At 65.2% G+C, this 42,224-nt stretch carries 35 protein-coding genes and 1 other RNA gene (1 of these 36 cut by a window edge); 13 read left to right on the top strand and 23 right to left on the bottom strand.

Going from position 1 to position 42,224, the window contains the following annotated elements:
• Nucleotides 1-7: 7 nt before the first annotated feature.
• On the bottom strand, nt 8-430 hold the full coding sequence (locus V2L18_RS11020) for an HIT family protein (protein ID WP_336178272.1): 423 nt from the start codon (nt 428-430) through the stop codon (nt 8-10).
• 188 nt (nt 431-618) lie between these two features.
• Here V2L18_RS11020 and ffs point away from each other — a divergent pair.
• The 7 genes from ffs to V2L18_RS10985 all read left to right on the top strand — a co-directional run bounded on the left by ffs (nt 619) and on the right by V2L18_RS10985 (nt 7,970).
• An RNA gene (ffs, locus tag V2L18_RS11015) (signal recognition particle sRNA small type) lies at nt 619-711 on the top strand.
• A 221-nt stretch (nt 712-932) separates the two neighbouring features.
• The gene (locus tag V2L18_RS11010) at nt 933-2,912 is read left to right on the top strand and encodes a DNA polymerase III subunit gamma/tau (protein ID WP_336178298.1); all 1,980 of its coding nucleotides are present in this window, start codon (nt 933-935) and stop codon (nt 2,910-2,912) included.
• A 54-nt stretch (nt 2,913-2,966) separates the two neighbouring features.
• A complete protein-coding gene (locus V2L18_RS11005) occupies nt 2,967-3,287 on the top strand; it encodes a YbaB/EbfC family nucleoid-associated protein (protein ID WP_336178271.1) in 321 nt (106 codons plus the stop codon).
• Between the two features lie 35 nt (nt 3,288-3,322).
• Nucleotides 3,323-3,931 (top strand): recombination mediator RecR, encoded by a 609-nt coding sequence (gene recR / locus V2L18_RS11000; RefSeq protein ID WP_336178270.1) that lies wholly within the window; start codon nt 3,323-3,325, stop codon nt 3,929-3,931.
• A 189-nt stretch (nt 3,932-4,120) separates the two neighbouring features.
• A complete protein-coding gene (locus V2L18_RS10995) occupies nt 4,121-6,160 on the top strand; it encodes a methyl-accepting chemotaxis protein (protein ID WP_336178269.1) in 2,040 nt (679 codons plus the stop codon).
• Nucleotides 6,161-6,349: 189 nt separating this feature from the next.
• Nucleotides 6,350-7,144 carry a response regulator gene (locus tag V2L18_RS10990; protein ID WP_336178268.1) on the top strand — a complete coding sequence of 265 codons (795 nt, stop codon included), beginning with the start codon at nt 6,350-6,352 and terminating at the stop codon, nt 7,142-7,144.
• A gap of 28 nt (nt 7,145-7,172) precedes the next feature.
• Nucleotides 7,173-7,970 carry a response regulator gene (locus tag V2L18_RS10985; RefSeq protein ID WP_336178267.1) on the top strand — a complete coding sequence of 266 codons (798 nt, stop codon included), beginning with the start codon at nt 7,173-7,175 and terminating at the stop codon, nt 7,968-7,970.
• Between the two features lie 32 nt (nt 7,971-8,002).
• Here the strand turns inward: V2L18_RS10985 and V2L18_RS10980 are convergent, their stop codons facing one another.
• The 10 genes from V2L18_RS10980 to hmgA all read right to left on the bottom strand — a co-directional run bounded on the left by V2L18_RS10980 (nt 8,003) and on the right by hmgA (nt 21,932).
• Nucleotides 8,003-9,631, bottom strand: a complete 1,629-nt coding sequence (locus V2L18_RS10980; protein ID WP_336178266.1) for an ABC transporter ATP-binding protein — start codon at nt 9,629-9,631, stop codon at nt 8,003-8,005.
• Nucleotides 9,628-10,140, bottom strand: coding sequence for a type II toxin-antitoxin system VapC family toxin (locus V2L18_RS10975; RefSeq protein WP_336178265.1), 513 nt, complete (start codon nt 10,138-10,140; stop codon nt 9,628-9,630). The genes V2L18_RS10980 and V2L18_RS10975 overlap by 4 nt, the downstream gene beginning before the upstream one ends.
• Nucleotides 10,141-10,383 carry a hypothetical protein gene (locus V2L18_RS10970; protein ID WP_336178264.1) on the bottom strand — a complete coding sequence of 81 codons (243 nt, stop codon included), beginning with the start codon at nt 10,381-10,383 and terminating at the stop codon, nt 10,141-10,143.
• 70 nt (nt 10,384-10,453) lie between these two features.
• Complete coding sequence (locus V2L18_RS10965; RefSeq protein WP_336178297.1) at nt 10,454-11,638, bottom strand: ABC transporter permease; 1,185 nt, start codon at nt 11,636-11,638, stop codon at nt 10,454-10,456.
• A gap of 9 nt (nt 11,639-11,647) precedes the next feature.
• Nucleotides 11,648-12,754: a microcin C ABC transporter permease YejB gene (locus V2L18_RS10960; protein ID WP_336178263.1), complete on the bottom strand. Its 1,107-nt coding sequence runs from the start codon at nt 12,752-12,754 to the stop codon at nt 11,648-11,650.
• Nucleotides 12,755-12,837: 83 nt separating this feature from the next.
• Complete coding sequence (locus tag V2L18_RS10955) at nt 12,838-14,715, bottom strand: extracellular solute-binding protein (protein ID WP_336178262.1); 1,878 nt, start codon at nt 14,713-14,715, stop codon at nt 12,838-12,840.
• Nucleotides 14,712-16,598: an extracellular solute-binding protein gene (locus V2L18_RS10950; RefSeq protein ID WP_336178261.1), complete on the bottom strand. Its 1,887-nt coding sequence runs from the start codon at nt 16,596-16,598 to the stop codon at nt 14,712-14,714. Before V2L18_RS10950 ends, V2L18_RS10955 begins: the two co-directional genes overlap by 4 nt.
• Before the next feature lie 138 nt (nt 16,599-16,736).
• On the bottom strand, nt 16,737-19,232 hold the full coding sequence (locus V2L18_RS10945) for an inorganic diphosphatase (protein WP_336178260.1): 2,496 nt from the start codon (nt 19,230-19,232) through the stop codon (nt 16,737-16,739).
• Nucleotides 19,233-19,434: 202 nt separating this feature from the next.
• Complete coding sequence (locus V2L18_RS10940; protein ID WP_336178259.1) at nt 19,435-20,499, bottom strand: Ldh family oxidoreductase; 1,065 nt, start codon at nt 20,497-20,499, stop codon at nt 19,435-19,437.
• Nucleotides 20,500-20,639: 140 nt separating this feature from the next.
• Nucleotides 20,640-21,932 carry a homogentisate 1,2-dioxygenase gene (gene hmgA, locus V2L18_RS10935; RefSeq protein ID WP_336178296.1) on the bottom strand — a complete coding sequence of 431 codons (1,293 nt, stop codon included), beginning with the start codon at nt 21,930-21,932 and terminating at the stop codon, nt 20,640-20,642.
• Nucleotides 21,933-22,121: 189 nt separating this feature from the next.
• Here hmgA and V2L18_RS10930 point away from each other — a divergent pair, with 189 nt between their 5' ends.
• Complete coding sequence (locus V2L18_RS10930; RefSeq protein WP_336178258.1) at nt 22,122-22,598, top strand: MarR family winged helix-turn-helix transcriptional regulator; 477 nt, start codon at nt 22,122-22,124, stop codon at nt 22,596-22,598.
• Nucleotides 22,599-22,656: 58 nt separating this feature from the next.
• Here the strand turns inward: V2L18_RS10930 and xylB are convergent, their stop codons facing one another.
• The 11 genes from xylB to V2L18_RS10875 all read right to left on the bottom strand — a co-directional run bounded on the left by xylB (nt 22,657) and on the right by V2L18_RS10875 (nt 36,380).
• Complete coding sequence (xylB, locus tag V2L18_RS10925; protein WP_336178257.1) at nt 22,657-24,102, bottom strand: xylulokinase; 1,446 nt, start codon at nt 24,100-24,102, stop codon at nt 22,657-22,659.
• 183 nt (nt 24,103-24,285) lie between these two features.
• Nucleotides 24,286-25,761, bottom strand: coding sequence for a mannitol dehydrogenase family protein (locus tag V2L18_RS10920; RefSeq protein WP_336178256.1), 1,476 nt, complete (start codon nt 25,759-25,761; stop codon nt 24,286-24,288).
• A gap of 181 nt (nt 25,762-25,942) precedes the next feature.
• The gene (locus V2L18_RS10915; RefSeq protein WP_336178255.1) at nt 25,943-26,716 is read right to left on the bottom strand and encodes an L-iditol 2-dehydrogenase; all 774 of its coding nucleotides are present in this window, start codon (nt 26,714-26,716) and stop codon (nt 25,943-25,945) included.
• A 12-nt stretch (nt 26,717-26,728) separates the two neighbouring features.
• Nucleotides 26,729-27,730: an ABC transporter ATP-binding protein gene (locus V2L18_RS10910; protein ID WP_336178254.1), complete on the bottom strand. Its 1,002-nt coding sequence runs from the start codon at nt 27,728-27,730 to the stop codon at nt 26,729-26,731.
• Nucleotides 27,731-27,769: 39 nt separating this feature from the next.
• Complete coding sequence (locus V2L18_RS10905; RefSeq protein ID WP_336178253.1) at nt 27,770-28,600, bottom strand: carbohydrate ABC transporter permease; 831 nt, start codon at nt 28,598-28,600, stop codon at nt 27,770-27,772.
• A gap of 2 nt (nt 28,601-28,602) precedes the next feature.
• Complete coding sequence (locus V2L18_RS10900; RefSeq protein ID WP_336178252.1) at nt 28,603-29,475, bottom strand: sugar ABC transporter permease; 873 nt, start codon at nt 29,473-29,475, stop codon at nt 28,603-28,605.
• Between the two features lie 242 nt (nt 29,476-29,717).
• Entirely contained in the window at nt 29,718-31,031 is a 1,314-nt protein-coding gene (locus V2L18_RS10895; protein ID WP_336178251.1) for a sugar ABC transporter substrate-binding protein, read from the bottom strand.
• A gap of 409 nt (nt 31,032-31,440) precedes the next feature.
• The gene (edd, locus tag V2L18_RS10890; protein WP_336178250.1) at nt 31,441-33,258 is read right to left on the bottom strand and encodes a phosphogluconate dehydratase; all 1,818 of its coding nucleotides are present in this window, start codon (nt 33,256-33,258) and stop codon (nt 31,441-31,443) included.
• A 34-nt stretch (nt 33,259-33,292) separates the two neighbouring features.
• Nucleotides 33,293-33,976, bottom strand: coding sequence for a 6-phosphogluconolactonase (gene pgl / locus V2L18_RS10885; RefSeq protein ID WP_336178249.1), 684 nt, complete (start codon nt 33,974-33,976; stop codon nt 33,293-33,295).
• Nucleotides 33,973-35,436, bottom strand: coding sequence for a glucose-6-phosphate dehydrogenase (gene zwf, locus V2L18_RS10880; protein WP_336178248.1), 1,464 nt, complete (start codon nt 35,434-35,436; stop codon nt 33,973-33,975). Before zwf ends, pgl begins: the two co-directional genes overlap by 4 nt.
• The gene (locus V2L18_RS10875) at nt 35,436-36,380 is read right to left on the bottom strand and encodes a carbohydrate kinase (RefSeq protein WP_336178247.1); all 945 of its coding nucleotides are present in this window, start codon (nt 36,378-36,380) and stop codon (nt 35,436-35,438) included. Before V2L18_RS10875 ends, zwf begins: the two co-directional genes overlap by 1 nt.
• Nucleotides 36,381-37,032: 652 nt before the next feature.
• Here V2L18_RS10875 and V2L18_RS10870 point away from each other — a divergent pair.
• Nucleotides 37,033-38,253, top strand: a complete 1,221-nt coding sequence (locus V2L18_RS10870; RefSeq protein WP_336178246.1) for an ROK family transcriptional regulator — start codon at nt 37,033-37,035, stop codon at nt 38,251-38,253.
• 102 nt (nt 38,254-38,355) lie between these two features.
• Here V2L18_RS10870 and secB read toward each other — a convergent pair whose 3' ends face one another.
• Nucleotides 38,356-38,832 (bottom strand): protein-export chaperone SecB, encoded by a 477-nt coding sequence (gene secB, locus V2L18_RS10865; protein WP_336178245.1) that lies wholly within the window; start codon nt 38,830-38,832, stop codon nt 38,356-38,358.
• A gap of 252 nt (nt 38,833-39,084) precedes the next feature.
• On the opposite strand from secB, the gene V2L18_RS10860 reads away from it, so the two are divergent.
• The 4 genes from V2L18_RS10860 to V2L18_RS10845 all read left to right on the top strand — a co-directional run.
• Nucleotides 39,085-40,431, top strand: a complete 1,347-nt coding sequence (locus V2L18_RS10860; protein WP_336178244.1) for an ActS/PrrB/RegB family redox-sensitive histidine kinase — start codon at nt 39,085-39,087, stop codon at nt 40,429-40,431.
• 146 nt (nt 40,432-40,577) lie between these two features.
• On the top strand, nt 40,578-41,144 hold the full coding sequence (locus V2L18_RS10855) for an ActR/PrrA/RegA family redox response regulator transcription factor (protein ID WP_336178243.1): 567 nt from the start codon (nt 40,578-40,580) through the stop codon (nt 41,142-41,144).
• Between the two features lie 194 nt (nt 41,145-41,338).
• Nucleotides 41,339-41,734, top strand: a complete 396-nt coding sequence (locus V2L18_RS10850; protein WP_336178242.1) for a DUF2852 domain-containing protein — start codon at nt 41,339-41,341, stop codon at nt 41,732-41,734.
• A 204-nt stretch (nt 41,735-41,938) separates the two neighbouring features.
• Nucleotides 41,939-42,224: the beginning of a SprT family zinc-dependent metalloprotease gene (locus tag V2L18_RS10845; protein WP_336178241.1), read on the top strand. The gene runs 467 nt beyond the window's last position; 286 of the gene's 753 nt are visible here — the first part of the coding sequence; its start codon is at nt 41,939-41,941; its stop codon lies off the right edge, out of view.

Genomic DNA, 42,224 nt, shown 5'->3' with positions numbered 1-42,224 from the left:
ACATGCGCTAGCGGGACCGCACGCGAAGGCGGCTGATGAGCTCCTCACACATGCGCTCGCGGGCCTCATCGTCATAGGGCTCCGGCTCGCCGACACCCCACACCGGGCCGTCCCAGGCGTCGTCGCCCTCGAAACGGGCAATGACGTGGACGTGGAGCTGGCGCACCACGTTGCCGAGCGCGCCGACATTGATCTTGTCGCAGCTGGTGGCCTGCCGGAGCACGCTGGAAGCGTGGGCGATTTCCTCCATCAGCAACGTGCGTTCTCCCGCTTCCAGATCCGCCAGTTCCTCAAGCCCCGTTTTCCGCGGCACCAGCACCAGCCAGGGAAAGCGGGCATCGTTCATCAGCCGCACATGCGAAAGCGGCATGTCGGTGAGGCTGATGCTGTCTGCTTCCAGACGCGGGTCGAGGGTGAATTCGTCTGTCATCGTGGCTCCTTGGAGCTGGAGGGAGCTGCCCAAGAACAGCTTTGTAAAACGGTTTCGGTTGCGGGTGGAGAGGAGGCGAAAGACGCGCGGAACGCGTCCCCGGCGGGTGTGTTTTCACCAGCCTTGTTCTTATCCGTTCCTACCCCCTTGCCAATCCCCACCTCAATCCTGATATAACGGGCTCGGGAGGTTGGCAGTGGACGAGCCACTCGCCAACCGGGTCAGGTCCGGAAGGAAGCAGCCCCAACGAGTTTCGGCGCGGGTCACGTTTGCTCAACCTCCCACCCTTTTCCCCCGCGACTGCCTCCGGACCGGTCGGCCGGCGAAGGCCCGCGGGATTTGTGTTTCTCCGCACGGCGCGCGATCGCTTGCAAAGCCGGCCGCGGCAGCCACGCGGTCCGGATGAAGGCGTGACGGCCCGGTGGACGGCACTCTCACCAGCGACGACGAGACGACGGGTGATCTGCCCGCAACGCCGCCCGAACCGGGGCAAGGTGCGCCGCTGAGTGCGTCTGAAAACACGTCCGAGCAAGCCTCCGAGCCGTCCCAGGGCGCCTATCGGGTTCTCGCACGCAAGTACCGCCCGCGCAATTTCGACGATCTCATCGGCCAGGAGCCGATGGTGCGCACCCTTTCCAATGCATTCGACACCGGCCGCATCGCGCAAGGTTGGATCCTTACCGGTGTGCGCGGCGTCGGCAAGACGACAACGGCGCGCATATTGGCGCGGGCGCTGAATTTCGAGATTCCCGGCGAGATCGACAAGCCGACGATCCATCTCGACCGTCTCGGCACCCATTGCCAGGCGATCATGGAAGGCCGCCATGTCGACGTGATCGAGATGGACGCCGCCTCCCATACCGGCATCGCAGACATTCGCGAGATCACCGACGCCGCGCGCTATCGCCCCGTTTCTGCGCGCTACAAGGTCTACATCATCGACGAGGTGCACATGCTGTCGAACGCGGCCTTCAACGGGCTGCTGAAGACGCTCGAGGAGCCGCCGGAGCATGTGAAGTTCATCTTCGCCACCACCGAGATCCGCAAGGTGCCGGTCACGGTCCTGTCGCGCTGCCAGCGCTTCGACCTGCGCCGAATCGAAGCGGGAACGCTGGTCGCCCATCTCAGGCGCATCTCCGATGCGGAGAAGGTGGAGATCGAGGACGAGGCGCTGGCGCTGGTGGCGCGTGCCGCCGAGGGCTCGGTGCGCGACGCGTTGTCGCTGCTCGACCAGGCCATGGCGCATGGGGCCGGACGCATCACGGCGGAAGACCTGCGCTCCATGCTGGGGCTCGCCGACCGGGCCCGGGTGATCGATCTCTTCGAACACGCCATGAAGGGCGATGCCGCCGGCGCGCTGTCGGAATTGCGCGCGCAATACGATATCGGCGCGGATCCGGGCGTCGTGCTCACCGATCTCGCCGATTTCGTCCATCTGGTCACAAGGCTGAAGATCGTGCCGGACGCCGGCGACGACGCATCCGTCACCGAGATGGAGCGCCAGCGCGGCCAAGCCTTCGCGCGCGATCTCTCCATGCGGGTACTGAACCGCGCCTGGCAGATGCTGCTCAAGGCGATCCCGGAAGTCCAGAACGCGCCCAAGCCGCTGGCGGCCGCCGACATGGCGCTCGTCCGGCTGTGCTATGCGGCGGATCTTCCCACGCCCGATGAGGCGCTGCGGCTTCTTGCCGAGGGCGGCGGGAACGCGGCTGCTTCCGGGAGCGGTTCAGGCAACGGTTCGGGCGGTTCGGGCTCGGCTGGCCCCATCGCGCAGGGTGGCGGTCAAGTCTCCACGCAAGGTGCCGCGATGGCGGGCTCTGCGCCCCGGCCCGGCGATTACCAGGGCGGTCCGACGATGTCCGGTGCCGTCAGCCCCTCAGGTCCGCGGCTTCACGCGGTGGCCGGAGGGCGGTCGGCCCCGAAACTTGCCCCGGAACCGGCTCCCGATCCGGAAGCCTACGAGCATGCCGAAGTCGCGCCGCAGCCCGATCCCGCACCGCAGCCTGCGGTTGCCGCCGGCGAAAGGCTCACCAGCCTTGAGGATGTCGCGGCGCTGTGCGCGCGCCACCGAGAGGTGACGCTTAAATTCGCCGTCGAACGGCAGATGCGGCTCGTGAAATTCGAGCAGGGCCGCATCGAGGTGGTGATCGACGAAGGTGCGCAGGCCGATGTCGCCGGCAAGCTCGGCCACCGGCTCGGCGAGTGGACCGGCGAGCGCTGGATCGTCTCCGTCGTGCGCGGCGAGGCTGGTCCCACGATCTACGAGGAACGGCAGGCCGTGCAGGCCAAGATCGTCTCCGACGCCATGGCCGATCCCGCCGTCAGCGCCGTCCTGGAGGCCTTTCCCGGCGCCAAGGTGGTGGACGTGCGGGTGCTGGAGGATGAGCCCGCGGACGAGGCGGTGCCGGCTCCCGACGAGGAGCTTGCCGATGGCGGCGATGGCGATGCGGATGATGAACCGGTTCCCGGCGCCGAGGACTGATCCCGCCGGCAGGCGGCCCGCGACCGACTGTGAGAACGAAAAAGGTTTGGGACCATGGACTTCCTGAAGATGATGAAGCAGGCCAAGCAGATCCAGGAGCAGATGGGCTCCCTGCAGGAAGAAATCGGCCAGATCGAGGTGGCCGGTTCGTCCGGCGGCGGCCTCGTGAGCGTCGTGATGAGCGGCAAGGGCGAGATGAAGAGCCTGAAGATCGATCCCTCGCTCGCCAAGGAAGACGAAGTCGAGATCCTGGAAGACCTGATCCTCGCCGCCCACAACGACGCCAAGGCAAAGGCCGAGGCGGCCATGCAGGAAAAGACCCAGGAGCTTATGTCCGGCATGGGACTGCCTGCCGGCATGAAGCTGCCGTTCTGAATGGGCGTGAACGTGCGGACGGGTATCTTGCGCCGATGAGCAGCCGAAAGGTCGCGGGTCCGGAAATCGAGACGCTGATCCAGCTCCTGGCCAAGCTGCCGGGGCTCGGGCCGCGCTCGGCCCGCCGCGCCGCCCTGCATCTGATCCAGAAGAAGGACCAGCTCTTCGCCCCGCTGACGCGGGCGATGGAGGTGGCGCTTGCCGAGGTGCGCGTGTGCTCCACGTGCGGCAATGTCGATACCTGCGATCCTTGCACCGTGTGCGCCGATCCGCGCCGCGACGGCACGACGATCGTGGTGGTCGAGGATGTCTCCGACCTGTGGGCGCTGGAGCGCGCCCAGGCGATCAATGCCCGCTATCACGTTCTGGGAGGCACGCTGTCGCCGCTCGACGGGGTCGGGCCGGAGGATCTCAACATTGCCGGCCTTGTGGAGCGCGTGCGCGCCGCCGGCGTCACCGAGGTGATCCTCGCCGTCAACGCCACCGTGGAAGGCCAGACCACGGCGCATTACGTGACCGATCAGCTCGCCGGCCTTCACGTCAAGGTCTCCCGCCTCGCCCACGGCGTGCCGGTCGGTGGCGAGCTCGACTATCTCGACGAGGGCACGCTTGCCCAGGCATTGCGGGCCCGCACCCCCTTCTAGGGCGGGGCCAGCCCCATTTGCTTGAGGGATTGAACTCTTTTTCGAATTTTCTTCGCGTCGTATATTTACGTATGTACGAATATATATGCAGAAAAGAATATTCGTTATCCTTCTATTAGAACAAGGACGCGATAGTTACTCGGATCAAAGTCGCGAATATTGCAATTTCCCGATAGTCCGAGAGGCAAGATGCTCAAGCGAATGAAGGCGCGTTTCGGGGAGCCGGAGACGATCTCCGCCGACATTGACGCCGAGGCGATCGTTTCGCCGCAAACCGGGATGGAAACCGAGCCCGTCCGCTCCCTGCTGACGAATGAGCGTCTTGATGGCCTGAGCGTCGAGGATTTCCGCTTCGCCGGCGCCGAGGCGGCGCTGGTGGTGGCCTTCGTCTCCCCCAATGTCGATTTCGCGGCGACGGTGCGCGCTGTCCAGGGGCTCGCCGGCGGGGCCCGCGTGGTGGCCACCACGACGGCGGGCGAACTGTGTTCGGGCGGCAAGGGCAGCCTCTACTGCGGCACCGAGGGCAACTGGAACAGCGTCGTGGTGCAGGTCTTCTCGCCGCGGCTGATCGCGGAGACAGATGTCTTCGCCGTTCCCCTGCACTGCCAAGACATCCGCTCCGGCGGCGCTGCCATGGACCGCGCCACCCGCATCGACCGCATCCGCGATGCGCTGAACTCTGTCAGGCCTCGCTTTTCCCTCGATTCGCACACCTGCTTTGCGCTGACCTTCATCGACGGCCTGTCCAATTCCGAGAACTACTTCATGGAAGCCGTCTATCGCTCGGCCCGCTTTCCATGCGTCTTCGTCGGCGGGTCGGCCGGTGGCAAGCTCGATTTCAAGAAGACCCAGCTCCACGATGGCCGGCAGGCACTGGAAAACCATGCCCTGCTGATCTTCGTCCGCCTCGCGCCCGGCAACCGCTACGGCGTGATGAAGAGCCAGAACTTCAAGGTGACCGGTCCGAACTTCGTCGTCGTGGATGCGGACGTGGATCATCGCACGGTCAGTGCCGTTCTCGATCCTCAGACCGGCGAGGTCGTCTCCCTCGTCGACGCGCTCGCCACGACGCTGCACGTGAGCCCGGATCAGGTCGCGGAGCGGCTGGGCGGTCGCGCCTTCGGCATCAGCCTGCAAGGCGAGATTTTCGTGCGCTCCGTCGCCGGGATCGACGCGGAACGGCGGGTGGTCAGCTTCTATTGCGATGTCGGGCCGGGCGACGAACTGGTCATGCTGGAGCCGACGGATTTCCTGCAGCAGACCCGGCAAGACGTTACGGCCTATCTGCGCGGCAAGCCGAAACCAGCCGCGGTGCTGATGAACGACTGCATTCTGCGCCGGCTGACCAATCCGGACAAGCTCGCCGAGGCGCGCGACATCTGGCCGGTGCAGGCGGCGGGCTTTTCCACCTTCGGCGAACTCTTCGGCATCAACATCAACCAGACCCTGGTCGCGCTCGTCTTTTTCGCGGATGTGGAGGAGGAGTACGCCGACGAGCTGATCGACAATTTCGCGAACTATTATGCCCGCTTCGTGGAATATTTCACGCGACGTCGCCTGAGCCAGGTAGAGATGCTCAACACGCTGCGCAGCCGCATCATCGCCGATATCGTCGAGCATCTGAGCATTACCGGCAAGGTTGAAGGCGTGCTCGGCGAGGTTTCGCAGGTCGGCGGCATCATCGATGGCATCCGCAACGCCATGGGGGCGGGTGCAGCGGGCATGGGCGCGGCCGGTTCCAGCAACACCGAGCAACTCGCCGGCAAGTTCCAGAGCCTCAGCGATTCCCTGTCCGCGCTTCGTCAGGTCCTCGCCATCATCGACAACATCACCGGCCAGACCAACCTTCTGGCGCTGAACGCCACAATCGAGGCCGCCCGCGCCGGCGAGGCCGGCAAGGGGTTCTCCGTGGTCGCCGGCGAAGTCAAGAAACTCGCCAACGACACCAAGTCGTCGCTCGGCAAGACCCAGGCCGCCGTCGGCGACATCGAAACCTCGCTGGAACAGCTCGGCACCATCATCGAGGCCACCAAGGAGCAGATCGCGCGCGAAGGCGACCGCTATCGCGACGTCATCGTCAAGGTGGAGGAGATCTTCGACCAGAGCGGCCACATCGAACGCTCGCTCGCCGGCCTGAACGAGATCCTCTCCGCCCATCGTTCCGGCGTCGACAAGGTGATGGGACAGATCGACTTCCTCAAGCAGCTCGGCGCCTCATCCGCCGCATGACGCGATAAAGAAATTGACCTATAAGGCATAATACATAAGCATATATAACAATATAATGTCCGCGTCTACCTGTGGAATCGAGTGGTATTCACATAATATGAAGAATTATTCATGTAATGAGTGCTGATGACATCCCGGCCGGCAGGTCGTCGCCCGCTCTTCTCAATGTCTCACGGAAGCACGCAACACATGAGTCTGGAACAGAGCCTGAGGATACTTATCGCTGACGATTCCACCGTGCTTCGGATGAAATTGCGAGAATTCCTGAACGAGATCGTCCCGAACGCCGAGATCGTCGAGGCCGACAACGGCAATACGGCGCTGAAGGCGATCGTCGACAACCCGATCGACGTGGTCTTCCTCGACATCAACATGCCCGAACTCTCCGGGCTGCATGCGCTTCATCTTCTCAAGAAGAAGGGCGACAGCCTGTTCGTGGTTCTGATGTCGACGGACGCCAACGAGGTCCTGATCAAGGCGGGCAACGAGCTCGGTTCCTACGACTTCCTGAAGAAGCCCTTCAATGCAGACCGGGTGCGCACGATCCTGCGCGCCTACGCCAACCTGTCCGACCGCAAGAAGGTGCTGATCGTCGACGATTCCGCCACCGTGCGGAAGATCATCTATCGGGTGCTGGCGAATTGCCGGTTCGACATGCTGATCAGCGAGGTCGACAGCGGCAAGGAGGCGCTGACCCTGCTCAAGGGCACGCAGCCCGACATCATCTTCCTCGACTACCACATGCCCGATCTGAACGGCGTGGAATCGGCCCACTACATCCGGGCGCAGAGCCCGGCGGTGAAGATCGTTATGATCTCCTCGAAGGACATGAGCGGCCAGCATGACGCCTGTCGCAGTGCGGGCATCTACTGCCTGGTCAAGAAACCCTTCTTCCCCAAGGAAGTCGATTTCATCCTGCACCGTCTCTACGGACTGAACATGCCCCAGTCGCTGGAACTCACGCCGAACGTCACGCTGCTCTAGTGCTGGCCGCGCCGCAATTGGAGACCCCATGTCTGACAGGCCGCCCACCGTCCTCATCACCGACGATTCGCAGACGCTCCGCCGCATCCTGCGCCAGGCCGTGCTCGACGCCGAGCCGAATGCCACGATCTGCGAGGCGGCCGACGGCAACCAGGCGCTGACGGCGTTGAAGAACCACGAGATCGACATCGTCTTTCTCGACGTGAACATGCCGGAGATGTCGGGCCTGGATGTGCTGGAACTGCTGCGCGGCAAGGGCAACAACGTCTTCGTCACGCTGATGTCGACGGAAGCGGATGCGGCGGTGATGAAGGCGGGCGCGGAACTGGGCTCCTACGACTTCCTCAAGAAGCCGTTCACGCCCGAGCAGATCGCCACCATCCTGACCAGCCACCGCAATCTGTCGCGGCGCAAGAACGTGCTGATCGTGGACGATTCCGCCGTTATCCGCCGCATCATCTACAAGGTGCTGGCCAATTGCCGGTTCGACATGCTGATCAGCGAGGTCGACAGCGGCAAGGAGGCGCTGACGCTTCTCAAGGGCACCCATCCCGACATCATCTTTCTCGACTACAACATGCCCGGCCTCGACGGCATCCACGCCGCCCAGCGCCTGCGTGCGGAAATTCCCGGCATCAAGATGGTGATGATCTCCTCGCAGGATCTCACCGGCCAGAAGGACGCCTGCCGCAAGGCCGGCATCTTCGCGCTCCTGAAGAAGCCGTTCTTCGCCAACGAGGTCGATTTCGTCCTGCACCGCCTCTACGGCCTCAACATGCCGCAATCGCTGGAGCAGACGCCCAACGTGACCCTGCTGCAGGAATAGGGGGGGAACGATCCCCCTCCCGCCCCCGGGCGTTACTCGCTGACCACGCCCTCCGGCGCCGTCTCGATGCGGAAGGCGGCGGCCATCAGTGCCCGCGTGTAGTCGGTCTTCGGCGCGTCGAAGATCTCCTGCGCGGAGCCCGCCTCCACCACCTTGCCTTCGCGCATGACGATGACGTCATTGGCGAGCGCCCGCACGACCTTGAGATCGTGGCTGATGAACAGGTAGGCAAGATCGTGTTTTTTCTGCAGGTCGCGCAGAAGGTCCACCACCTGCGCCTGCACCGACATGTCGAGCGCCGAGGTCGGTTCGTCCAGCATGACGAATTTCGGCTCCAGCACCATGGCGCGGGCGACCGAGATGCGCTGGCGCTGACCGCCGGAGAATTCGTGTGGATAGCGGTGGCGCACGGCCGGATCGATGCCGACCTCGTCAAGCGCCTTGCACACCTTCTGGTCGCGCTCGCCTGCGCTGATACCGGGGAAATGCACCTCCAGCCCCTCGCCGACGATATCGGCGACCGACATGCGCGGGCTCAGCGAGCCGAACGGGTCCTGGAAGACGACCTGCATGTCGCGCCGGAGCGGGCGCATCTCCTTCCACGATTTTTGCTGGATGTCGCTTCCCAGAAACGCGATACGGCCTTCAGACGAGATCATGCGCAAGAGCGCAAGTCCCAGCGTCGTCTTTCCCGAACCGGACTCACCCACCACGCCCAGCGTCTGGCCCTCGCGCACGGCGATATCGATACCGTCTACCGCCTTGATGTAGCCGACGGTCTTGCGCAGGAAGCCGCGTTTGACCGGGAACCACACCTTCAGATCGTCGGCCGACACGACGATCGGCCTGGATAGATCGCGCGCCGGCGGCGTGCCCTTGGGCTCGGCCTCGATCAGGTGCTTCGTATAGGCGTGCTGAGGCGCGGTGAAGATCCGTTCCGTCGCTCCGTGCTCGACGATCTCGCCTTTCGTCATTACGCAGACGCGGTCGGCGATCTTGCGAACGATGCCGAGATCGTGGGTGATGAACAGCATCGCCATGCCCTGGCGCTCCTGCAGATCCTTCAAGAGCTTGAGGATCTGCGCCTGCACCGTCACGTCGAGCGCGGTGGTCGGCTCGTCGGCGACCAGGAGATCGGGCTCGTTGGCCAGCGCCATGGCGATCATCACGCGCTGGCGCTGGCCGCCGGAGAGCTGGTGCGGGTAGCTCGAAAGCCGGCTTTCCGGATCGCGGATGCCGACCTGGTCGAGAAGCTCGATGGTGCGCGCCCGCGCCTGCGCATCGCCCATGCCGCGGTGGAGCTTGAGGATCTCGGTGATCTGCCGCTCCACCTGGTGCAGCGGGTTGAGCGAGGTCATCGGCTCCTGGAAGATCATCGCGATCCGGTTGCCGCGGATGGAGCGCAGCGCCTTGTCGCTCGCCGCGATCATGTCCTGCCCCTCGAACAGGACCGCGCCGGAGGGGTGGGAGGCGGGCGGATAGGTGAGCAGCTTCAGGATCGACAGCGCGGTGACCGACTTGCCCGACCCGCTCTCGCCGACGAGCGCGAGGGTTTCGCCCTTGGCGATGTCGAAGGAAACCGAGCGCACCGCATGGGTGGCGCTACCGCCCTGCTCGAAATCGACGGAAAGGTCGCGGACGGAGAGGAGGGGGGAGGTCATGAGAGACTGTCCACTATGCCTGCGAGCGTCTCCACCGTCGGCTGTATGATCGACAGTTCGGACGCAACTATTGGTGCATTTGTCAGCGGGTCGCGGATGGAAACGGTGTCAGGCAGCTTCATGTCTCGGGTGAGAAAATGGGTACACTTAAACCCGACAGCGGTCGAAAGATGGATGGCATCCGGCATCTTGACGGAGGGGAGCAACGCTCGGATCCATGCGGCATGCACAAGAACCTCGCGGTCCGCAGGTCCGATTTCCAGCCACGGCGAGCCAGGGACGAACCAGTTCTGGTAGACTTGGCGCAATGCTGCATCCGTGTTTCGCAATGGATGAACGAGCAGTTCCGCGAGTGCGAATTCACTCGTGCATAGGAAGGGTCGGTCGGCGTCTTTCCGCGCGACCATTCGAACCAGGTTCTGCAACAGGTTAAGTTCCGGGCCATGCTCGCCTTCAGCCAGCAGGATGAAGATGTTCGTGTCGAGATAGAGACGTTCGACAGGCAGCATTCAATCGTCCCATTCGTCCCGGAGATCCCGAATCCGCTGCGCAGCATCTTTCCCGCTCACCCGGCGCGGCAAAGTCCTGCGCACGACTTCCGTCAGTTGCAGCAGATCCTCCACGCTCCGCGGAGTCGCTGCGGAGGCCTCGGTTTCCAGTGTCACGCTCACCATGGTTCCCGGTGCCAGTCCCTCTCTCAGGTCCTCCGGCAGCTTTTCGACCGGGTAGTGCTCCTTCACGATCCTGTTCATGAGCCCTCCTTGTCCGCCTCTTCGTCGCGGCCCCGCCATCTTATCACGGGCCGCGCGCTCATTTGCCCGATTACTTGAACGTCTTGCGCGGATCGAAGGCGTCGCGCACGGCCTCGCCGATGAAGATCAGCAGGCTCAGCATGAGGGAAATGGTGATGAAGCCGGAAATGCCCAGCCAGGGCGCCTGCAGGTTGTCCTTGCCCTGCCTGAGCAGCTCGCCCAGCGACGGCGAGCCCGGCGGCAGACCGAAGCCCAGGAAGTCGAGCGAGGTCAGCGTCGAGATCGAGCCGTTCAGGATGAAGGGCAGGAAGGTCAGCGTCGCCACCATGGCATTGGGCAAAAGGTGGCGGAACATGATGGTGCGGTTGGCGACGCCGAGCGCGCGGGCCGCGTTCACGTACTCGAAATTGCGCCCGCGCAGGAATTCCGCGCGCACCAGCCCGACCAGCGCCACCCATGAGAAGGCCAGCAGGATGCCGCACAGGATCCAGAAATTCGGCACCAGCACCGAGGATATGATCAGGATCAGATAGAGCTGAGGCATCGAGGTCCAGATCTCGATGAAGCGCTGGAAGCCGAGATCGATCCAGCCGCCGTAATAGCCCTGCACCGCACCTGCCGCCACGCCGATGAACGAGGAGAGAACGGTCAGCACCAGTCCGAACAGCACCGACAGGCGGAAGCCGTAGATCAGCCGGGCTAGCACGTCGCGGCCCTGGTCGTCGGTCCCCAGCCAGTTCCAGTTGCCGAGCGTGCAGTTGCTGTCATCCGCGCCCTTGTCGTAGCGCTGGCAGCGCGTCTCCCTGTCGAATTGCCAGGAGGGCGCGGCCGGCGCAGGCGTCGGGATCGCCGTGTTTACCGTGGTGTAGGAATAGCGGATCGGCGGCCAGATCATCCAGCCGTGCGAATTGATCTCGTCCTGGATATAGGGATCGCGGTAATCGGTGACCGCAAGAAAGCCGCCGAATTTCTCCTCCGGATAGTCGACGAGCACCGGCGACAGCAATTCGCCCTTGTAGGAGACGAGCAGCGGCTTGTCGTTGGCGATCACGTCGGCGAACAGCGACAGCACGAAGAGGACGAGGAAAATCCAGAACGCCCAGTAGCCGCGCCGGTTGGCCTTGAAGTTCGCGATCCGGCGGCGGTTGAGCGGCGAAATGGCGAAGCGCTTCGGCGGGACCTGCGTCTCGCCGGGAAGCGGTGTCGGCGCCTCGTAGCCTTCGCGTTCGAGTTCCTGGTCGAGCCTTTGATCCATCGCCATCGCTCAGACCTTCCGGCTTTCGAAATCGATCCGTGGATCGATCCAGGTGTAGGTGAGGTCGGTGATCAGCGCGACCACGAGGCTCAGGAGCGAGAAAATGTAGAGCGTGGCGAACACAACCGGATAGTCGCGGTTCAGCACGGATTCGTAGGAAAGAAGCCCGATGCCGTCGAGCGAGAATATCGTCTCGATCAAGAGCGAACCGGCGAAGAACGAAGAGATGAAGGCGCCGGGAAAGCCGGCGATGACGATCAGCATGGCATTGCGGAAGACGTGGCCGTAGAGCACCTTGCGCTCGCTGAGGCCCTTGGCGCGGGCGGTGACCACGTATTGCTTGCGGATCTCGTCGAGGAACGAGTTCTTGGTAAGCAGCGTCGTGGTGGCGAAGGCCGACAGCGCCATGGCGATCAGCGGCAAGGTCAGGTGCCAGAAATAGTCCGCGATGCGCGCGGGCCACGACAGGCTCTCCCAGTTGTCCGACGTGAGCCCGCGCAGCGGGAACCAGTCCCAATAGGAGCCGCCGGCAAACAGCACGATCAGCAGTACGGCGAAGAGGAAGCCGGGAATGGCGTAGCCGATGATGACGACGCCCGAGGTCCACACGTCGAAGCGCGAGCCGTCCTTGACCGCCTTGCGTACGCCGAGCGGAATGGAGATGCCGTAGGAGAGCAGCGTCATCCAAAGCCCCAGCGAGATGGAGACCGGCAGCTTCTCCTTGATCAGGTCGATGACGGAGATGTCACGGAAATAGCTCTCGCCGAAATCGAAGCGGGCGTAGTTCCAAAGCATCTCGCCGAAACGGGTGAGTGGCGGCTTGTCGAAGCCGAACTGCTTTTCCAGCGACTTGATGAATTCCGGATCGAGCCCCTGCGCGCCGCGGTACTTTGAACCGATGCCCTCACCGCCGCCGGCCTGGGCTTGCTGTCCGGCGAAATCGCCGCCGCCGCCGGAAAAGCGCGAGGTGGCGGAGACGTCGGTGCCCTGCAGCTTGGCGATGATCTGCTCGATCGGCCCGCCGGGCGCGAACTGGATGATCGCGAAATTGATCGCCATGATGCCGATGATGGTCGGGATCATCAGAAGCAGACGTCTGAGAATATAGGCGCCCATGGGCGAGGATCTCGTCTCGTGTCTTCCGCCGGACGACCGGCGCGTGTCAGTGGGAAATGGATCGCGACCTTGTCCTCGGCAATTCAGTCAGGTTTGCCGATTCGCTTCGCCTTGTCTTCGTCGTACCACCACGTGGTCTCCACCGGGAAATCGTAGGCCGGCGGCGCCTCGGGCATTCCGAACTTGTCCCAGTAGGCGACCGTGTGGGTCGGCTTGTACCAGTTCGGCACCCAGTAGTGACCGGCCCTCAGCACCCGGTCGAGCGCGCGCGCCGCGATGGTCATCTCCTCGCGGGTATCGGCGTGGATGACCTTCTCGATCAGCGCATCGATCGCGGGGCTTTTGATGCCGGCGAGATTGGCGCTGCCCGGCGTGTCCGCCGCCCGGCTGCCCCAGAACTGGCGGATCGCCTCTCCTGGCGTCGCCGACAGCGAATAGCGCCGCCCGGTCATGTCGAAATCGAAATCGTTGAGCCGCGACTGGTACTGCGAGGCATCGACGAGGCGGAACTGCGCGGCGACGCCGAGCCGCTCCAGAGCATTGACATAGGGCTGCACGATGCGCTCGAAGCTCGGTGAATTGCCGAGGATCTCGATGGTCAGCGGCTCGCCGTCGGCGGAGACCAGCCGGTTGCCCTGCCGGATCCATCCGGCCTCGGCCAGCAGTTCGCTCGCCCGGCGCAGCAGGGTGCGGTCGCGGCCCGAGCCGTCCGATTTCGGCGCGCTCCACACCTCGCCGAAGACCTCGTCCGGCACCTGGCCCCGGAAAAGCTCCAAAAGCTTCATCTCGTCGGCCGAGGGCTTGCCCTCCGCCATCATCGGCGAGTTCTGGAAGAACGAATTGGTCCGCTGGTAGAGCCCGAAAAAGAGGCTCTTGTTGGTCCACTCGAAATCGAAGGCGAGCCCGATCGCCTCGCGCGTTCGCGGATCGGCGAACTTCTCCCGCCGGGTGTTGAAAAACCAGCCTTGCGCACCGGCCGGCGTCAGGTCGGGGAACGTCGTCTTGATCACCCGGCCCTGTCGGATGGCGGGAAAGTCGTAGCCGGTCGCCCAGGTCTTGGAGACGAATTCCTCGCGATAGGTCAGATTGCCCTTCTTGAAGGCCTCGAAGGCGATGTCGCGCTCGCGATAGAACTCGATCCTGAGCCTGTCGAAATTGTAGCTGCCGCGCGAGACGGGAAGGTCCTTCGCCCACCAGTCCCGGACCCGCTCGTATTCGATGGAGCGGCCCGGATCGACCGTACCAACCTTGTAGGGACCGGACCCGAGCGGCGGCTCCATCGTGGAGGCCGTGAAGTCGCGGGTTTCGTAATAGGCCTTCGACAGGATCGGCAGCCCGGCGACGGTGAGCGGCAGCTGGCGCGTCTGCTTGCCGGAAAATGTCACCTCCACCGTGGCCTTGTCGAGCGCGCGGGCGCCGGTCATTTCGCCGATGGCCTGGGTGATCGCCGGATGCCCCTTTTCCTTCAGAAGCCCAAGCGAATAGGCGACATCCTCGGCCGTCAGCGGCGAACCGTCGTGGAAGCGCGCCTCGGGGCGCAGGTGGAACGTGTAGGTGTTGGCGTCCTCGGAGATGGAGACGCTTTCCGCCACCAGCCCGTACATGGCGTCGGGCTCGTCCACGGCGCGCACCATCAGCGTGTCGAAGCAGAACTCCATGCGCGGCGGGGCGTTGCCCCGAAGCACGAAGGTGTTCAGCGTGTCGAAGGTGAGCGGGTTCTGGTTGAAGGCCCAGTTCGGCGGGGTGAAGGCCATCGTCCCCGCCTTCGGGGCGTCGGGGTTCACGTAACCGAAATTCTTGAAATCCGCCCCGTATTTCAGATCGCCGAAGACCGAAAGGCCATGGACGGCGCCCTTTGCGGCCGTCTCCTGGGCGTGCGCGGGCAGGACGCGGACGAGCGGCGCAAGCGCGGCGCCCGCGCCCATGGCCAGAATCGTGCGGCGGCTCGGCTCCCGGCTCATGGCTGCGGGCCCACCTTGGCGGCCTTGGCCTTGTCCCACCACCAGATTTCCGGGAAGCCGTAGGTGTATTCCGGCATCTTCTCCGGATGCCCGAAGCGGTCCCAGCGGGCAGTGCGATCGACGTCGGAATAGAATTGCGGGATGACGAAGTGCTTCCACAAGAGCACACGGTCGAGCGCATGGGTGGCGGCGACGAGTTCAGCCCGGTCCTTGGCGTAGATCACCTTGTCCACGAGCGTGTCGACGGCCTTGTCCTTGATGCCGGCGACGTTGCGTGACTGCGGCCGGTCGGCTGCCTCGGCCCCCCAGAAATCCCGTTGCTCGTTGCCCGGAGACAGGGATTCCGGCCACACGTAGGTCAGTATTTCGAAGTCACGGTTGCGCAGCCGATTGATGTATTGCGGCACGTCGACGAGGCGCGGTGTCGTGGCGATGCCGATGCTGTTCAGGTTGCTCAGATAGGGCAGCAGGCCCTTTTCCTGGCCCTTGTCGTAGTAGAGGAACTCGATGGAGAGCTGCTTGCCGGAGGCGTCCACCAGCTTGCGGCCGTCCAGCCGGTAGCCGGCTTCGGTCAGCAGCTTCAGCGCGTGACGCAGGTTGGCCCGCACTTTCTGGGGACTGCCGCCAACCGGATTCTCGTAAGGCGTGGTGAAGACCTCCGGCGGCACCTCGTCGCGCACGCCTTCCAGGATTTTAAGCTCTTCGCCTTTTGGCAGTCCGGAGGATGCCAGTTCGGTGCCGGCGAAGAAGGAGTTGACGCGTTTGAGAAGGCCGGCGGAAATGATCTCGTTGGTCGTTTCGAAATCGTAGGCGTAGTTGAGCGCCTCGCGCACGCGAGGGTCGGCGAATTTCTTCAGCCGGAGGTTCGGCACGAAGGCCTGCATTACTCCCGAAGCCTTGTCCGCAAACTCCTGACGGATGACGCGCCCGTCTTGGACGGCAGGAAAATCATAGCCTTTCGCCCACACGCTGGCAGAGCGCTCGTCGCGGAAATCGTACTGGTCGCCTTTGAACGCCTCCAGAGAGACAGCCGAGTCCATATAGCTGTCGTAGCGGATCTCGTCGAAATTGTAGGTGCCCTTGCGCACCGGCAGGTCGGCCGCCCAATAGTCCTTCACCCGCTCGTAGGTGATCGACCGGTTGGCCTCGAACGACTTGATCTTGTAAGGGCCCGAACCCAGCGGCGGTTCCAGCGTGCCCTTGGAGATATCGCGCTTGTTGCCGTTGGCGTCGGTTCCCTCCCACCAGTGCTTCGGCAGTACCGGGATCTGCCCCATGATGTGTGGAAGCTCGCGGTTATTCTTCACGTCGAAGGTGAAGCGCACCACGTCGTCGGCGACCTTCTCAGCCTTCACCACGTTGCGGTAATAGAAGCGCTGGGACGGATTGACCTCGACGAGCTTCTCGAAGCTCCACACCACGTCGTCCACGGTAATCGGCGCACCGTCGTGCCAGCGCGCCTTCGGGTTGAGACGGAACTCCACCCAGGAATCGTCGGCCGGATGCCGGGTCGCCTCCGCGATCAGCCCGTAGATGGCGGAGATGTTCATCTCGTCGAGCGCATCGTCCATCAGCCGGTCGAAGGTGAGCCCGAGGCCCGGCGCCGGATTGCCGCGCGACAGGATCGGGTTGAACGTGTCGAAGCCGCCGGAGGTCGCCAGCCGCACCGTGCCCCCCTTGGGGGCGTCCGGGTTGACGTAGTCGAAGTGATCGACGTCGGGCCCGTATTTCGGTTCCCCCGTCAGCGCGGTCGCGTGGGTCCATTGCGGTCCCGTATCGCCGTCGGCGGTAAGCGCGGGCGCGGCACCGGCCCCGGCGATGAGGCCGGCGACAACGAGAGGGAGAAGGGCGGCAACGAGCGTGCGGGCGAAAAATCCTGGCATCGATCCTCGGCAGCTTGAAAGGTGAATCGCCGGAAAGAGTGTGTTCCCCCTACTAGGCCATGATTGGGCGAGCTTCGCAAATTACGAAGTTTTCATAAGGCCGAATGATGTCGGTGGTGTGCCGGGTAAGGCCCGCCCTCATCCCGCGTCCGAGATCGCCTGCTTCACCGCTTCGAGGTCGGCAAAGACCTGCCAGTCCTCATGCGCGAGGTCGATCGCGTCGTCGTCGCCTGCCCCCCGGTAGGGAACGAGCCCGACGCTGATGCCCGCGGCCCGTCCGGCCATGCCGTCGGTTTTCGGCGAATCCCCGATGATCCAGACCCGGCTGTCCGCCGCGTGGCGCACCTCTGCGCGCGACAGAAGCCGCAGGACCTCGTGGATGCCGGCGGGATCGGGCTTCTTTTCGATGCGTCCCGGCGTGATGCCGACGGTGAGCGGCACATGGAGCCCCGCGCGCCGGCAGGTGACCCGCACCAGATCGCGCAGGTAGCCGTCCTCGCTGTTGGAGTGGATGGCGTGCGGGATGCCGCTTTCGTACAGAAAGTGCAGCAGCTCCGCCCCGCCGGGCAGGAAATCGACCGGAATACCGCCTCCGCGCGTATTGGCCTCAAACAGCGCCGCCGCCTTATCCGCAAGCGCATCCGAGCCCAGAAGACGGACGAAAAAGGCATGATCGCTCTCGCCCGGCAGCGAGACGTGAGGGGCTTTCGCCGCCACCCCGTCTTCCCTCCGGATCTGGTCGAAGACCGCCGCATCGACCTTGGCGAAATAGGCCGTACCGTCGATCAGCGTGTTGTCCCAGTCGAGAATGACGACGGCCGGCCTCTCGCGCATCGCGCGGCCGGTTTCCGGTCCGTGACGTCTGGGGCGCCGCGACAGATGCAGGGGCGGGCGCCGGCGGCGGACCGTCACGGCGTTCTGGACGAAGATGCCCTCTCCCATCGCCTCGCGCCGCTCGCGCACCCGGGCGGCGAGGTTCTCGTGCTCGGATCCATGCACGTCGAAGAAGGAATCCATCGGATCGAGCGGGTCGATACAGGAGCGGTCGACCGAAGCATGGTGCAGCGGATCGCCCTCCAGAAGTATCGAATAGGCGGACTTGTCGATGGGAAACACCGCGCAGCGCAGGCCCGGCACGTCCTCCTCCACCTCCAGCGTGTTGTCGACCGGGCGCTGCAGGATCTCCTCCATCTCGTCCCGACTGTGTGGCGCAAGGCTGGTGTTGGAAATGATCGCTGTACCCACGTCGATGCTGTTGGTCGGCGCGCCGTAGGGGTGGTCCTCGGCAAGCCGCAAAATGTGCACGCCTTCGAACTCCGGCGCGCAGACCTCGATGAAGGCATCGAGTTCATGTGTCCGGCCGCGCGCCCTGGCGATCTTCTCCACCGCCTCGCCGATGACCAGATGCGGCCGATTGTGCCGGTCGGGCCAGATGTTGAAGCCGTAGTCGACCCAGTTGGTGAGCTGCGTATAGCGGGTATGGCGCGCCGGTACTTCCCAGGGGATCAGCCGATCCGGCACGTTGAAGACCAGGCAGTCCTCGTCGCGGCCGGCGACGCCGATGCGCACCAGCCGGTCCTTGAGCGCCTCGCGGCCGACGCCATGCTCCACGATCGCCACGTGCGTGTCGTCGGCGCGCTTGTACTGGATCGTCCTCAGATCCATCGCGCTGATGCCGGCGACGTTCTCCACCTCGTAGTCCTCGTGGTCCACATGCGCGGTGACCACCCCGTGCGCGCGGGCCCGCCTCAGCCAGTCGGCATCGTTGGACGCGGTGAACACCTTGGCGCCGTAGCGCATCATCAGGTCGGCCATCCGGAGCCGTTCGGCGACGAGTCGTTGGCGGTCGTGCCCGCGCAGACGCGAGCGGCCGACGGCGTATCCCACGGCGCGCAGCTCGCGCTTCAGGTCCGCACCGGAAACGATGTGGCCATATTCGCGATCGCAGGGCTCGCGTTCGAACAGCGCGCGGACCGGCGCCACGTCCTCCAGATAGTGTGTCGCCCCGTAGTGGCGCGGCGGTGGCGGCACGAAGATGTGCTGATAGAGCGGAAAGGTGTGCGCATCGCGCCGGGTGCGCGCCAGCGGGGCGCAGCGGTACTTGTTCATGCCGAGCCGGATGATCCGGCGGGCATCGGTGCTGTTTCCCCATCCGTCGAAGACGATTGCATCGCCCGGCCGGTAACGCGCCAGAAAGGCGTTCATCGCCGCGGCAAGCGGCATGCCTGCGTCCACGCCGGTGCCGATCGGCGGCAGATCGCCGATCTCGCGGATGCCGGCATGGGCCTCGGTGTCGGGCACGGCGATGATCTTGTCGTCGTTGGTTTCCCACCCATCGATGGCGATGAAGACGCCGATGGGCCGCACCCGGACCCGCTCGCCGGACCGGCGTTCGCTCTCGTCGGCCACCACCAGCACGTCCAGCGCCTCGCCCTCGCCGCCGAAGGTCTGCGGAATGGCGCCGTAGTGCCAGTGGATCGGGATCGGCGGATCGATATCGCCGGCATTGAGAAGGCTGCCGTCGCAAAGGTCGACCTCCAGCTTCTGCGTCATCGCCGGGGTTTTCGGGATCTCGATCACAACGTTCACGATGTCCGGGGCGCGATCCCCGATCTCAAAGACGTGCTCCATCATGACTTCGGTCCGCCCGTCTGCGCCGGTTCTGGCGCGACAACTGTTTGAGGGGCGCCGTTGGCGGCGCCCGGAATGAAATTCGATCGTTTGAAATGCGGTTGGAGTCTGCCCGCAAAACGGGCGCGCGAAAAGTCGCAATCGCCCGGCCGCCGGAAATCGGAACAGGGCGGAAATCGGAACAGGCTGTCCGGAGCCAGCCCCCTCAGGGCAGCAGGGCGAGCGGGGTGGTGCCGTAAATGCGGGCGGTTTCCTGCAGAAGCGCGATGTCCTCATCCGCAAAGGGGATGCCCTCGCGGCGGTAAGTCTCTTCGCAGCGCGCGCCGCGCTCGCCGGGCATCAATACCTCGTCGACGCCTTCGGCGCGCGGCTGGTCGTGCACCGTGCGCACCAGCGTCTCCATCCGGGCACGGAAGTCTTCGCCGCTCACAAACAGCCCCGGTTTCATGGCCATGAAGAAATGGCCGACATCCTGGGGCCGGTCGCCGCCGAAAAGGTCGCCCACGCCGCCGGCAAAGCCCGCGCCGGTGAAAACGCCGCTCATCACGTCCATCAGCATGGCGAGCGCCGATCCCTTCGGCCCGCCCATCGGCAGCACCACGCCGTCGAAGGCGGCTTGCGGATCCGTCGTCGGGCGTCCTTCCTTGTCGAGGGCAAGGCCGGGGGACAGCGTCTGGCCGTGGCGGATCGCCCGGCGGATGGCGCCTCGGGTGGTGATGGCGGGAGAGAAATCGACCACGAAGGGAGCCGCCCCTTCGCCGGCCGGCGCGCCGGCGGCAAAGGGCGATGTGCCGAGCAGCGGTGCGCGCCCGCCCCAGGCGGGCATGGCGGCCGGCGCATTGGAGAAGGCGAAGGAGATGAAACCGGCTTCCGCGGCTTGCAGAATATAGGCGGCGGCCATGCCGTAGTGGCTGGAGCGGTTTGCTCCCACCATGCCGATGCCGAAGCTCTCCGCCATCTTCATGGCCTCGTCCATCGCCCGCTTCGCCACCACGAAGCCGAAGGCGTCGTCGCCGTCGATATGGCCGACGACCGGCGTCGGTTGGCTCACCGCCATGTTCGGCCGGGCATTGATGAAGCCGCCGGCGAGGCGCTCCATGTAGATCTGCATGCGGGTGATGCCGTGGGTGTTGACCCCGCGCAGGTCCGCGCGCACGAGGCAGCTTGCCACGGTCGCCGCGTCGTCGGCCGGAACCCCGGCATGGCGCAGGAGATCGAGGCAATAGTCGATGGCGGCGAGCGGCGTCACGCGTCGGCAGGTCTGGGGCATGGTTATCCTTCGCCGCCGCGTCCGTGCCCTTTCCGGGCGATGGCGCGTCGCAGCTTCAAGGCGGGTTGGTTCGGCGCCGCCTTGTAGCGGAGGAGCGGGCGCGAAAACAAGAGCGGACCACCGCTTCGGGTGCCGGGTGGCTACTTCACGCCCGGCGTGCCGTCGAACTTCTTTTCCAGGCTGTCCCAGCAGTCGATGTAGTTGTCCTGCAGTGGGGCCTCGCGCGCGGCGAAGGCGGTCAGGTGCTGGGGAAAGCGCGTCTCGAACATGAAGCTCATGGTCTCGTCGAGTTTTTCCGGCCCGAGGTCTGCGTTCGACGCGCCCTCGAAAGCGTCGCGGTCGGGCCCGTGCGGCAGCATCATGTTGTGAAGCGACATGCCGCCCGGCACGAAGCCCTGCGGCTTGGCATCGTAGACGCCGTAGATGTTGCCCATCAGCTCGCTCATGATGTTCTTGTGGTACCAGGGCGGGCGGAAGGAATGTTCCGCCACCATCCAGCGCTCACGGAACAGTACGAAGTCGATGTTCGCCGTGCCCGGCTGGCCCGACGGCGCGGTCAGCACCGTGAAGATCGACGGGTCCGGGTGGTCGAACAGGATCGCGCCGACCGGCGAATAGGTGCGAAGATCGTATTTGCACGGCGCGTAGTTGCCGTGCCAGGCGACCACGTCGAGCGGCGAATGGCCGATCTTGGTCGCATGGAAGGCGCCGCACCATTTCACCACCACGGTGCTGTCCGCCTCCCGGTCCTCGAAAGCGGCGACGGGGGTTTTGAAGTCGCGCGGGTTGGCCATGCAGTTGGCGCCGATGGGGCCGCGCCCCGGCAGGTCGAACTTCTGGCCGTAGTTTTCGCAGACAAAGCCGCGCGCCGGGCCTTCAAGCACCTCTACCCGGTAGACGAGGCCGCGGGGCAGGATGGCGATTTCCTTGGGCTCCAGATCGATCACGCCAAGCTCGGTCGCAAAGCGCAAGCGGCCGGCCTGCGGCACCACCAGAAGCTCGGAATCGGCGGAGAAGAAATACTCGTCCTCCATGGACCGGGTGACGAGATAGATGTGGGCGGCCATGCCGACCTGGGTGTTGACGTCGCCGGCCGTGGTCATCGTCCGCATGCCGGTGATCCAGGTCAGCGGCGTGTCCGTCATCGGCACCGGATCCCAGCGGTACTGGCCGAGGCTGATCACATCCGGATCGACATTCGGCGCGCTCTTCCAGTAGGGCACGTCGATCTTCTCGAAGCGGCCGGTGTGCTTGACCGAGGGGCGGATGCGATAGCACCAGGTCCGCTCGTTCTGGCCGCGTGGCGCGGTGAAGGCGGTGCCGGAAAGCTGCTCGGCATAAAGCCCGTAATTGCATTTCTGCGGGGAGTTCTGTCCCTGAGGCAGCGCACCGGGCAGCGCCTCTGTCTCGAAATCGTTGCCGAAGCCCGGCATGTAGGCGGAGGGGGTCGCGGCCGTCGCCTCCGGTTTGGCTTTGGCTGCCGAATAGAGCTCGTTCATGGCGCCTCTCCTCCCTTGGCATCGTGAAGCACTTAATATTCACTTGCCGTTGCGCAATGCCTTGTCAGTTCCCGTGCGTTCGTCCTATTGGTTGTAAATGTAACTAACAAGACGGACGGATCAATGCCCCCACGGATGTCGCGTGCCGCGCCTGCCGAGATCGAGCCGCAGGAAGAGACCGACTTCGATCTGCAAAGCTTCCTGCCTTACCTGCTGAACCAGGCGGCGGAGCAGGCCGGCACGTCGTTCCAGCGCATCTACAAGGCGCGTTACGGCATGCTCAGGACGGAGTGGAGAGTACTGTTTCATCTGGGCCGCTACGGGCCGATGACCGCCAAGGCGATCGGGCTCAGGACCCGCATGCACAAGACCAAGATCAGCCGGGCGGTTTCGGCACTGGAGGCGCGACGCTATCTGACGCGCGCCGAACTGGAAAACGACCGGCGGCTGGAGAGATTGGAGCTGACCGCGGCCGGGCGCAAGGCGTATGAGGACCTGTCGCGACACGCGCGCGATCATGACGCGGAACTGATGGCGCAGTTTTCCGCGCAGGAGCGTGACGTGCTGCGGCGGTGTCTGAGGCAACTGGCAGGGTTTTGAGAGGGGGCGCGAGGATGGGCATTCGTCGGGCGGCCCATCCTTGCTGGCCCGTCCGCGCCTATGTTCTCAGCGCCCGGTAGAGCGAACGATACCGCCCGAAAGCCTCGTCATAGGCGCCGCGCAGATCCGCCACGGGCTCGATGACCGCCTGCGTTTCCGGCGGCAGGCATACCGCGTCGGGATCCGATCCCGTCGCGGCGATCAGCCCGAGACGGGCCGCACCCAGCGCGGCGCCCGTTTCTCCCTGCGCTGGCACCGCCACCGGCAGGTCGAGTGCGGTGGCGATCGCCTTCAGCCACAACCGGCCGCGCGAGCCACCGCCTACGGCGGTGACCGATTTCAATTCCGTCCCCGCATCGCGCAACGCTTCCTGGCAGTCCTTCAGCGCGAAGGCGACGCCGTCGAGCACGGCGCGGGTCAGCGTTGCGCGCTCCCCCTCGTGCGACAGGCCGATGAAGGCGCCGCGGATATCGGCATCGTTGTGCGGCGTGCGTTCGCCGGACAGATAGGGCAGGAACGAGACGGCCGATGGCGGCTCCAGGTCGTCGCCCAGTTCCGCCATCAGCGCCGCCGGTGTGATGCCGGCGACATGGCCCCACCAGTCGAGCGCGCCGGCCGCCGACAGGATCACGCCCATCTGGTGCCAACGGCCGGGCAGCGCGTGGCAGAAGGCATGGACGGCGCTTTCCGGCTTCGGCAGGTAGCTCTCGTTGGCGGCGAAGAGAACGCCGGAGGTTCCCAGCGAGACGAAGGCCTCGCCGGCCGCGATCGTGCCGGTGCCGACGGCGGAGGCCGCGTTGTCGCCCGCACCGCCCGCGACGACGATCGGGCCGCTCATGCCCCAGCGCGCCGCAAGTTCGGGCCTGAGCGTGCCCGACGTCTGCGTTCCCTCAACAAGGCGCGGCATCTGGTCAGCCGTCATGCCGGTCGCCGCCAGCAGATCGGCAGACCAGTCGCGCTTGCCCACGTCGAGCCAGCTGGTGCCGGCGGCGTCCGACATGTCGCTTGCGTGTTCGCCGGTCAGCCACAGGCGCAGGTAGTCCTTCGGCAGCAGCACCCTTGCCACGCGGGCGAAGATCTCCGGCTCGTTTTCGTGGACCCAGACAAGCTTGGGCGCGGTGAAGCCGGGGAAGACGATGTTGCCGGAAATCGCGCGAAAACGCGGATCGGCATCAAGCCGGGCGGCCTGCGCATGGCTGCGGGTGTCGTTCCACAGGATGCAGGGGCGCAGCGGTTCATCGGCGCTGCCGAGCAGCGTCGCGCCGTGCATCTGGCCGGAAAGGCCGATGCCCCTGACCGCGGAGAGCCCCGCCGCGTGATCGCGCCTCAAGGCGTCGAGCGCCGTCTCCGTCGCCGCGATCCAGTCCGCCGGCGCCTGTTCCGACCAGCCGGGATGCGGTCTTGAGACGGTCATTGGCGCTGTCGCGGAGGCGATGACGGTCTGGTCGTTGGCAATGAGCAGCGCCTTGACGCCGGATGTGCCGAGATCGATGCCAAGATACATGGGTCACTCTGCCGAAGCTGCCGGTGTTGGGTGAAAATCAGGTGCTCATCGGTGTGTTTTGCAGGACCGTCGCATACACCGATGTCATCCCCGCCGGCGCGGGGATGACACGTCTTCGGGAGGAGACGCCGTCGGATCGACTGACGGGTTCACGTTTCTCCTCCCTGTGCCGTTTTCCGCGCCCTACAACTCGCCGGAGAGATACCGCCTCAGCACGGCTTCCACGCCATCCGCCCACAGCGAGTTGAGCGCATGGGCGAAGCTCGTGCGGAAAGTCTCGTTGCTGGCGAGATCGCCGTAGACGGCCTCCTGCTCCAGCCAGAAATGCGGCTGCTCCTTAGCGTGGCGGGCGATGGGGACGAGGTTGTCCCAGTTGGGATCATTCGGTTCGATGATCTTGCCCGTCTCCGTCTCGCCGTAGCAGTAGCGGCACCACAGTGCCGATTCCAGCGCAAGGCCGGTGACGTCGCCGCCCGCCTTCAGCCGGTCGGCAATGGTCGTGACGATGAATTTCGGCTGGCGGTTCGAACCGTCCAGGCAGAGCCGGCGCACCGTGTCGCCGATCTTGGGATTGGCGAAGCGGCGCTTGATCTCGCCGAAATACCAGTCGAGGTCGGTGCCGGGCACCGGCGGCACGACGGGAATGATCTCCTCGCGCTCGATCTTTTCCAGGAAGGCGGAAATGAGCGGATGCTCCATCGCCTCATGGACGAAATGGATGTCGAGAAGCCCTGCCGGATAGGCGATGACCGCGTGGCCGCCGTTGAGGATGCGGATCTTCATGATCTCGAACGGCGTCACGTCCGGCACGAACTGCACGCCGACGGTTTCCAGCGCCGGGCGGCCGGCGGGGAAATTATCCTCCAGCACCCATTGCCGAAAATCCTCGCAGAAGACCGGCCAGGCGTCCTCGATGCCGAAATCCCTCTTCAGGCTTTCCCGCTCCCGCTCGCCCGTTGCGGGCGTGATGCGGTCGACCATGCCGTTGGGAAAGGCGACCTCCGCCGCGATCCAGTCGCCGAATTCCTTGTCCCACAGCCGGGCGACGCCGGAGACGGCATCGCGGGCGACGACGCCGTTATGGGGGATGTTGTCGCACGACATTACGGTGAAGGCCGGCGTTCCCTCAACCTTGCGTCGCCTGAGCCCTGCCGCGATGAGGCCGAACACGGTCTTGGGGGCATGCGGGGTCTTGCCGTCGTCGATGATGGCGCGCTGGGAGGGATCGAACTGGCCCGAGGCATCGACGAAATAGCCGCCCTCGGTCACCGTCAGCGAGACGATGCGAATGGCGGGGTCGGCGAGCTTCTCGATGATCGCGGCGCTGTCGGCAACGGGCAGCATGCCGATCATCGGCCCCGTCACGCGCGCCTCGCTTCTTTCCGCCGACTGGTCGACCACGGTGGTCAGCCAGTCCTGGCTCTCGAGCGCGGCCTTCATCGCCGCGTCGCCCGGCATCACGCCGGCGCCGAGGATCGCCCAGTCGTGGTCCTGACCGGTCGCAAACAGCGCGTCGAGATAGACCGCCTGATGGGCGCGGTGAAAGTTGCCTACGCCGAAATGGAGGATGCCGGCGGAAAGTCCCTTGCGGTCGTAGCCGGGCACGGGGACGGTTGCTGAGATGGTGCCGAGCGTCTCGGCGGAAAGCCTGATGGTCATGATCGTCCTTCTCGATCGAATTCGAGTCATTGTGGCTGACGCCTGCCGTCCGCCCCCAAAAAGGCGGCAGGTTTGTTAAGGCGGTCGTTCCGGTCTGCGCGTTTCGCGTTTGCCTGGAGCCGATCCTTCGAGACGCGGCCTGCGGCCGCTCCTCAGGATGGCGGCAAACGCGAACCCCGCCTCAGCTCATCCAGTTGCCGCCGTCCACATTGTAGGTCTGTGCGACGACATAGTCCGCTTCCGCACTCGCCAGGAAAATTGCCATTCCTGTCAGGTCCTGCGCCCGTCCCATACGGCCGAAGGGCACTTCGGCGCCGACCAGCTTCTTCTTTTCGCCGATCGGCCGGTTCTCGTATTTCGCGAAAAGCGCATCGACCCCGTCCCAGTGCTCGCCGTCGACGACGCCCGGCGCGATCGCGTTCACATTTATGCCGTGCCTGATGAGGTTGAGGCCGGCGGACTGCGTGAGGCTGATCACTGCCGCCTTCGTCGCGCAGTAGATGGCGACGAGCGCCTCGCCGCGCCGGCCGGCCTGGCTGGCCATGTTGATGATCTTGCCGCCCGTGCCTTGCGCGATCATCTGCTTCGCCACCGCCTGCATGGTAAAGAGCGTTCCCGCCACGTTGACGGAAAAGAGCTTCTCGTAGCTCTCCCGGGTGATTTCGACGATGGGGGCGAGATCGAACAGCGCGGCGTTGTTGATCAGGATGTCGATGCGGCCGTGCCGCTCCACCACCTCGGCCACGGCCCTGTCGATCGAGGCCTGGTCGGTGACGTCGAGATGCACGGCGGACGCCGCGCGGCCGATCTCGCCGGCGGCGATCTCCGCGCCTTCCAGGTTCAGATCGCCGATGACCACCTGCGCGCCCTCGCGCACGTAGCTTTCCGCAAAGGCCCGGCCAATGCCGCGCGCCGCACCGGTGATCAGCGCGATCTTTCCATCCAGTCTTTTCATATTCTTGTTGTCCTAGCGTATGGCGAGGCCACGCGCGTCGAAGCGGTGCATCTTGTCGTCCTGGGGGGTGAGGAAGACGCGGCTGCCGTGGCGCACGGAAAACTCGCCGTCGACCCGGGCGGTCAGCGTGCCCAGGTTCTCGGTCTGCACGTGGAGAAGGGTGTCGGAGCCCAGATGCTCGGCGACGGAGACGACGCCGGCCCAGGCGCCCGTATCGGTGGAAACGGTGATGTGTTCGGGCCGGATGCCGATGGTGGTGGCTCTGTGAGTCTCCGCCATGTCGCCCTCGATGAAGTTCATCTTTGGCGAGCCGATGAAGCCGGCGACGAAGAGATTTCGCGGGGCGTTGTAGAGATCGAGCGGCGAGCCCACCTGCTCCACCCGGCCGGCGTTCAGCACCACGATCTTGTCGGCCATGGTCATCGCCTCGACCTGGTCGTGGGTGACGTAGATCATCGTGGTCTTGAGGCTGTTGTGCAGCTCGGAGATCTCCAGCCGCATGTTGACGCGGAGTGCGGCATCGAGGTTCGACAGCGGTTCGTCGAAGAGGAAGGCCGACGGCTCGCGCACGATGGCGCGGCCGATGGCGACGCGCTGGCGCTGGCCGCCGGAAAGCTGGCCCGGCCGGCGATCGAGATAGTCGGTGAGGTTCAGCACGCGCGCCGCGTTCTCCACCTTCTCGTCGATCGCCGATTGCGGCAGCCCGGCCATCTTCAGCGGAAAGGCGATGTTCTTCTTCACCGACATGTGCGGGTAGAGCGCATAGGACTGGAACACCATGGCGAGGCCGCGTTTGGCCGGCGGCGTGCTGGTCGCGGGCTCGCCGTCGATGCGGATCTCGCCGGAGGTCACGTCCTCCAGCCCCGCGATGAGGCGCAAAAGCGTGGACTTGCCGCAGCCCGATGGCCCGACGAACACGACAAACTCCCCGTCGTCGATCTGCAGGTCGAGCGGCGGAATGACCTGAACGTGGCCGAACGTCTTGGTGATCTGGTCGAGAACGATTTCTCCCACGTTCTCCTCCCCCTTGTATCTTGCCCGGTTGTCGTGGGCCTATTTCACGGCGCCGAAGGTCAGACCGCGCACGAGCTGTTTCTGGCTGAACCATCCCAGGATCAGGATGGGGGCGATGGCCATGGTCGAGGCGGCGGAGAGCTTGGCGTAGAAGAGGCCCTCCGGACTGGAATAGCTGGCGATGAAGGCTGTCAGCGGCGCCGCTTTGGCGGCTGTCAGATTGAGCGTCCAGAAGGCCTCGTTCCAGGCCAGGATGACATTGAGCAGCAGCGTGGAGGCGATGCCGGGCACCGCCATCGGCGTCAGCACGTAAAGGATTTCCGCCTTCAGGCCGGCCCCGTCCATGCGCGCGGCCTCCAGGATCTCGCCGGGAATCTCGCGAAAGTAGGTGAACAGCATCCAGATGATGATCGGCAGGTTGATCAGCATCAGCACGATGATCAGGCCGATAAGGCTGTCGAGAAGACCGATGTCGCGGAAGATCAGGTAGATCGGGATCAGCACGCCGACGGGAGGAAGCATCTTGGTCGACAGCATCCACATCAGCACGTCCTTGGTCCGCTTGGCCGGGACGAAGGCCATGGACCAGGCCGCCGGAATGGCGATCAGGAGGCCCAGCACGGTGGAGCCCAGCGAAATGATCACGGAATTGAGGAAGTGGCGGAAATAGTCGGAGCGCGACTGGACTTCCGCGTAATTCTCCAGCGTCCAGTGGAAGTTGACGAAAGAGGGTGGCGAGGCGACCGCCTCCGCTTCCGTCTTGAAGCTCGTCAGCACCGTCCACAGGATCGGGAAGAAGATCGCAAGTCCGATCGCCCAGGCCAGGACGGTCACGACGGTCTTGCGGCGATTGGAACTCGCGCGGGCCATGGTCAGATGTCCAGGTTCTTGCCGATCATCCGCATTAGGAAGATCGCGACGACATTGGCGAGGATGACGGCCACGATGCCGCCGGCGGACCCGCCGCCCACGTCGAACTGCAGGAGCGACTGGGCGTAGACGAGATAGGTGATGTTGGTGGTCGCATAGCCCGGCCCGCCATTGGTGGTAACCAGGATTTCCGCGAAGACCGACAGCAGGAAGATCGTCTGGATCAGCACGACCACGGTGATGGCGCGCGAGAGGTGCGGCAGGGTGATGTAGAAAAACGTCGAGAACGGACCGGCCCCGTCCATCTCGGCCGCCTCAAGCTGGTCGCGGTCGAGCGACTGCAGCGCGGTCAGCAGGATCAGCGTCGAGAACGGCAGCCACTGCCAGGCGACCATGCCGATGATGGAGGCGAGCGGCGCCTGGGCGAGGAAGTCGAAGGGCTGCATCCCCATCGCCTTGGCCATGTGCGCGAAGAGCCCGTTGACGGGGTTCATGAACATGTTCTTCCACACCAGCGCGCCGACGGTGGGCATGACAAAGAACGGCGCGATCACCAGGATGCGCACGATGCCCTGTCCCCACATCGGCTGGTCGAGCAGGATCGCCAGCAGGACGCCGCCGCCGATGGTGATCACCAGCACGCCGACGACGAGAAGAAGGGTGTTCGTGAGGGCGGCGAAAAAGGCCGGATCGGTGAGAAAATAGCTGTAATTGGCAAGGCCGATGAAGTCGTGGGCGCCGGGGATCAGCAGGTTGTAGTGCAGGAAAGAAAAGTAGATCGTCATCGACAGGGGGATGATCATCCACCCCAAAAGCAGCAGCACGGCCGGCGATAGCATCAGCCTCGCCGCGGCCCGCGAATGGGTTGTGGCCATGGTCGAACACTCCATCGATCAGTCAAACAGGCGATCGGTCAAACGGGCGATCAGTTAACCGCCGGGCGATCAGTCAAACGGGTCCGTCCTGCAGGATGCCTTGGTAGCCCGGATCGAAGACCGCAAGGGAAAAGGACGCGGACGCCGTCCGGCCGAAGCGTGGCCCGCAAGGACCCGGCATGGGGCCTCAATGACCCCATGCTAGCACGCCTTGACGGCAAGCGCCCGCGCAAGGAGGGCGGCTACTTGATGTAGCCGGCCTTGGTCATCTCTCGGGTGGTGAGCGCCTGAGCCCCCTGCAACGCCTGGTCGGCCGACATGTTGCCGGCAAGCGCTGCGGAGAAGAGCTGGCCGACGGCGGTGCCGATGCCCTGGAACTCGGGGATCGAGACGAACTGGCCGCCGGTATAGGGAACCTCCTGCACCGAGGGCTTGGTCGTGTCGACGGAGTTGATCGCATCGAGCGTCATCTTCGCGAACGGCGCGGCCTTCTGGTATTCGGGGTTCTCGTAGAGCGAGGTGCGCGTGCCCGGAGGCGAGGCGGCCCAGCCTTCGCTGGCGGCGACGAGTTCGGTGTAGTGCTTGGAGGTCGCCCAGGCGACGAAGGCCTTGGCCGCGTCCGCCTTCTTGGTGGAGGCGGGGATGGCGAGGTTCCACGACCACAGCCAGTTGCCGTGGTTGTTTACGCCGTCCTTGTTCGGGAACTGGGCAAAGCCGACGCTGTCGGCCACGGTGGAGTCGTTCTTGTTGGTCACGAAGGAGGCGGCGACCGTAGCATCGATCCACATGCCGCACTTGCCCTGCTGGAACAGGGCCAGGTTCTCGTTGAAACCGTTCGACGACGCGCCCGGAGGCCCGTACTTCTTCATCATGTCGAGATAGTCGGTGAGCGTCGCCTTCCACTCAGGCGTATCGAACTGCGGCTTCCAGTTCATGTCGAACCAGCGCGCGCCGTAGGAATTGGACATCGCGGTGATGAAGGCCATGTTCTCGCCCCAGCCCGCCTTGCCGCGCAGGCAGATGCCGTAGACCTCGTTGTCCTTGTCGGTCATCGCCTTGGCCGCGGCCTTGATATCGCTCCAGGTCGGCTGGTCGGACATCTTGATGCCGGCCTTCTCGGCCAGGTCCGTGCGGTACATCAGCATGGCCGATTCGCCGTAGAACGGTGCGGCATAGAGCTTGCCGTCAACGGTCAGGCCGCCGGAGATGGCGGGCAGGAGATCGTCCTTGTCATAGTCGGCGGGCATGTCGTCGAGCGCCATCAGCCAGCCCTGCTTGCCCCAGATCGGCACTTCGTAGTTGCCGATGGTCATGACGTCGTACTGGCCGCCCTTGGTGGCGATGTCGGTGGTCACGCGCTGGCGCAGCACGTTTTCTTCCAGCGTCACCCATTCCAGCTGGATATCCGGGTGATCCTTGGTGAAGTCGTCGGTGAGCTTCTGCATGCGGATCATGTCGCCGTTGTTGACGGTGGCGATCGTGATGGTTTCCGCATGTGCGGCGAAGCCGAGTGCGAACGCACTGACGGCGCCAAGCAGCAAAGTCTTCCTGAACATGATTCCTCCCAATCTGCGGTCTGCGGCCGCACGGCTGAACGAACGGGGTTTCAGCAGCCTGCCAACCTCCGCGGCAGACCGATCGGTAATCGCGAAACTATGCAGTAGCCCCACTGCCTTGTCTATAAATAAATCACATTGATTTTATATTAGACCGATTCGACATGGGGCACCTCTGCACTTTCGGGAAATCCGGATGCGGGTTCGACAACGCCGCTCTCCGAGCGTCGATCCTTGGGCGCGCGGCACGGGCGAAGATAGCGGGCAAATGGCCGCAGGCGCGTTCCGGCCGCATCTGCAAACGGACAGCCGGGGCGAGTGCGCAACGGAGCGATGGGGCCACAAGTGCGGCCCCGTCACAATTGTCATTCCCGACGAGGGCCGGGCAGGGACATCTTGCCGGCGCCGTCTACACGACGACGGCCGCGCCCGTGTCCGCCGTGCCGACCGCCTCGCGGAAGGCGGCGAAAAGCTCGCGGCCGATGCCGTGCCGGTTGGCGGAAAGATCCGGCCGTGCCGGTTCGCGCGCGGCGAACTCGGCCGCATCGACCAGCACCTCCAGCGTGCCGGCCGTTGCGTCGAGGCGGACGACATCGCCGTCCTTCAACCGCGCGATAGGACCGCCGTCGGCGGCCTCCGGGCTCACGTGGATCGCCGCCGGCACCTTGCCCGACGCCCCCGACATGCGGCCATCGGTCACCAGCGCGACCTTGTGCCCGCGGTCCTGGGTGACGCCCAGCGCCGGCGTGAGCGAATGCAGTTCCGGCATGCCGTTCGCCTTGGGCCCCTGGAAACGCACGACGACGACGAGGTCGCGGTCGAGTTCGCCCGCCTTGAAGGCGGCCTTCACCTCCTCCTGGTCGTGGAAGACGCGCACCGGTGCTTCCACCACGTGGCGCTCCGGCTTGACAGCCGATGTCTTGATCACCGCGCGCCCCAGGTTGCCGGAAAGCTGCTTCAGTCCGCCGTCGGCCTGGAAGGGATCGGAGACGGGCCGCAGGATCGCGTCGTTGCCGCTTGTCCGGGGCCCGTCGCCCCACACGATCTCATCGCCTTCGAGCTTAGGCTCCTGCGTGTAGTGGGAGAGCCCCTCGCCGGCGATGGTGCGCACGTCCTCGTGCAGCAGCCCCGCCTCCAGCAGTTCGCCGATCATGTAGGCGAGCCCGCCGGCGGCGTGGAAATGGTTCACGTCGGCCAGCCCGTTGGGATAGACCCGCGCCATCAGTGGCGTGACGGCGGAAATCTCCGCCATGTCCTGCCAGTCGAGATGGATGCCGGCCGCACGCGCCATGGCGACCAGATGCAGCACCAGATTGGTGGAACCGCCGGTGGCGTTGAGCCCGACCAGCCCGTTGACGAAGGCGCGCTCGTCGAGCACGTCGCACACGGGCGTGAATTCGTTGCCCTTGGCGGTGATCGCCAGAGCGCGTTTTGCGGCCGCCTTCGTCAGCGCGTCGCGAAGCGGCGTATCGGGATTGACGAAGCTGGCGCCCGGCAGGTGCAGGCCCATGAATTCCATCAGCATCTGGTTGGAATTGGCCGTGCCGTAGAAGGTGCAGGTGCCGGGGCCGTGGTAGCTTGCCATCTCCGCGGCCAGCAGTTCGTCACGGCCGATTTCGCCCGCCGCATAGCGCTGGCGGACCTTGGCCTTCTCGTCGTTGGGAAGGCCGGAGGTCATCGGACCCGCGGGCGCGAAGACGGCCGGGATATGACCGAAGGTCGCCGCCGCCATCACAAGGCCCGGCACGATCTTGTCGCACACGCCCAGATAGATCGCGGCATCGAAGCAGTTGTGCGAAAGCGCGACGCCGGCCGCAAGGGCAATCACGTCGCGCGAGAACAGCGACAGCTCCATGCCGGGTTGGCCTTGCGTGACGCCATCGCACATGGCCGGAACGCCGCCGGCGACCTGCGCCGTGCCTCCCTCTCTGCGCGCGGCTTCCTTGATCAGATCGGGGAAGCGGGCGAACGGCTGATGCGCCGACAGCATGTCATTGTAGGCGGTGACGATGCCGATATTGCCGGCATCGCCTTGCGCGATCGTCTGCTTGTCTTCGCCCGAGGCGGCGGTGACGTGGGCGAGGTTGCCGCAGGTCAGGTGCGCGCGGGCCGGGCCCGCCTCGGCGGCGCGGCGGCAGCGCTCCAGATAGGCGCTGCGGGTGTCACGCGAACGTTCGCGGATGCGGTCGGTGACGGCTGCAATGGTGGGCGAAATGGTCGGGTGCATGGGACCTCTCCCGAATTTCTGCTTTTTCAGTGCCTTACTCGGCGAAATGAACGGTGGCGCCCTCCAGCACGGCGACGATCGGCGCCTGGAGCGGATCCTTCGTCGCGAGCGCCTGCTGCAGGGCCTCGCGCTTGGCGGTGCCGGTGATCAGGATGTGACGTTCGCCCGCTCCCCTGAGGACGCGTGCCGCTAGGGTGACGCGGGGCTCCGGCTGGTCGCCGGTGCGAACGGCGACCACCACGGGCGCATTCTCGGCAAGCGCTTCCTTCAGGCCGACGGAACCGGGAAAGAGCGACGCGGTGTGCATATCCGCGCCCATGCCGAGAACGGCGATATCGAGCGGCAGCGCGGTCTGTTCCAGTCCGGCGGCGACAGCGGGTAGCGATTCCGTCGGTTCCGCCGTGCCGCCGTAGAGCGGCGAGAAGGTTGCGGCCGCGGCCGGGCCCGCAAACAGCGTCTCGGCGAGCAGCTTCTGGTTGGACCGCGGCTCCGTGCTCGGAACCCAGCGCTCGTCGGTCAGCGTGACGACGACCTTCTCCCAGTCGAGAGGCTCCCGTCCGAGCCGTTCCAGCATCGCCCCCGGCGTCGTGCCGCCGGGAACCGCGATGCGCGCCACGCCGCGCTGGTCAACCAGCGTGCGCAGTCGGTTGCCGATGAGCGCCGCCAGCCCTTCGGCCAGCGCCTCGCGCGACGGGTATTCGATGATCTTCGGGCTCATTGGGCAAGCTCCCGCCAGCGCCGGCCGTCGCGGTGCATCAGCATCAGCGCATCGTCGGGACCGGCGGACCCGGGCTCGTAGAGCTCCGGCCGCTCGCCGTCGACGCGTGCGGTGATCGCATCGACCCAGGCCCAGGCCGCCTCCACCTCGTCGCCGCGCATGAACAGGGTCTGGTCGCCGCGAATGACGTCCATGACCAGCCGCTCATAGGCATCCGGCATGCGCATGTTGGAGGCGCCGAGCGTGTCGGCGAAGGTCATGTCGAGGACGGCGGGCGCAAGCCGCATGCCGCCGGGGCCGGGCTCCTTGATGGTCATGCCGAGCGTGATGGCTTCGTCAGGCTGCAGGCGCAAGGCGAGAACGTTCTGCGCGGCGCGTCCGCTGGCTTCGGGAAAAATCGAATGGGGAGCCGACTTGAACACCACGGCCACCTCCGAGACCCGCGATTTCATCCGCTTGCCGGTGCGCAGGTAAAAGGGCACCCCCGACCAGCGCCAGTTCGCGACCTCGGCCCTCAGCGCGATGAAGGTTTCCGTGCGGCTCGTCGGCGCGTTCGCGTCCTCGACATAGGAGGGCATGCCAGGTCCGGCTCCGTATTGGCCGCGCACCACATGGTCGGGATTGGTAAGTGGGGCCAGCGCGCGCAGCACCTTCAGCTTCTCGTCGCGCACCGCGTCGGGCTCGAAATGAGCCGGCGGCTCCATCGCTACCAGGCAGAGCAGCTGCAGCAGGTGATTCTGCACCATGTCGCGCATGGCGCCGATGCCGTCATAGTAGGGGCCGCGCCCTTCCACGCCGACCTTTTCGGCCACCGTGATCTGCACGTGATCGATGTGACGCGCGTTCCACAGCGGCTCGAAGAAGGCGTTGGCGAACCGGAGCGCCATCAGGTTCTGCACCGTCTCCTTGCCGAGATAGTGATCGATGCGGAAGATCTGGTGCTCGCCGAAATGACCGGCGAAGACGCCGTTGAGCGCCTTCGCGGAGGCAAGGTCGTGGCCGAGCGGCTTCTCGATGACGATACGCGAATTGGCGTCCGTCAGCCCGGCCGCATGCACGCCCTCCGCGATGGGGCCGAAGAAGCGCGGCGCGACGGAGAGGTAGAAGGCGCGCGGACGGGTGCCGCCGGTCTCCGGCAGGGCGGCCTTCAGCCGGGGCCAGCCGGCTTCGTCCATCACGTCGAGCGAGACGTAGTCGATGGTGGCGAGAAACTTGCGGCGCATCTCCGTGTCACGGGCATCCTCGCCGCCGAATTCGTCCAGCGCCGCATCCGCCATGCGGCGGTAGCCGTCCGCATCCAGGTCGGCGCGCGCGACGCCGACAATACGGGCGCCTTCGGGCATCTGCCCGTCATGCATGCGGTGGTACAGCGCCGGGATCAGCTTGCGCCGGGCAAGGTCGCCCGTGGCACCGAAAACGACGAGATCGAACGGATCCACGGGGACGATGCGTGCGACCATCAAATATTCTCCTTGCAGACGTCGGCCAGTTCGGCGCGGCGGGGAAGGTCGGCGCCGCGGCGGGTGCAGGTGATCGCCGCGGCTTCCACGGCAAAGCTGACGATGTTGGCGAGACCGTCACTGTCGATCTCGTCAAGGGTGGCGCGCGTTTTCATGCCGCGTTCCGCGAGACCGGCGATCAGCGCCGCTTGGAAACTGTCGCCCGCACCCACGGTGTCAACCACCGGCACGCGGCGTGTTTCCACTTCGACCACCACCCCGCATCCATAGGCATGGACGCCGTCACGCCCGCGCGTGACGATGACGAGACCGGCTCCGGCCGCGCGCCATCGTGCCGCAATACCAGATGGGCATTCGCCGGGATAGAGCAGTTCGAGGTCTTCCTCGCTCACCTTGACGACATCGCTGTGACGGATAAAGGCATCGATCCGCTTTCGCCACAGGTCCCGGTCGGTCTCCACATTCAGGCGGACATTGGGATCCAGCGTGATCAGACGACGGCCCGCCTCGCGCCGGGCAAACGCCAGCAGGGTGGAGGCGACGGGTTCGGCAACCAGCGAGAAGGACCCGAAATGGATGCCCCACACGCTGTCGTCGAGCTCCGGCAGGTCTTGGGGTTCGAGCGCCCGGTCCGCCGCGTCTGCACCGTAGAACGTATAGGCGGGGCTGCCGTCGGGGTTGAGATCGACGAGGCTCAGCGTCGTGGGACGAGACGAGCAGCGCAGGTATCTCGTGTCCACCTTCTCCCGTTCCAGCGTTTCCCGCAACCGGACGCCGAGCGGATCGGTGGAAAGGCCGGCCAGAAAGGCCGCGTCCTGTCCAAGGCGCTTCAGGCCGGTCACGACATTGAACGGGGAGCCCCCGACGCGCGCATCGAAGGTCAGACCCGTCTCGCCCTCGCAGGCAAAGAGATCCCAGAGCGCTTCACCGCAAACCAAAAACATTCGTTCTTCGCCGCAGCGTCTTTCTCGCCGCGTCCCTGCATATGTCAAATGAGATTTGGCGCGTGGCTCCGGTGCGACCGGACGAGCTGCGCCTTGTCGCCGTGGGCGGGAGTCCGCCTCGGCACCGCATGGCTTGAGCCTGTTCCGAACGGATAAACCTGCCGGAGCGAAACATGCTCAAGGTATTGATCTGAAGCGAGTTCCTGTCGTTCAGAGAGTTCCGCCCGCAAGGCAAGAGCTCCGCTGGCCATGGGCCACGGAGATCACTCGAAATAGGTTCGGCATTTCTAGGATTCGTTCCTCCGCCGTCCCGTGCCGGCGTTCGGTATGCGACCGGTGGTGACCTCCGAGCGACCATGTTCGGGCGGGTCCGGAACCGTCCGAGACATGGTCCGCGCGGGGCGGCTTGCCCGGTTCTATCGCTCCGAAACGGGCCGGCCCGAAGCCCGCTCCCGAGCCGCCTTTCGGCGGCGCACGCCGGAAACGATCGGCCCTGCCGCCGCGCGCCAGCATCGCGCGGAGCGAGGCCGGCTCCGTTGCGTTACATACGCCACAGTGCGCGACTCTTGTCAATAAATAAATCACTTTGATTTTAATATTAGAACCCGGGTAGCATCGTGCCACCGATTTGCGACGAGGATGGAGAGACCGGATGCGAGGCGGCGATACCACGGGTCTGCGCGCTTACAACGAGCGCCTGATCATGAGCGCGCTGCGGCGCGCGGGCGCCTTGTCGCGCGCCGAAATCGCAAGGGAAACAGGACTTTCCGGGCAAGCCGCCTCGGTCATAGTCAGCCGGCTCATGGAGGCTGGTCTCGTCGTCAAGCGCGAAAAGGTTCGCGGTCATGTCGGCCAACCGTCGACGCCGATCGCTCCCAATCCGGCTGGCGCCTATTCGTTGGGCGTGAAGATCGGCCGCCATTCGGTGGAGGCGCTTCTGGTGAATCTCACCGGCGACGTTATCGGCAGCCGTCGCAAAGGATTTGCGGCGCCGCTGCCCGATCGCACGATCGCGACGGCGGCACGTCAGGTCACGGAACTTCTGGAAATGCTCGACGAGGAGGCGCGCCGGCGCGTCGTAGGCATCGGCATCGCCATGCCGGGCGAGCTGGAAGCCTGGGCCACCGAACTCGATCTGGCGCCCGGGTCGCTCGATGGATGGCGCACGGCCAACGTGTCCGGCGCGCTGTCGCAGGCAACCGGGCTGGAGGCCTGGCTCTACAACGACGCAACGGCGGCCTGCGCCGCGGAGATGATCGCCGGCTCGGCGATTGCCACGCGCAGCGCGCTCTACATCTACATGGGCACCTTCATCGGCGGCGGCATCGTGCTCGATGGAAAGCTCTATCCGGGCGAACAGGCCAATGCCGGGGCGATAGGCTCGATGCCCGCCGGCCGGGCGATCGGAGGCCGGGCGCCACGCCAGCTCATTCATTCCGCATCCGTCCTGCAGTTGGAGCGTGCCCTGACCGCGGCCGGCTTCGACAGTCAGGAGGTCCTTTATTCCGACACCGCCACGCCGGAGATCGAGGCCATCTTCGAGCGCTGGATGGAGGCCACGTTGCCGGAATTCGCGCGCGCAGTCGTGGCGGCGCTGTCGATCATAGATTTTCAGGCCGTGGTCGTCGACGGGTTGCTGCCGCCGCCCTGGCGGGCGCGGCTTACGGCGGGGCTTGAGGATACGCTGGGCGCTTTCAACCTGTCGGGCCTGTCGCCGACGTTGGTCGCGGCGGGAAGCATCGGCCCGATGGCCCGCGTTCTGGGTGCGGCGATGCTGCCGCTCGAAGCGCGTTTTTCGCCCGATACCGACCTGCTGGTGCGGTCCGGCATAAGGCCGGCCGAACCGCGCGAGCCGGTGCGCAAGGCTGGCTGACAGGGCCCCCAACTGGAAATGCGCCCCCGCCTGAGACCTGCGCATACGAAAAGGAGCGCCGGCGGCGCTCCCTGGTCTTCTCGGTATCGGGTGCCTCTGCCGTCAGTTCAGCGGCTGGGTGTTCCCCTGCGCCATGTTCTGGCGGTAGAGGGCCGCGAAATCGATCGGATCGATCATCAGCGGCGGGAAGCCGCCGTTGCGGGTGCAGTCGGAGATGATCTGGCGCGCGAACGGGAACAGCATGCGCGGGCACTCGATCAGCACGAACGGGTGCATGTGCTCTTCCGGAATGCCCTGAATGCGGAAGATGCCGCAATAGACCAGTTCCACCGCGAACATCGCCGTGCCGTTGGAAACGGCCTTCGCCTCCAGCGCCAAGGTCACCTCGAACTGGTTGTCCTCGTGCTTTGTGGCGTTGACGTTGACGTTGATGTCGAGCTGCGGCTGCTGCTCGTTCGGACGCAGGGTCGCCGGCGCATTCGGGTTCTCGAACGAGAGATCCTTGATGTACTGGACGAGGATGTTCATGGCGGGCGGCTGCTGTTGTGCGCCGGCGGCGGGCTCGTTCGTATCGCTCATCGAGTGTCGTTATCCGTGTGTCGGTCCTAATGGCGGGCCGCTGCAGGGGCCGGCCTCGATCCGGCTGGCTAGCATGGCCGGGCGGGGCGAGACAAGCGAAGAGGCGCCACAAAACCGCCGAAACCGAACATTCGCGGGAAAATTGCCCTAACGGCATATTGCAATTGAGGGGTCACAATGGCTTGGCGTCGGCCGGATGGCAGTCTATTCAGTGGACGTAACGACCTATAGAGCGACCCGAAAGTGGAGCCCATGCTCGGTGCTGTCCCCGCCCGGAATGACTTCGGCGAAAGACTGCTGAAGCTTGACACCCTGGTCAGATTGAGGTGGCTCGCCGTCGCCGGTCAGACCGCCGCGGTGCTTGTCGTCAATTACGGCTTCGGCTTCAAGGTGCCGATGGGGTTCGTCTTCGCGCTGATCGCACTGTCGGCGTGGCTCAACCTGTTCCTGAAACTGGTGCGCGCGAAGGTGCAGCGCCTGCCGCAGCGCTGGTCCGCGGTGCTGCTGGGCTACGACATCCTCCAGCTTTCCGGCCTCCTGTTCCTGACCGGCGGTCTCGGCAATCCCTTCGCCGTTCTGCTGCTGGTGCCTGTTACCGTTTCGGCGGCCGCGCTGCCGCCGCGCGATACGGTGGCGCTCGGCGGTATCGTCATCTGCGCGGCGAGCCTTCTCGCCTTCTTCCAACTGCCGCTGCCCTGGATCGAGGGCGAGGTGTTCCAGTTGCCCGGCACCTACCAGTTCGGCGTATGGACGGCGCTGGTGGCGACGCTTGCCTTCATCGCCTTCTACACGTTCCAGGTCGCGGCCGAGGCGCGTCAGCTTTCCCAGGCGCTTGCCGCTACCGAACTGACGCTGGAGCGCGAGCAGCATCTTCATTCGCTCGACGGCCTCGCCGCCGCCGCCGCCCACGAGCTGGGCACGCCGCTCGCCACCATCGTGCTCACCGCCAAGGAGCTTGAGACCGATCTTGCCGAAGGCTCCACCCAGCGCGAGGACGTCGCCCTCATCCGCACCCAGGGCGACCGCTGCCGCGAGATCCTGCGCAAGCTCACGTCTCTTTCCTCCGACCAGTCTTTCCTGAGCCTGCGGCTCTCCCACCTGGTCGAGGAGGTGGCAGAACCGCACCGCGAGTTCGGCATCGCCGTCACCATCATCAAGGAAAGCAACGCCGGCGAGCCGACGGTGCGGCGCAACGCATCGATCATCTACGGGCTCGGAAACCTGCTAGAGAACGCCGTCGATTTCGCCACAAGCGCTGTCAGCGTGCGGCTGAACTGGACCGATGCGAGCGTCTCGGTGACGATTACCGACGACGGACCCGGCTTTGCCGACGATGTGATCGATCGGCTGGGTGAGCCTTATGTGACCACACGCGCACGCGCCGGAGCGCGGCCGACGGAGGTTGCTGCCCAGGCGAACGCCGGCGGTCTCGGTCTTGGCTTCTTCATCGCCAAGACGTTGCTGGAGCGCACCGGCGCACGGCTGTCGCTGCGCAACAGCCTGGAAGGCGGCGCGGTGGTACAGATCGTCTGGCCGCGGATCGCGCTGGAAAGCGCCGAGGATTCCGCCGGTGCAATCGAGGAGGCCGGTTACGCGTGAGCTGAGCGCCGAAAATGGCGCCTGCCGCCACGAGGATTGGATCGGGAGAAACGGGTGGGGAGAGCGTGATTTGCTCCAGGGCACCCGCTCTCCTATAAACGGGGCTGTAGGGGGTGGCTCTGCCCCCGGGAATGCAGGAACTAAAGATGACAGACGAAGTGCCGAGTGAGCAACTGGAGGGCGAAATCGCGGGGGCTCGCCTGCTGATCGTCGATGATGACAAGCCGTTTCTGCAGCGGCTGGCACGGGCGATGGAAAAGCGTGGCTTCACGACCGACATCGCTGACAGCGTGGAAGAGGCGAGAGCCAAGATCGCTGCCACCCCGCCCGCCTTTGCCGTGGTCGACATGCGGCTCGGCGACGGCAACGGCCTCGACGTGATCAGCGCGCTGCACGAGCACTCTCCCGAGGCGAGGGCGATCATCCTCACCGGATACGGCAACATCGCGACAGCGGTCACCGCAGTGAAGCTTGGCGCCATCGACTATCTGGCCAAGCCCGCGGATGCCGACGACATCTTCGCCGCGCTGACCCGCAAGCTCGACGAGATGGCGCCGCCGCCGGAAAATCCGATGTCGGCCGACCGCGTGCGGTGGGAGCACATCCAGCGCGTCTACGAGCTTTGCGATCGCAATGTCTCGGAAACCGCCCGGCGGCTCAACATGCACCGCCGCACGCTGCAGCGCATCCTCGCCAAGCGCGCCCCGCGCTGAAGGCGTACCCGTCGGGCCCGACCTCGGGCGTCGTGCGACGGCGGATGGAACACGTGTGACGCCGGCCCGTCGGGGCGGCGTTCCCTGATCTGCGTCCTCGCGGAGGCGTTTGCCACATCCGCGATACGTCTTCTTGAAACGTTGCCGTTACGCTCCCAATTGATCTTCCGGGTTGGGAAACCGGGAAAGTGACCATGACACGGTGCGGGCCCCTTCGTCCGGCATGGACGCCGCTCACGATCACCCTGATGATCCTGGGCTTCGTTCTTTATTGGCCGCTCGGCCTCGCCATGCTCGCCTACATTGTGTGGGGCGACCGGCTGCAAGGCGCGTTTTCCAGCGTGCGCAACGATTTGCGCGAAGGCTTGCGTTCGATGGGCGCGGAGTTCGGCATGGGCGGGCGCACCGGCAACTCCGCGTTCGACGCCTATCGCGAAGACGAACTGGAGCGGCTGGAGGAGGAGCGTCGCCGGCTTGACGAGATGCGTGCCGAGTTCGACGAATTCCTCGCCAATCTGCGCCATGCCCGCGACCGGGAGGAATTCGACGCCTTCATGAAGGGCCGTCGCAAACCAGTCGCAGCCGCCTAGAGCATATTGATCTGAAGCGGTTTCTTGTGTCTCGGACGATTTCGTCTGAACGGAAAGCGCTCCAGTCGTGCGCAGCGAGACGGCTGCCGCGAACGCGCCCCACGCCGCTGCAGCGCGATCACGCTATACTTGGGCCCGCCCGAATCGCCGCGTCGCGGCGGCGAGCCGGGCCTGCCCCGACCGGTTTCATCTGCGGATCCCCCGATGCGCTTCTTCAATCCAGCCCGTGCCGAGCCGGATCACATCGTTCTCGACATTGATGGTCGGGACGTGCGCGTGGAGGTCAGGCGCAACGCGCGCGCCCGGCGTTACAGCCTGCGCCTGCCGGCTGCCGGTGGTGGTCCGGTGCTGACGATCCCGGAGCGCGGCACCTTCCGTACCGCGCAGCGGTTTGCCGAGGATCATCGCGGCTGGCTTGCCGAGCGCATGAAGACGATGCCGGCTGCCCGGCCCTTTCTGGCCGGCGGCACCGTGCCGCTTCGCGGCGTTC

It is taken from the genome of Breoghania sp. JC706 (genome assembly GCF_037026715.1).
GTDB lineage: Bacteria > Pseudomonadota > Alphaproteobacteria > Rhizobiales > Stappiaceae > Breoghania.
Note: the sequence above shows the minus strand (reverse complement) of the source record. Positions and strands in the feature narration are given on the sequence as shown.

Bases quoted from the DNA above. Each gene is read 5' to 3' on its own strand.
- V2L18_RS10900 (WP_336178252.1), bottom strand. From the start codon at position 29,475: ATGGCCACAACCCATTCGCGGGCCGCGGCGAGGCTGATGCTATCGCCG.
- V2L18_RS10920 (WP_336178256.1), bottom strand. From the start codon at position 25,761: ATGACCATCAGGCTTTCCGCCGAGACGCTCGGCACCATCTCAGCAACC.
- V2L18_RS10915 (WP_336178255.1), bottom strand. From the start codon at position 26,716: ATGAAAAGACTGGATGGAAAGATCGCGCTGATCACCGGTGCGGCGCGC.
- V2L18_RS10985 (WP_336178267.1), top strand. From the start codon at position 7,173: ATGTCTGACAGGCCGCCCACCGTCCTCATCACCGACGATTCGCAGACG.
- V2L18_RS10980 (WP_336178266.1), bottom strand. From the start codon at position 9,631: ATGACCTCCCCCCTCCTCTCCGTCCGCGACCTTTCCGTCGATTTCGAG.
- hmgA (WP_336178296.1), bottom strand. From the start codon at position 21,932: ATGCCGGGCTTCGGCAACGATTTCGAGACAGAGGCGCTGCCCGGTGCG.
- V2L18_RS11020 (WP_336178272.1), bottom strand. From the start codon at position 430: ATGACAGACGAATTCACCCTCGACCCGCGTCTGGAAGCAGACAGCATC.
- V2L18_RS10970 (WP_336178264.1), bottom strand. From the start codon at position 10,383: ATGAACAGGATCGTGAAGGAGCACTACCCGGTCGAAAAGCTGCCGGAG.
- V2L18_RS10960 (WP_336178263.1), bottom strand. From the start codon at position 12,754: ATGGGCGCCTATATTCTCAGACGTCTGCTTCTGATGATCCCGACCATC.
- V2L18_RS10875 (WP_336178247.1), bottom strand. From the start codon at position 36,380: ATGTTTTTGGTTTGCGGTGAAGCGCTCTGGGATCTCTTTGCCTGCGAG.
- V2L18_RS10870 (WP_336178246.1), top strand. From the start codon at position 37,033: ATGCGAGGCGGCGATACCACGGGTCTGCGCGCTTACAACGAGCGCCTG.
- V2L18_RS10995 (WP_336178269.1), top strand. From the start codon at position 4,121: ATGCTCAAGCGAATGAAGGCGCGTTTCGGGGAGCCGGAGACGATCTCC.
- V2L18_RS10860 (WP_336178244.1), top strand. From the start codon at position 39,085: ATGCTCGGTGCTGTCCCCGCCCGGAATGACTTCGGCGAAAGACTGCTG.
- V2L18_RS10905 (WP_336178253.1), bottom strand. From the start codon at position 28,600: ATGGCCCGCGCGAGTTCCAATCGCCGCAAGACCGTCGTGACCGTCCTG.
- V2L18_RS10945 (WP_336178260.1), bottom strand. From the start codon at position 19,232: ATGATGGAGCACGTCTTTGAGATCGGGGATCGCGCCCCGGACATCGTG.
- V2L18_RS10965 (WP_336178297.1), bottom strand. From the start codon at position 11,638: ATGGATCAAAGGCTCGACCAGGAACTCGAACGCGAAGGCTACGAGGCG.
- recR (WP_336178270.1), top strand. From the start codon at position 3,323: ATGAGCAGCCGAAAGGTCGCGGGTCCGGAAATCGAGACGCTGATCCAG.
- V2L18_RS10990 (WP_336178268.1), top strand. From the start codon at position 6,350: ATGAGTCTGGAACAGAGCCTGAGGATACTTATCGCTGACGATTCCACC.
- V2L18_RS10950 (WP_336178261.1), bottom strand. From the start codon at position 16,598: ATGCCAGGATTTTTCGCCCGCACGCTCGTTGCCGCCCTTCTCCCTCTC.
- V2L18_RS10955 (WP_336178262.1), bottom strand. From the start codon at position 14,715: ATGAGCCGGGAGCCGAGCCGCCGCACGATTCTGGCCATGGGCGCGGGC.
- pgl (WP_336178249.1), bottom strand. From the start codon at position 33,976: ATGAGCCCGAAGATCATCGAATACCCGTCGCGCGAGGCGCTGGCCGAA.
- secB (WP_336178245.1), bottom strand. From the start codon at position 38,832: ATGAGCGATACGAACGAGCCCGCCGCCGGCGCACAACAGCAGCCGCCC.
- xylB (WP_336178257.1), bottom strand. From the start codon at position 24,102: ATGTATCTTGGCATCGATCTCGGCACATCCGGCGTCAAGGCGCTGCTC.
- V2L18_RS10895 (WP_336178251.1), bottom strand. From the start codon at position 31,031: ATGTTCAGGAAGACTTTGCTGCTTGGCGCCGTCAGTGCGTTCGCACTC.
- edd (WP_336178250.1), bottom strand. From the start codon at position 33,258: ATGCACCCGACCATTTCGCCCACCATTGCAGCCGTCACCGACCGCATC.
- V2L18_RS10855 (WP_336178243.1), top strand. From the start codon at position 40,578: ATGACAGACGAAGTGCCGAGTGAGCAACTGGAGGGCGAAATCGCGGGG.
- V2L18_RS10940 (WP_336178259.1), bottom strand. From the start codon at position 20,499: ATGCCCCAGACCTGCCGACGCGTGACGCCGCTCGCCGCCATCGACTAT.
- V2L18_RS10930 (WP_336178258.1), top strand. From the start codon at position 22,122: ATGCCCCCACGGATGTCGCGTGCCGCGCCTGCCGAGATCGAGCCGCAG.
- V2L18_RS10975 (WP_336178265.1), bottom strand. From the start codon at position 10,140: ATGCTGCCTGTCGAACGTCTCTATCTCGACACGAACATCTTCATCCTG.
- V2L18_RS10850 (WP_336178242.1), top strand. From the start codon at position 41,339: ATGACACGGTGCGGGCCCCTTCGTCCGGCATGGACGCCGCTCACGATC.
- zwf (WP_336178248.1), bottom strand. From the start codon at position 35,436: ATGGTCGCACGCATCGTCCCCGTGGATCCGTTCGATCTCGTCGTTTTC.
- V2L18_RS11005 (WP_336178271.1), top strand. From the start codon at position 2,967: ATGGACTTCCTGAAGATGATGAAGCAGGCCAAGCAGATCCAGGAGCAG.